Genomic DNA, 57,671 nt, shown 5'->3' on the forward strand with positions numbered 1-57,671 from the left:
TATGGCAAATCTAAACGGGCACGAAGTTGGAAACGACGGATACAGCCAAGAAGAGCCTGTAATCACTACGTCACCGTTCTACTCGACTCGTTAGATAGGAAGTAGTGATAAGACACTGAAAGTGGAAAGGGATTGGGTTCATACGGACAGGCAGGTAGTCGGAACATTTGTGGTTCAGGCGAACAGCACTATGAGTTGATTTTGATGTAAAAATCAGTCAAAAAACAGATGGACGGATATAAATTTCTTTGTTATAATTAAGACAATAATTTAATCTGGGGGTGTTTATTGACAAACGGGGTTTTGTTTCATGAAAGAGCTGAAAAGCAGATTTACCCTGTGGATTTGGTTTTTCATTAAAGATCTTGTGCTAATCCTGTCCGCCGGTTTTAGGGTGGGCAGTCCGCCAGGCTTTAGGGCGGAAAAGCCAGCAAGGAATCTGATGTAAACGAATTCAGAGGAGAAGTATGCTCCTTGCTCGGCGTGAAATATTGGAAGTTTATTTCCGGTGCGGTGAGATAAAATAAATATTAAGGGAGAGTTCAGGATGAAAAATATAATAGCAGTTTTTATGTTGCTGGTGTTTGGATGCGGATGTAGTGCTGCTGAAGATACTGCTAGGGATAAAGACATTAATGCTAAGATACCTCTCAATGATTCTATCGATAAATTAGCGTCGCAAGATGAAAAAATTATAAAAGAAGGACGAGAAGAATTGAAGGCATTAGGTGACAAAGCCCTGGATCCCTTGCGTAAATCTGCTACCACAAAAAATAGAAAATTACGATTACAAGTAATAAGTATTTATGCCGAGATGATTTTTGATCAAAAGAAAAACCCCGAAGAAGATAAGTTTATTATGGACTCTTTGAATGACGAATATTATATGGTAAGGATAATTAGTTCGGGTTTTTTAGCGGAAAATGGTTATATGGATATTGCAAAAAAAATAATTCAAAAAAGGAAAGAGCCTTCGGAAGATGACAATAAAATATTTAATGATATTATAGAGGGCATGAAAATTAGAATAAAAGACAATCCTCAACCTTTGATTATTAATCCTACAATGTTTGAAGAAGGCTATTTGATCGGAATGGATAAAAAAATAAATAAGCGGCTTGAAGAAATAATATTTAAAGAAAATGAAGTAGTAGCTTTGCGGGAAAAATTGATATCTGTATATTGGCACATAAACGAAAAAGAAAGTAATAATTTATTAATTAAAATATTGGAAAAAACCAAGTATCCAGAGATTAAAGAAGCCGCATTGTCTTGTTTGAGACGTGACATTAACAAAAAAAATGCTCTATTAATAAAAGAATTACGCGGGTTGTTAAGTAAAGAAAAGGACTTAGAAATTAAACAATTTTATGAGAGAATTATCGGCTACTTAGCGGATTCAGGTAAGGAGAAGTAAAGCAATATGAGAAAGAAAGTAGTATCAATTTTAGCGCTTATTTTGTTTTTATCATTATCTGGCTTATTAGAATCTAAGGAAGTAGGAGATGTTGCATATTCTTCTCTTCGTCAGATGTGGGGTGGTGGACAAAATCAATATACATTTAGTTATAGAACGGGTGTGCCTGGTTATATTGGGCATGCAATGATTTATTTTGGAACAGATGAGGATGGAAATGATTATATAATCCATGCTCCGGGAATTGGGCAGAAGGTAAAACGCGAAAAAAGAGATTTATCTGTATATGAAAAATATTTAAATATGGGATCTGTTACAAAAGAACAGAGACGAAAGATAATTTCTTTTGCAAATTCAAAAATAGGTTGCTTGTATGCAGTACCATATGAAAAAATGCTGATAGTGTTTAAGCCATCTCTTGAGGAACAAAAAGGTTATAATACCTTAAATGGGGAAGAATGTTATACTTGTATAGGAATAGTAGAGCGTTCATATGAAGAAGCGCAAGTGGGAGGCAGCGAAGGGCCAACACCAAACGGTGAGGGTCGAGATTTAGTACGTTCAGGAGAAGATTTATTTAGTAATTGGAATTCGAAAGAGGGTTCTTATGTTAAATTATTGACAGATTATCCTTCGCCATATAATGAGTTGAATGGATGGGTTTTATTCCCTTATACTCAGTGGCGTGAACAAACTAATCCATATCATCCAGAATTAGATTCTGAAAGAATGGTAAACACATCGTCGGGCAAACCAGTAGTCCAAATTGCGGCTCCTATTGATAATGAGATTATAGATCAGAATCAGTCTTCTACTTATACTATAAAAGCAACGGCTACTGATGGGGCTAATGGATCGGGAATATTTAAAGTTGAATATTATCTTGACCAAGTGGATGCAGATCATTTAATTACTAAAGTTTATACTTACAAGGATTCAAACGGCATCCCGGTATTTTTATACGAAAATGATACAGTACCGATAGAGCTTTCTGAATATAAATATGATTGGGATATTTCCAATATTTCCAGTGGGCAACATACATTGATTGCAAGAACAGTTGATAGGGCGGGGAATTGGTCAGACGACACACTGCGCCAGTTTAAAATACAAAACGCCAAAATGCCAGAAGTAGTCGATTGTTTCCCAATGGGAAATCATACAACATCGCCTACTACGGTAAGTGTAACGTTTAGTAAAGAGATGGACAGGACTTCTGTCTCTGTCAGCATAAGCGGAGTCGTTTTTGGTTTACCTGAATGGACTGGAAACACGGTGAAATATGCTATATTGGGACAACTTGCGGATGATAAGCAATATAAAGTAACGATTTCTCCGACATCAAAAGATTTGGCAGGGAATGAAATAATCCCATACCTTGGATTTAATTTTTCAACTTATAGGTCACTTCCAGATATTGATCGTGACGGAATACCTGATATTTATGACTGTGCACCAAATGATCCATATAATACGAACTGTGCTCCAAAGCCTTTGGATTCAGATGGTGATAAATTATATGACTGGGAAGATCCGTTTCCATTTGACCCGACAAATAGTGGAGTATCTGCGGGTGGTTATTTTAATGTAAAAGGGTTAACCGGTTTAAATCCGTGCCATATCCCGGGGACAAATCAGGCAGGATGGCCTGCTGTAAAAGCTTTAAAAGCAGAAGTGTATAGTATAGGAATAACTACATTAGGTGCCGGAGTGACAACGACACCTGTGCAAAAGTCTAATAATGTATTTACAAGCTTCGTAACCGGATTAGGAAATTTCAAAATAACAGCATATAATAAAAATGGAGCTGAATTGGCAAGTCTCGTTGTACATATAAGTACTAAAGGTGTGGCTTGTTTGTTTATGGTTCAGTTAAACCCTGACGACAACGAATCCGTAATGCCTCCTGAGCAGGCAAACTTGGATAATCCGCCAAGCAATGGCAATGTACCTCTCGTAATACCTCTGACCGGTATGGCAGGTCGAATGTATCGTTTGCTTCAAGATAAGCTTGGCTACGATAGTTTAGGACTAATGCTTGAATTTCCACCGGAGCTGTTAGTTACAACAAATCACGTTATGGTATTACCTTCCGGTGGATACAATGGACTTTCTCAAAGCGTAAAAGATAATATAGCCCTGTATGTCCAGGCTGGCGGCACCCTCATAGTCTTTACCCAGCAAAATGGCTATCAATTTGCAGACTTACCCGGAGGAGCCGTAAGAGGCTATGGTTATGCGGAAGACCAGAGTTGTCATGCCAATGCGGTATATATAAATGAAGAGTCCGCAATATTTAATGATCAGACCAGAGTATATATGGATGCTTCCGTTGATGGATATTTCACAGCCTGGCCTAACAACGCAAAGATATATTTAGGCAGACAGAAAAACCAGCAGCCGGCGATGATTGAGTATCCTTACGGGAATGGAAAAGTAATCGCAACGACATTATACAGCGAATTTGGAAATTATATGTATAACTTAAGCAATGAAGAAAAAACACTTGTCAACTCCCTTATAAAATATGCCTTGGATCCTTTAACGCCTTTGAATCAATATTTAAAATTAGCCCAGCCAATGGCTGATTTGACGTTTAATGTGACTGCGCCTTCGGATGTATTGATTGACGGAAGTGATGTGACATTTGTAATAACTATACAGAATAAAGGGAGCAGCGACCAAACACTAAAAGTTGCGAGGGATTGGGTTCATACGGACAGGCAGGATGTCGGGACATTTGTAGTTCAAGCGAACAGTACTTTAAACATACCCGTGATAATGCATAATATCCAGGATATCCAGAATAATGATTTTTATTCATTTAATGCCATGATTTATAATACAACGGACGGTTCCAGCATAGGCAGCCCTGCAATATCCGGCAAAATGTATCCGGCATCGGTTCAGACGATTATTTCTGTAGATAAAACGGAGTATGCGCCCGGAGAGACTTCAATTATTACATTAAATTTAAAGAATCTTTTGGCTCTTGACTATGCAGTAAGCTCAAAAGTAGTTGTTACTGATGCTATTAACAGCAAAGTATTCGAAGAGACTAGGATGACTAATTTAACCGCAAATAGTATTTCATCAGAAGCATTTAATTTCATTGTTCCGTCAAAACAGGGTTTCTATATCATCACCGTAGATATCGAAAGCAACGGGAGTAAAGTTGGAACAGCATCAGTATATATAGAAGTCCCAAAAGCAGAGCTCAAGCTTACAACAATCCTTCCCAATTCTTTTGCTTTAGGTTCCAACTTAGTCAATGTAAAAGTGGACAATATCGGCAAATCTGCCGTTAATAATGGTCAGATTAAAGCAGAACTAAAGGACCCTTTTTCATCTGTTATATTTGCAGAAACAAAAACTTTTAGCGCGGGAATAGGTCAATCAACAGAGGTTGCCTATTCTGTTAATATTCCGGCATTGAAATTTGGTAATTATACTATGACAGTTTCTGCGATTACGGAAGACGGTGTAATAGACAGCACGGTAAATATCCCTTGTAGTATTTCAAGGAAATTTTCATTTGATAAATTATCATACAAGTCGGGAGAAAATGCTGCTGCGATTCTGGAATTAACAAATACCGGCATGTTTAACATGTCTTTAAGCGCAGCAGTAACAGCACCGGCAATGGGATTTAGTCGGACAGATTCTATGAGTCTTAATAAAGGGGAAACAGTCAGCAAGGTGTATAATATAAATATACCGCTTTCTGCGAATTATGGCGTGCAGGGAGTAAGAATAGATCTGATACTTGGGAATACACTTTCTTATATTTATAGTTTTTCCGTAGCACCGCCGAATATATCAGGGAGTATTGAAAGTAATGGTCCATATAGTTACGGAAGCAGGATTACAGCAAAGCTCGAAAATATCGGCGGATCAAATACTATTTATGATTATGTTATAAAGCTTATAGATTTTAATGATGTAGTAATCAATCAAGCATCCGGAAGCGATACACTGGCATGGGGAGAGGTAAAGAGACCATATCTTGATCTTACCAATTCTCAGATGTCAGGCGGGCAGTATGTGGTAAACGGGATAATAACGGATAAGAAGACAAATAAAAAGACTGTCATACAACAGTACGTGGCAGTTACGGGGTTGACCGCGAATATATCGGTAACTATGGATAAAAAAAATTACTTAAACGGAAATACAGCAACCGTATCAACGACCGTTATACCGCAGGGAAGCATCACGAATGCAACACTCGAAACAAAAGTATATAGGCCTGCCGAGAGTATTGTGAAGCATCCGGAACTTAACGGGATAACAGCGATTGCGGTGGAAAAAACAACGATATGGTATGGGAAAGACAACGGAGAAATTGCGAAGTATAATAAAGCAACGGGGCAGTATCAGACGATAACTGTACCGTATGTATCCGGAATAGAGAAATGTGTATTTACCGTAGCGGTCGATTCAGATTATGTATGGGTTGGAGCTGCAAAGGCAGGATTACTCAGGTATGAAAAATCCTCCGGCACATGGAAGAAGTATACAACAAACGAAGGCTTGTCGGCTAATGCGATTCTAAGTCTGGCTAATGACGGGAATTATTTATGGATAGGGTCGTCTTACGGGTTAAACAGGATGGATAAGTTAAACGAAACATTCACAAAATGGTATTCTAAAGACGGGCTGACATTTGATCAGATAAACAGTGTTTCAGTTGACGGTAATTTCATCTGGGTGGGTACGATTCTTGGTTTAAACAGGTATAGCAAGATAAATAACACATGGGAAAAATATACTACCGGTGAAGGATTACTTGATAACTGGGCAAAGTCAATATACGCGAACAGCAGTAATGTTTGGATAGCAACGAAGAATGGGATAAATAAATATGACAAGAGTACGAGTTCCTGGAGCGCCTTAACTACAGCGAACGGCTTGATATCCAATGTCTGTTATTATGTGACAGAAACAAAAGACGAGATCTGGATAGGAACGGATAAAGGCGTATCGGTATTAAACAAAGCGGCAAATATTTGGAAGAGCTATACAACGACGGACGGAGTAAGTAATACCAATGTAAGGTTTATCGCAGTGGAAGATAATAAGGTCTGGATTGTCAGTGCGAGCAAGTCGTACTGAGTTATCAGAATACATCATTATAGATATTTTTTGTAGTTGCCTCATTTTATGAGGCCAGAAACGCTTGGTAAATCAAGCAACTACAAGTTTTGACTAGAACTGTTTGCTAATAACTTTTACGGAGCTATATGAAAAAGACATTGTACTTGATAATGCTTTTAGTTTTATTCTGTAATCCGGGACTGTCAGCTATTACGGATAATGCGAATGATTTGATTGTTCCTTTAGGGGAAAGTTATACCTTATTTGGAGCCAAGACATATATTAATTCCGTACAAATTACAGGTACCCTTTATGTGAAAGCTTATGATGGAACTACAGATAGCGGAAAACTTGAATTAATTAGCACATCTGTTAATGTGTCAGGCATTATAAACGCGAATGGAAAAGGATATCCAAAAAACCAGGGGGCAGGAAAAGGTGTAATTGTAGGTGGATATGCAAGTGGCGGAGGATATGGCGGCAATGGAGGAATGAGTTATGGGAGTATTCCCGGGGGCAGTGCGTATGGCAGTATAAAAGATCCGTATGATTTAGGTTCAGGAGGAGGAGCCTTTGCTGCAGGAGGTGGCAGTGAAGCAGGGTCCGGAGGCGGAGCGATAAAGATAAGGAGCACAGGAATAGTAAGGATAGATGGAATTATAAGTTCGGAAGGATCTATGCCCGGATATGGATCAACAGGAGGAAGCGGAGGTTCAGTATATATAATTGCTTCGCAGTTGGAAGGCAGCGGTGCAATAAGCGCGAGCGGATCCGCCGCGACCGGACAGTTTGGTGGAGGAGGCGGGGGCAGGATAGCAATATATTATATCCAGAATAATTTTACCGGAATCATAAAAGCGTACGGAGGGTTGGTCGGATATGGCGGTACGAATTATTTAGGTGGAGCAGGAACAATATTTACGAAGGGAAGCATACAGACAAACGGAGATTTAAAGGTAGACAACAATAACAATTTGGGTAATCTCACTCCTTTTGTTGATGGTCAATATAGTTTTGATAACATAAATGTTTTAAATAAGGGAAGATTGGAGATTTCTTCCGGAGATACAATCAATGCTGGGAATTTTAATATACAAGCAAGTGGAACGGGATATTCAAGCGGCAATGTTATTTTGACGCAGGAAATGAAAGTAGATGCAAACGGGACAATGTATCAAAGCGGAGCAAATATTAATTGCAATAAATTAACCATAGGCAACCTGGGTACGTACTATTTGGATTCAAAACTTACATTATCGGAATTTAAAATATTATCCGGGGGGATTTTAACGCATTCTGCAGGTATACTTGGATTTGATTTAACAGCCGGAAGTATAACTATAGATAATGGCGGCAGTATAAACGCAGTTGGAAAAGGATATCCAAAAAATCAGGGGACCGGAAAAGGTGTAGTTGTGGGTGGATATGCAAGTGGCGGAGGATACGGCGGAAATGGAGGAATGAGTTATGGGAGTATTTCCGGAGGCAGTGTGTATGGGAGTATAAAAGAGCCGTATGATTTTGGTTCAGGAGGCGGTGCCTTTGCAGTTGGAGGTGGCAGTGAAGCAGGGTCCGGCGGAGGAGCAATAAAAATAAGGAGTACAGGGACAGTAAGGATAGACGGGAGTATAAAATCAGAAGGATCATTGCCTGGTTATGGATCAACAGGAGGAAGCGGAGGTTCAGTATATATAATTGCTTCGCAGTTGGAAGGGAGCGGAATGATAAGTGCCAATGGCTCTGATGCAACCGGACAGTTTGGCGGCGGAGGGGGAGGCAGGATAGCAATATATTATGATCAGAATAATTTTACCGGAATCATAAAAGCGTACGGAGGGTTGGTCGGATATGGCGGTACGAATTATTTAGGTGGAGCAGGAACAATATTTACGAAGGGAAGCATACAGACAAATGGGGATTTAAAGGTAGACAACAATAACAATTTGGGCAATCTCACTCCTTTTGTTGATGGTCAATATAGTTTTGATAACATAAATGTTTTAAATAAGGCGCAACTGGATATTAAAACTGGCAATACTTTAAATGTAACGCAAGAATTTAAAGTAAATGCAAACGGCATAGTTAATGACCATGGCGGAGCTTTCAGCGCAAGTACTCTGACCATTGGGAATTTGGGTACATTTATACTGGATATAAATATGTCCGTTACTGACTTGAAGATTCTATCAGGGGGTATTTTAACGCATTCCGCGGGTATACTTGGATTTGATTTAACAGCAGAAAATATTTTTATAGAATATGGCGGTAGCATAAGCGCGACAGGTAAAGGTTTCCCTGTTAATCAAGGTCCCGGGATAGGCGGAGTTTATAACGGAACTTCAGGGGGTGGTGCGGGATATGGAGGTAATGGAGGTGCGTTATATACTGCTGTCGGCGGACCTGCTTATGGAAGCGCGGAGCAACCGATTTCTCTAGGCTCAGGGGGTACTGGTTCAACAGGTGGAGCCGGAGGCGGAGCGATAAAGTTAAATGTAAACAGCGTTTTGCATTTGGAAGGAAATATTAATGTAAATGGAAACAATAATTCAGCCAGTGGAGGGAGTGTATATATAATAACCAAAAATATATGCGGAAGCGGAAATATTTCGGCTGACGGTGGAAGCGGCTATGGCGGAGGGGGGGAGGCAGGGTCGCGATATATTATAACAATTGGAATCATTATGGAGTATTAGCTGCTAACGGCGGTATCGGCAGCAGCGGCGGAATAAGCGGGTCAAGTGGAACTGTCTATTTAAAACAAACCTCATGGGATCAGGGACTCAGTTCAGGATATGTTACCCCTTACGGCGGGAATTCTGATGAATTAAACAAGATAGGAAGCATGATTTATCAGGCGAAAAAGACTGTGAGTATCTCCTCTGTCGCAGGATATGCGGATAACACCGGGATTATTACGGTTGCCGGAAAATATTATACTGTTTCAACCCTTAATAACAGCCTGGGGCAATTCATGAACGGAGAGTCTAATTCTTTTTATGTCAGCGATTCTCCGATACTGATATCATTCAGTCTTGATAAGAAGGCATACAAACCCGGGGAGCAGATAAATATAACGGGGGAAATTAAAAACAGTTCGACGGATAGTTTTACCGGGCTTACTTTTAATCTTAAGAAAAATGACGATGTCATCCTTACACAGACATTCGATCTGACGGGAAATGAAGTAAGGACATTTACAGCTTCAACAAGCGGGCAGTCAGGTTTTAATCTTTCGGCCGGGATAGGGCTAAATATTATTACAGAAAAGGTTATAGTTGAAAATCCCTCTATTGAAGTTTCAATATTGGCTCCGGATAGCACAGGGCAGGATCCGTTCGTGTTTTCAGGCGTGTTAAAGAATACAAGCAGTACGGATGTGACTCTCAATCTGGATATAACAGGCGAAGGATTATCGGACACACTGTCAACTACGGGAATAACTATATCTTCAGGTAACTCTTATGTATTTACAAAAACATTTTCGATAATTAAAGATACTATATTTAACGTAACGTTAACCGGGGATATAGAAAAGACAACGCAAAAACTCGTTGCATTTGGCGAGAAGATCAATTTTACCGTCCAGCCTGAGGCGTTATATTCGAGCGGACCTGTAAGCATTCTATATAAGGCTATAAACATAGGCTTGTTGGACAGTCAGTTCAACATAACTTTCAAAATAAACGGGATGACGGAAACGAAATGGGCTTATGTTCCGAAGAGCGGCGAGATAATAGATTATTATACGCCGGATTTGCCGGAAGGCGATTATGTTTTAACTTACGAAACTATTTTCGGGACCGGACAGGCAAATATTACGGTAAGGAATTATAACAAGGTTAGTATTACAAATCTTAATCTGACATCGGTAAGTATTAAGAGCGCGGAGTTTGCCTTGACAGTTAAGAATTCGGGATTAAATGTATTTAAAGGCAATCTTATGCTCTCAACTTCGTTCCAGGACAAGCAGACCAGCCTGGAATTAAATCCAAGCGAAGAAAAAACTCTGTCTTACATCTTCGATGTTTTAGACGGTGTAAGTCCCGGAGACTATAATTTAAAAGCACAGGTTATGTCCGGCACAGATGTCGTGAATGAAACGACGCTTGCGTTCAATCTGGCGCCGTCTTTTGCTTTAAGCGAAATACCACAGAATTTGTCATTTAACGCAGGAAGTGCAGCTGTCGTTCCATTAATGGTTAAGAATTCCGGACCTGTTGCCGGATTTACAAATGTATCTTTCAACTCCGAGGATTTCATTAACAGTTTCTACGCGGTGAAATTGCTTTCCGGAGAAGAAGCAACCGTTAATTTTGGTTTTAACATTTCTGATGATTTACTTTCGAAGGACTATATTGGTCTGGCTAAGGTAAATAATGTGGAATACAATATTCCATTCTCTGTAAAAGGATACGGCATTAATGTAACCAATAGTCTTGACAAAGTCTCTTATGCTGAAGGTGAAACAGCGGTATTCACTGTTAAAGTGTTAAGCGTAAACGAGCTTTCTCCTGCGGGATATGTAACGGTCAAATTTGGAGATTACGAAGAAAAGACCGCAGTTATGCAATTTAGCGGAACAGAGACCCCTGTAATATTCAATATACCGGTGCATTTTACTGCTAATAAACTTAGTTTCGGTGTTTACCTTGAATCCGGAAGAGCTTTATATTTAAATTCGCTGTATATTTATAAGAAAGGCGAAGAAGTTGCGATAACGATGAACAAACAGGTATATAATTCCGGTGAGGCCATTACCGTATCGGCATCGTCTCTGGTAAGCGGGGTTCTGGAAATAACCGCGCCGAATTATCAGAATACTTTTAATGTAACATCTTCAACTCATCTTAATTTCCAGTTTAATCTGCCGCAGGAGATGGTGACAGGCAACTATTATATCAGCTATGCATTTCTACCCGAAGGAGCCGCTGAAAAATCATACGGGAGCGCGGTCTTTGATGTCATAGGGTATACCGTAAAATATGTGGAAGCAGCACTTGATAAGGCGTTCTATTATCCCGGTAATAATATTGCATTAAAGCTAAAAATTAATTCAAACAGAAATATTGCCGGATGTACGCTGAATCCCAGTATATTTGACGGTTTCCCGATAGGTGCCTCCGGTTTTGATCTTGCGACGGGAGACAACAGTGTTACGATTAATGGTGTAGTTCCTTCAAATATTACCGGTGGGACAGGAAATATTTACTACGAGCTGAAAAAGGGCACGCTTGGTTTGACGACGGGAATTCAAAGTATAGAAATAAAGCTCCCTGATGCTCTACCTCCGGTCAGCAGTGTGTTACCAAGCGGTGATTTATATAACAACGGGCAGGCAAATTTCGCCCCGGCAAGTTTTACTTACAGTATATTTTCAATAGACGACGGTGTGCCGCCTTCGGGAGTTGATTATTCGAGCGTCAAAGTAAATGGAGCGGATTGGTTAACATATACCACTCCGATCAGTTTTATTGCCGCAGGTGAGCAGGTAATAAGATATAAATCTGTGGATAAAGCAGGTAACTGGGAAACCGAGAAAGAGTTTAGAGTAACTATTGATAATGCGGCATCGGTGTCCAACCTGAATATCGGGATTCCTCAGTATGTTCTGGGTGATAACACATGGGTAACCACTGAAACATTGATTAATTTAGCAGCAACTGACTCCGGTTCCGGAGTGAACAAGATTGAGTATAATATAAACGGTGGTGATTGGTTGATATATTCAGTTCCGTTCAAACTGTCTTTAAGCAGTTCAAATGTGATTAGCTATAGAAGTATAGATAACGTTGGAAATATTGAAACTACAAAAACAAAAACGCTTTATGTTGATATTGCCCCGCCTGCTTCAATAATAGACGTAAGTGAACCGAAAGTAGTAGAAGTGGATAAGTTAATAGTCTTTAAAGAAACGAACTTTACTTTGACGGCAGTAGATACTGGCTCAGGAGTAAAGGAAATAAAATACAAAATAGACAGCGAAGATTACAGGATTTACACAAACCAGTTTAATCTTGCAAATTATGCGCAAGGCGGTCATTTAATAACATATTATAGCGTTGATAATATCGGCAATGTCGAGGTAGAAAAAACTCTGGCTGTGACTTTAAGGGTTGATTCCACACCGCCGGTTAGCTCTATATCCTTAGGCATTCCGAGCTATAATGATTATGTGAACAGCAGCACGGGCATAACAATTACATCTACAGATGATTCATCAAAACTGGCTAAAATCTATTACACGATTGATAACGGCAGTATAAATGTTATTGCTAATACATCCGAAACGATAGTATTCTCGACGAGTATTTTATTGAATAATCCCGGATTAGCCGACGGTAAGCATTTCTTGGCGTACTACGCGGAAGATGCTTTGGGTAATATAGAAATAGCAAAATTGAAAGAAGTTTACCTTGATAATACACCATCAGTTTCTTCCATCTCGATCGGTCAGCCGCAATACAGCGGAGTGAGTCCTTTGTTGGTCTCATCGGGAACGGCGTTTACTCTGACCTCTATAGATTCCGGTTCAGGTAGTTTACGGAATGAGTATAGTATTGACAACGGCTGGAGTACCGCGAATATCTTTAATATCCCCATAAGCACGGCAGACGGGGTTCATGGGGTTAATTATAGGAGTTTGGATAATCTTTTGAATACAGAGCTCTCAAGAACCGTAAGTATTACCCTTGATAACACGGCTCCTGCGGCTAAAATAACATCTCCGGTAAACAATGAATACGTTAATGGTATTGTTTCTGTAATCGGAATGGCAACGGATACTAATTTTGATAACTATATCCTTGAATACGGCGCAGGAGAGACACCGGCAACCTGGTTTGCTATAAAGACCTCTTCTTTGCAAGTTCCGGAAGGGGGCGAGCTCGGGAAGTGGGACACAGCTGGACTGTCTGAAGGAATTTATACTCTGAGACTTACCGCAGTTGATAAGGTGCTGAACTCCAGAATAGAAACAGTAAAAGTCACAATAATGACATTTAAATTCTTATTGGCAATATATGACAGGTTGTCTCATCCCGATAAAATAGCCGTAGATAAAGACGGATATATTTACGCTGCGGACAGGGAAAATGACTGTATAAAAGTCCTTGACCATAAAGGAAATTCAATAAGCATCGGAAAAGGGATTTTGAACAAGCCCGAAGGCATAGCGCTTGATAGTAACGAAAATATTTATGCAGGAAGTAGAAATACAAGCGTAATAGAGAAGTTCAACTCTAACGGAAATCACATAGCAACATTAGGGCAGGGGTTTTTCAATAAGGTTTGCGGGTTAAAAGTTGATGAAACCGGAAAAATAATAGCGGCAGACAGAAACCAGAATGTAATAAGGATACTCAATCCCGATGGAACACTTTTTAATACTATCGGAGCGGGTCAGCTTAATAAACCTGAAGATGTAGATATTTGGAAGGATGAATCCGGCAACATATATTATTTTGTTGCAAATAGGAATCAGGATAATATCAAGGTGTTTAATGGGCAAGGTGTATTAGTTAAAACCATTGATTGCTCAAAGACACTCACAAAACCGGATGGGGTTGTCGTAAATGCAAGCGGCGATGTAATTGTAGCTGACAGCAATAATAACAGGGTCGTAAAGCTTGATGTAGCGGGGAATATAAAGTTAACTATTAGTTTTGCGGACGGCCTTAACTTTAACCATCCTAAAGGAGTATGTTTTGACACTCTGGGTAATTTATACATAGCGGATTCAATGAATAAGAGAATAGTTGTTTTTGGGACCAAATTACCTGAAGTTCCCGATTTGCCGCCGGAACAGGAATTAGTAAAGAAGAAAGAGGAAAAGCAAAAGGAAAACCAAAATAAGCCGGAATGGCAAAAGCAGATAGAGGAAAGACAGACGCAAAGCGAAAAAGAAAAAGAAAAATGGGAAACAAAAGAAGGAAAAGAAGCAAGAAAAGCAGAGGAAACAAAGAAAGAGAATAAAAAAAGACCGAAATGGAAGGACGAGGCTGACAGGACGGATAAGGAAAACAGGGGAAGTAAAGACAGCAAAGAAAGTAAAAAAGGCAAAGAGGATAAGAAGATAAATATTGCCTACACATATACGGAAATAAAGGATCAGAATACCGGAGAGGTAATTTGGAACAGCATGAAAGACCATAATAATGGGCAGTTTAAAGATCACAGGCCGGGTAACGATTCACAAGGCGCCTCAACAGGCTCAGGACAGGGAAAAGATAAAGGAAATAGCGGGAAGAATGAAAATAATGGAAATGATAAAGACGCTGATAAGGAAAAGGGAAATAATGGTCAGGGAAACGGAAAAGAGAAGGACAAGGATAAGAATAAAGGGAAAGGTAAAAAAAGCAGTCCGTTTGAAACGGAAGAAATAAAAAGCCCGATGTTTGAGATTCAAAAATTCTAGAGATACAATGACCCTGCACCACATTGGGTACAGGGCATAGTTAGGAGGAAGATTGTTTAAAAACCAAAGTTTTATTATTTTTACAGCAATATTTTTACTTTTCAGTTCGTTGGTTTTTTGTCAGCAGCAACCACAGGCTGCGCAAGTAAAATCAACACAGCAAACAGTTTCTGGTGCTCATAAAATAATAAAGTTAGGCTATGCGAATTCAGTTGAGTTGGTCAAAATATTGCAGAAATTTGCAGGAAATACAAAGATAGAGGCAGATGAAAGATTGAATGCTATACAGGTTTATGGCTCCAAAGAAGAAACTGAAGAAATGGAAAAAATAATCAAATCTGCAGATACCTCAAATGACCAGATCTTAATCGAAGCTCCTGTAGTGGAAATAAGCAAATCAGTAAGTTCAACGATAGGTATAGAATATTCAAAACAGTATATTGATATACAGACTATTATACCTCCGGAACAACTAACAACAGCTTCTATCCCGAGCATAATACCCGCGTTGATTCATTATGGAGGAGAGAATGCAGAAGCAAAGATTTTAGCAACTCCGAAACTCCTTGTAGATAATGGGAAAGAGGCAACAATTAAGATAATTGATAAAATTCCGATACCAATAACAACGAGTTCAATAACAAGCGGCGGCCAGGTGGTTTCTTCAACAGCAATCCAGTTTGAAGAAGTAGGAATAAAGTTAAAAGTAAAACCAATCATTTACAGCAATAATGAAGTAACAATAAAATTAACCTGTGAAGTAAGCACAGTCGGGAAAGTAACAGCCCAGGGGTATCCGGAGATAGGAAGCAGAACCGTAGAGACGGATATAAAATTAAAAGATGAATACACGGCAATCCTTGGCGGATTAATCAAAGAGGAAGAAAGATTAACAAGGTCAGGAATACCATTATTAATGGACATCCCATTGCTTGGATTATTGTTCAGTAAAACAGACACAGAAAAAGTAATAACAGAAATAAGGATAGGAATCAAGCCAAAGATAATCAAAGCAGGGGATAAACTTCCTCAGCCGCCTAAAGAAGAAAAGAAATAGTGGATTAGGTCCATCTTGATTGCTAAATATTTCAGTTAACCATAATGCAATATGTTTATGCAAATCTTACAGGATTATATATGTTGCTTTAATATTAAGGGGAGGTGCATTATGGCTATAATAAATAGCTGGAAAGAGTTGTTTGATCATTGGGAAAAAGATGCCAATAAGTATTCTGCATTGTCACGATTGCGAAATTATTATGATACAGAACGTGAGCGAGTATTCGAACCAGCGAATAATGAAATGATGGATATTATTAGAACCGAAGGACAAACTTCTCTAAAAGCTGATAGAATGACCGAAATATTTAGTAGAGTGAATCCGGAATTTTTAAGGTTAACAAGCTGGTATAACACAATGATTTGCGAAATAGAAAATCATTATAAGTAATTTGCGGGATTATCGTTAAGCAATAAAAAGTGTATTGGGGTCTCTATCGTATTTATAATTTATGAATACGATAGAAGCGAAAGACATTAAAAGCCAAAAAGACAGGGTGTTCTATAACAATATCCGACAAACTATTGACCATCTACAAAACTTCATTGTAAACGAAGCCCCAGCCTGTACTTCCAAAGAAAAGATAACCGATTCCCGCTCTGCATATAAATTATGCAAGAATGAGGAAACTATGGCAGTATATTTAAAAGACGAAATGTGGATAGCTGATATTCGTGTCAATGGTAAAAGATACCGTAAAAAGTTTCGTGAAGAAAGTGGTAGACTTCGGTTCCTTGACAATGAAGAGGTTAACCGGTTATTAAAAAACACTCCGGAACAGATAAAACCAATCATAATTGTGGCCTTGTATACAGGTCTTAGGCGAGGGGAATTGTTCAATCTTGAGTGGAAAGACATAGACCTCAAGCGTAAAGTTCTCAATGTGATTAAGAGTAAATCCGGGAAAGTAATGGAAATACCAATGAATGAATTTGCATATAATACCTTTTTGAAGTTGAAAACAGCTGATAATTGTGGTAAAATCTTTAACACTGTAAATTTCAGGAAATTATTTGCGCAAGCTGTAAAGGGAGCAAAACTTAACGACGTAATTATGTACACGACCAGACACACGTTCGCCTCGCAGCTCGTTATGGCAGGTGTTGACCTTGTTACGGTAAAAGAACTCTTAGGACACTCAAAGATAGAGATGACGATGAAGTACGCACATTTATCACAGAATCATAAGCGGCAAGCAGTAGAGCAGTTGGCAAGTAGGATAAATATCAGTAATGAAGAAAAATAGTGGACACTTTTCGGACACAAGAACTTTACAAAAACGAAAACCTCTAAATACCCTTTAAAAATATGTCGGGGCGTCCGCTGTGAAACAGCGAGACCTTGCCGGAAAACCGGCGGGAGGCGTCCTCCGCAAAGCGGAGAGATCTCGCCGAAGGCGGACAGGTGGCTAGCGCATCCACCTAGGTGGATGGTCGCCCGATTATAATGAAATAATATAAATTGCACGGAAGTTTGTTGGAAGATGTCGGGGCGTGGCGCAGGTGGCTAGCGCACTCGCTTGGGGTGCGGAACAGGCCATATTTAAAACATCAACAAATACAAGGTAATATCTTACACATCAGCAGTTTTACCCCTTTAGCGGCTTATCCCAATTTATCCGATTTTGCCTGTTTTTACCCCGAAAGTGGACACTTTTTGGACACAAATAAGGGAGTAGATTCGGCAGAAAATTTAGCATTATATACTACGAAGCAGTGCACCTTGTTCACGTATTTAGAGAACATTTAAGAGAAAATGTCTTCCGTCCCGCGCTGTTTCATCTTGATAAAGTGCTTTCTAACCATTATAATACACTTACGCAAATACGTAAATAGCAATCCCAGGAAGGTCTAATATTCATGAGAAAGAGTGCAGGCCGAGTTAATAAAGGAAAGCATTACAGAGCAGAGCTAACTTTGCCGGAAGCATTAGGCAAGTTTCTTGTCGAGTTCGGCGCGGAATCTAAACGTTCCGGTGGCTATAATCTTCCGAAAACTGAAATCATAAGAGCTCTAATAAGGGTTTTAATGAAACTCAATGTTGATGTAACAGGTGTGAAAGACGAAGACGAGCTTGTAGAAAGAATAATGCAGGCTATAAAGAAGAAGTAATACAATGCCGGTATTAAGCCGGTTTTTCTTATGATTGCTTTTTACGTATTTACGGTAATAGTGTATTGTTATAGGGAGGTAAGGATATGAGACCCAAGCTGGTTGTATATCTTTTATTGCTAGTGTTATCAATTATATTATTATTGTCACCTGGAGTAGTTTATACGATAGAAAGCGCAATATTTGATTTTGGACGACAAATCGGAATATCTAACTTTATTATGGGAAAGACAGTTGACATTGTATTTATCACTATACCTATAGTTTTGTTCATTCTAATTGTAAAGACTCTATTAGAGAAATCAAAACTAGCAATAATTAAGACCAAGAATAAATGGAATTGGAATGCATTTTGGATGGGTTGCCTATGGTATTTATGGCATAGAATGTGGATAAAGGGATTCTTAATCCTTTTTGTAACAATCATACTTGCTCTAACCTTAAATGTTATTGGTGTGATAATAGCAGCCGTTTATTGTGGCGTAAATGGGACTAAAGATTTAACAAAATTCAAAGCAGAAGGGAAAGAAGATTTTTCGGAATTCACGGTTAGACTTAGTGGCAACACAAAGACCTGCCCATCATGTGCTGAAAAAATCAAAGCAGAGGCAAAAGTATGCAGATACTGTGGTAGAGATGTCCCATCAACACATGAAGGAGATGAAAGAAATGCCTAAAAAGAAACAAGCTAGAATATCGCTTATCCTTACTAAGAGGGAAAGAGATTTTCTAAAGTCTTTTAAGAATAAGTGCAAAAATAGTGGAGGAGATAACCTCTCATATGGTGAAATCCTTAGAGCTATGGTTAAAGTATTTAAAAAACTTAAAGTTAAACCAGACAATCTTAAGAACGAAGTTGACTTAATTAAACGCATTTGTATCAAGGCTAGGATACCGTACAAATAAGTAATCTTAATATTACCCATGAAAATATTTACAATTAACTACAAATTTGAAGGAGGGGCCAAATGAAAAGCATGATGATTGTATTTTCAATGCTGATGGTACTGGGTTGTGGGAAGAATCCTCTCCTAACGGTTTTGTCACCTACTACGACAGGTGGTGGCGGCGGAGGAACCACCATTACTATTCCTAAGGTTGAAGCAGCCACCATATTACCTAACGGTGGAAGTTTCACCAATTCAGTTATTGTAACCATATATTGTAACACTCCTGGGGCAACCATCCAGTATACTACGGATGGAACAGACCCGGCCAAGGCCCCGAGCAGAGCTTGTAAAGTCATTGATTATGGCGGCCCTCTTTCATTAACCAACTCAGCCACATTAAAGGTTAAGGCTTTTAAATCAGGTTATAACCCTAGTGATGTAGCTGCTGCAAGTTTCGTTATAAATAATATTCCTATAACCAAAGTCTTTTATGGTACTGTACCTCAAGCCGGTATATCTATCGTTCTCACCGAAAGTGGCTCACCAGTTGCATCTCTTACATCAGATGGTTCTGGTAATTTCAGTGCGCCTATCCCCGATAGGATAGGAGACTATTCTGTAAACATAGGTGCAAGTTCTACTTGGACTTCCCAGGCTTTCAGTGTTTCATCCCAGGCTGGAAAGGATTTAAAGGTAGATTTCAATCAGAAGGCTCTCGTGGTTCCTGTCCAGTCTTTTACCTATACCCCATCGTACCCAGAGGGAACCCGGGATTATGCTCTTTCCTGGCCAACCACCGCAGGTTTAAATTATGATATCTATAGGATTTCCCCCAGTCCTACTGGGGATTGGGAGTACTACGCTTCTTGTTCTGCTGTACCAAATCCTTTTACCTTGGCTTGGCATGGTCCTACAACTTATAGTGCCTGGAAGGTAAAAGCCTATACTTCTGCCAGTTCAATGACTTCTTCAGACTCTTCCAGCGAGGTTTCTTATACTATATCGCTCTACAAAGAAGGCTGGTCTGATATTGTGGAGACTATATTCTAATTCCTACGTATGATGCAGAGTGAAACATTTTTATATTTTTATATTGACCAAGTAACATCTTGTACTAACAGAAGGTACAGCAATGACAAAGATTAATAAAGGGTCGCTCAATGGCAATTGCCACAAAGATAAAGATATTGAATCAAGAATTTCTCTCAATGTTAATGATGTTGCTGGATTAGTTGATTGTGCTTTTAAGGTATCAGACAAACGGGTAGCAACATTAAAGTTATTGAAAGAAGCCATTTTGAAAAACAATAGTGATGATGTCTTGAAATACGCAAAAATAATATGCGGGTTAAATGTATGAAGTTGAAAGATGAAGAAAGCATTGGAATTCTTTCTTACACAATGTCTGTTGGTGGTCTTTATACGGCAACGAGACCGTAGGAATAAATAATTTCAGCTAATGTGTCTTAATTTAAACCCTACTATATACTACTGTATACATTCGTATTATCTTTGTATGAATGATTTATTCTCAACCGATACTGAACCTTTAGGGAACTACCGCATCATCAGGGATGTCGACCTGCCTTTCTTTGCCTCTGTTTTAGAGAAATCCAATATCATCTCTCTCGCCCTCACGACCACCGGTCTGGATGTTTTCTCAGACCGCATAGTCGGGATATCTTTATCTGTTTGCGCCAAAGAAGCTTTTTATATCCCTCTATCTCATAACCAAGGTGTTAACCTCAACCCTTCAGAGGTCTTATCTTTTCTCAAGCCTATTCTAGAGCGTAGTAGGATTATATCCCACGACCTCAAGTTTGTTTACAAGTTCCTCCTTCGTCAGGGTATATCCCTTAACATCTATTCCGATACTCTATTGCTTTCCCATCTCGATGATGTTAACCAATCTTTATCTCTCAAATCCCTTGCGTCCCGTTACCTCGGTTTGAATATGGTCTGCTTCTCCGACCTCTTCTTCCGCAGGAAGAAATCTTCTATCCCCAATATCTCCGACCTTCCCGCCAAGGATGTTTATATTTATCCCTGTGCCGATGCCGATATATGCTACCGCCTTTACCGCTATTTTCTTCTGAGGAGTATTTATCTTAACCCTTCCCTCCTCGATAAAATCCGGGATTATTCTTACAGCATTACAGCCGGAGACCTCACACTCCCAGGCCTCCATGTTATCGAGCGTAATCTCATTCGTACCGTAGCCCACATGGAACTCAACGGCATCTCTATCAATAGTTTGTCTTTAGAGGAGCACATCGAAGAGATGACCTCGGAGATTGAAATCTTTAAATCCAGCATCTCAGCTTTATCTCCTTCCGGCATTGACCTTAACAGCAACCAGCAGGTCTCGCATCTTTTATACTCCGATCTCAAGCTTCCATACAAGGGTCCCATCACCAAGAGCCGGACTCCGTCTGTTTCCACGCCCTGTCTTAAGAGAATCGAAGACCTGCATCCTGTTGTCAAAGCCATTATAGAATACCGCACCCTCGTAAAACAGAAGGGGATGTTAGAGGGATATTTATCGTCTATAAATCCTTACACAAATGCAATCCATACATCATTCCTTCAATGGCATGTGCCCTCAGGACGCTTCGCAAGTTCTACTCCAAATCTCCAGAATGTCCCCGAAGACCTTCGGCGTCATTTCATAGCCCGGGCGGGCTACACCTTTGTCAACTTTGATTATTCGCAGATAGAATACCGTGTCATCGCCAGCCTCGCCCAGGAGGAGCCTCTCATTCAATCTTTTAACGAGGACAAAGACATTCATCGCGAAACTGCCGCTATTCTTTTCAATGTCCCTTATTCTCTTGTCACCGACGACCAGCGGAGGAAGGGAAAGACGATAAACTTCGCCTTAATTTTTGGTATGGAATCCTTCAGTCTCGCCGACCGCCTCAAGATTGACCGCGCCTCCGCGAAGCAACTTTTGGAGGATTACTTCACCGCAGTTCCTAAAATCAAGTCGTTCATAGACTCCACCCACAAGCAGGTCGTCGACCTCGGCTTTGTCGAAACCTACTTTGGCCGTCGTCGCTATATCCCCGAAGCCCAAAGCAAAGACCGAAAACTCCATGGCTACGGCCTCCGGTCCGCCGTGTCACATCGAATTCAAGGTACCGCCAGCGATATTCTCAAGCTTGCAATGCTTCGTGTCTCCAAGGAGTTTAATCTAAAGGCTACTTTTAATAACACAAGCCCTATAAAGCTTCTCCTCACTGTCCACGACTCCCTGCTGTTCGAAGTCCACGAAAGCGTTCCTTTGGAGGATTTCAAACAAAGGGTTTTAAAGTGTATGCAGATAAATATCTCCGGCTTTTGTCATCTGTCTGTCTCCTGCTCCACCGGCCAGGTTTGGAGCGATCTAAAAGACCTATAAGTAACATGTATGTAACCTGCCTGTCTTTGTGTGCCTCGTGCATCATGTGCAGCTAATTTAAGAACCTAAACATAGCCATGATTTTTAGCTTTATAATAAGTATTCGATGCTATATAATATCCAAAGAGTTAATCATGATTGGAGCTAAACCACATAAATAAATTAAAAATGGAGCCGTTATGGAATGGAAAGAGACGGAAGTACTGGAGTTTAAAAAGTCCACTTCTGAGCTAAAAGAGGCGGTCATTTCTATCGTCGCTATTTTAAATAAACATAAAAACGGCAAGGTGTATTTCGGCATTAAGAATAATGGCGATGTAATCGGTCAAGCAATTGGCTCAGCTACCCAAAGAGACATTTCACAAGCAATTTCAAACCATATTGAACCTAAAATATATCCTTTGATTAAAGCTGTAAATATTAAAGGCAAATCCTGTATCAAAGTTGAATTTCAAGGCGAGGACGTTCCTTATCATGCATACGGACGTGTTTATATCCGAGTTGCCGATGAAGATAAGCAGTTAAGTCCTTATGAGATAAGAAGAGCTGTTTTAAAAAAGCATATTGATAACTCCAAATGGGAATCTGGATATTCTGAGTATGGTATCAGGCGAGTCAATGTAAAAGTTGTAAAAGATTTGATTAGGAAAGCAAACATAGCCAAAAGAATAGATTTCAAGTTTAATGATGTTGAAGCAGTCCTTGCCAAGTTGGATTTGATACGCAACGGAAGGTTATTGAAAGCAGCGGAGCCGCTGTTTTGCAATAAAAATTCTTTTGAAGTGCAAGCCGCAGTTTTTGCCGGTGTTGATAAGATAACATTTCTGGATATAAACAAAATCACCGGTAATTTGTTTGATATTCTGGAGAAATCTGAGGCCTATGTACGAGAGCATATTAATTGGGGCGTAAAATTCGGCAAGCTTGAACGCGAGGAAATCCCTGAAATACCTGTCAAGGCTATAAGAGAAGCCTTAGTCAATTCATTATGTCACAGGGATTATTCTGTCCCTAAGGGTAATGAAATTGCAATATTTAAAAACAGGGTTGAAATATATAATCCCGGAGGATTTCCAGACGAGTTGTCACCGAAAGATTATATTCTTGGTAAAGAAAGGTCTATCTTAAGGAATCCACTGATTGCAGAAGTATTCTATAAGGCAAAAGAAATTGAAAAGTGGGGTTCAGGTATTAAGCGCATCTATGATGAATGCAAGGTAAATAACGTTAAGGTCGAGTTTCAGATTCTTAAAACAGGATTTTTGGTAGTATTTTACAGGAATGCGTCGAGCAAATATTTGAAAGAAACCGCCCAGAACTTGCCCAGAAACCGCCCAGAAACCGCCCAGAAGATAATTGATGAAATTCTAAAGAATCCATACATAACAAGGGGGAAATTGGCAGCAGAAATTGGTATTTCCGAAGATCGTGTAAAACATCAGGTATCTGCTCTAAGGAAGCAAGGGGTTCTAAAAAGAATTGGCGGAGATAAAGGCGGGCATTGGGAAGTTATTAAATAGTTTTTAAAGGAGTAATTCAATGCCTGAATATAGGATTAACTTAGTTCTTACAGAGATAGAGAAACTAACGCTAAGTTCGCTTTCAAATACAAGATTCTTACTTTCGACAGAAATAAGTCTTTTAAAAAAGCTCGATAAATTTGTTGTTTTAGTCAGTGAAGTGAGCGAAAGAACTGTGAACGATAAAGGTTGAAGTAAATATTGGGTTGGACAACCCTAAAGATAGTGCAGAAACAACCTGGAGGAATATGAGCTTTATAAAAACTATATGGAGCTGACAACTTTCAATCAGATAGTCTTGTCTGTTATTTTTATTTTCCTTAATGGATTCTTTGTTCTTGCCGAATTTGGTATTGTTAAAGTCCGGCATACTCAGCTTAACAGTCTGATTATCCGTGGAAATAGAAAAGCTAAAATTACGCAAGACATTATTAATAAATTAGATTACTATCTTAATGCCTGCCAACTTGGAATAACTATAGCCAGTATCGGACTGGGCTGGATCGGAGAACCGGTCATAGCCGGAATAATCGGGTCTTTACTTCCGGGCTTTTTAACCGAGCATGCTTTACATATAATATCATTTACAGTTGCATTTGCAATAATAGCGTTTTTGCATATTGTTATAGGGGAACTTGTCCCGAAATCCATTGCAATAAGAAAGCCATTATCTTCTGCTCTTTTTTCTGCGTTACCTCTCTATATGTTTTCTAAAATATTTTATTTGCCGCTCATTATATTAAACAAGAGCTCAAATATGATATTAAGAATAATAGGAGTTCCGCCGGAAATGACATATCACATAGCATATTCTGAAGAAGAATTCAGAGCAATACTTTCGGAATCTCAACAACAAGGTAATTTTTCACTAAACAGACTTTTTCTTACAGAAAATGCTCTTAATTTTGGGAAATTAACAGTTTCAAGTATAATGGTTCCTTTTGAAAAACTGATAGTACTTTATATTGATAAACCCTGGAAAGAAAATTTAATAATAATAAAACAATATAAAAGAAGCAGATATCCTTTATGTCAGGGAAACAAGGGCAATATTCTTGGTTATATCCATTTAAAGGATATAGTAATCTCAAATTTAGATACTGAAACACCGGGAATCTTAAAGCAAATATTAAGACCAATAATATTTGTCATGTCTAATGTTCTAATAGAAGACTTGTTGAGAGAGTTTCAAAAAAGCAAGGCTCAAATAGCCCTGATTAATTCTGATAAAGGTCAAACAATAGGTTTTCTTTCATTTGAAGATATTGTTGAAGAACTTATAGGAGAAGTGCAAGATGAATTCACAACAGAAGTATTTGTGCATTTATCTGATCTAATCAGGAAGGAAGGTGTTATCGCTGACATGGGTGATATTGATAAAAAAGAAGCTATCAGCATATTGATAGACAAGGCCGCGGTTTTATATCCCGAACTTAATAAAAAAGAATTAGTTGATGAAGTATGGAGAAGAGAAGCAATGCTATCTACGGCAATCGGAAGTGAATTAGCTATACCTCATGCCAGAGTAGATGTATCTAAGACTATAATAATCTTTGGAAGATCAAAAGAGGGCATAGATTTTAACTCCTTTGATAAAATTCCGGTAAAACTAATATTTCTTGTCATAACTCCGGTTTCTACACCAATAATGCAACTTCGAATTTTGGCAAAAATTGCGAAAATTGCAGAAAGCTACATATTTAGACAAAAATTAATGGAAGCAAAAAACGAAGATGATATATATAAGGTAATAGGATTGACTGATTTTTCATATCCTGTCGAGACGAGAGCTGCAAAAGAAGCTTCAATGGACGAGTAGTATTATAATAAAATAAAAACCTAATACAGCAAGTCCTACCGGAATTCCGAATTTTGCCCAGTCTTTGCTTTTAATTCCAAGTTTATTTGCGGCAATTATGTTGGGGATGTTCCCGGGTATTAACATTCCGCCGGAAATAAGAAGCGCAACAAGTGCGGATTTTATTTGATACAAACTCATGCTCGGAGCTATTTCAGCTGCGGTTAAAGTGGCATTGTCAAGCACGGCAGAGAAGATATTTATCCAGTAAAGTATTTCCGGAGATATTGCGGCAATATAATTGTCGATAAGGGGTTTGAATCCGGTGCCTAGGAAAATAAGAGCCATTACAAAAAGATAAATCTTTCCGGTTCTCATAACGATGTTCTTAAAATGTTCCTTAGACTTCTCTTTTAATCCTGCACCTTTTGATAGATGTTTACCTGAAAAGTACGCTGCAATTGCTCCAAAAATAAATAAAGAGGAAATTATATACAGCCATAAATGAGTTGCTAAAAACCAAAAACCTGCAAAATACGGAGCACCTTTTAATTTTGCTGTCGCAATTGTGGAAAGAGGTTCACCTATGGGGGTGAGGGCAGCTCCAAGCCCAATAGAAAAGCAGGATAGAATTACAAGTTTGGTTTCATGTTTCTTGTCAAGTTTTAGGTGAGAAATCACTTCTACGAGTACCAGGGCAGCTATTATTGCAGTAATCATGCTGGATGCTAAGCCAAGTGAAAATACGAGCAAAAAAGAAAATAATCTTAATCCCATTAAATTGACCATGCGATTTACATTGTCTTCGATAAAACCTTTAAGTTCCCGGAATAATAATCCGGCAATAAGTACTGCCGCGGTAATTTTTATAGGCTCAACCAGAGCTTCTTCAATAATGTGGAATGACCACTGTGATGTTACTGAAACGGCCAAAACGCCCATTGAAAATAAAAATAGTTCTAGATTTTCCTCTACTTTTTTAATGGCAAAAGGAAGAATCAGCACGATAAACAATATTATAAATAAAGCTACAATAATCATTTCTTAATAACCACTCCTTTTTGTTATATCGGACAATGGTTATCATATCAAAACGAATGAGTATATTCCATCATTAACGGCCTCTTATATTATACTCTGTGAACAAATACCTGTATTTCTTTTTATGGGAACATTCTAATGATTAAGGTTGTCTATGTATACAGAAGGAAAGCGGAGATATTTATTTGCAATTATGGAGGAGAAATGACCAGTAAAAACGCAAGTAATGCGCCATCAGCAAAGAACAGTATCGGCAAAGAAAAACTATTGAAGGAAATAGAGAAAAAGTCATACGAGCTTTTTCTCAAGAGAAACGGCAGGCATGGTGATGATCTTCAGGATTGGCTGGATGCGGAAAAGATAGTCAAGAAGCAATTCGGAATATAGTAAAAATCGTGTTATTTTTGAGGCTACGGCCCTATTTTTCAACACTGTCGGCCTTTTATCTTGCTTTAAAAGCAGGGGTATTGTATAATTCCATAAGAATTTGAGTTCGGGAAAAAGATCAAAATGAAAATAATAATTCTAGTTGCCATAGTGCTAATCAGTATATGTACCTATGCTTTTGGTATTTCTATTAATAATGATTATGCAAATAATGCTATAGAATACTCTGAATTATGTGATCAAGACGAAGTTGTATATTTTAGAAATATGTGTATTTTAGCAGATGAAAATAAAGGCAGCCGTATTTACTTTAAAAGCCAAACAATTAAAGAAAACCTTGTCAAGAACTTCTTCCATCCTCCCAGATAATACCTCAAAATATTCACACAAGTAATCCTGTACAAGCCAATCAGAATGTTAGATATAATAATTATTTAAAAGAGAACAATAGCTCTCAAAAAGCGCTAAGGGCTGCATTGCTCCGGAGGAATTATGACTAATAAGACAGAGGTGCCGTCATCAGAAAAGAGAAATATCAGCAAAGAAAGACTGCTGAAGGAAATAGAAAACAAGGCATATGAACTGTTTTTTAAGAGAAACGGAAAGCATGGAAGCGATCTTGCAGATTGGTTGGAAGCGGAAAAGATAGTTAAAAAGCAATATGGAATAAAGTAGAGATATTTTAATGGTCAGAAGCGGCCGGGAGGGGGTCATAAAAGAAATATAGTTGCTTGGACTCTCCCGGAACCGCTTATTGAAAATACAAAGTATTGGCGGAGAAATGCAAGATGGATAATACAAAAAAGGATATTCTGGGGCGAAAAAAAGATAAGTATTGCCATGAGAAACTTGTTTTAAAACTTGAATTGAGGCCGCGTGATTCACTTTCCAGAAGAACCGGGCGAGGCGGGCGCGATTGTTCAGCCTGGTTTGAGACGGAAAAAATGAAAAACAAATACTCCAATATAGACTGGAGAAGTCATATAAACCAAGAGATATGAATGAAAACAATTAAAAAGGCTGTTTGGAGGTGCCAATTATGAGTCATAAAGCGTTACGTGTGACGAGATTTCATGATTTAGAGTTTCTAAAAAGAGGAAAAGTAAGGGATATATATGATCTTGGTGATAAGCTTTTAGTTGTTTCTACCGATAGAATATCTTGTTTTGATGTGGTTTTGCCGACCTGTATTCCTTACAAAGGTGAAGTTTTAAATCAGCTGTCTATATTTTGGTTTAAGTTCACTAAAGACATTGTTGATAATCATTTGGTCACAGGTGATTCATCTGGATTTCCAATTGAATTGAATAAGTATAAAGATGAATTATTGGGACGATCAATGATAGTTAAAAAGGCAAAACCTATCCCTATTGAATGCGTTGTCAGAGGTTATCTGGCCGGTTCGGGATGGAAAGAGTATAAGAAAACACAGTCTGTATGCGGGATAAAACTTCCTGCCGGATTGAAAGAATCCTGTAAATTAGCAGAACCTATTTTTACGCCTTCCACAAAAGAAGAAACAGGACACGATATTAATGTCTCAGAGGAATATGTCAGCAGGGAAATTGGAACAGAAACTATTAAAATGCTGAAAGAAATAAGTTTTAAGCTTTATAAAAAAGTAGGTGAATACGCAGAGTCAAGAGGCATTATTATAGCGGATACAAAATTCGAATTTGGGATATTAAATGACAAGATAATTCTTATTGACGAAGTATTTACTCCTGATTCTTCAAGATTTTGGTTGAAAGAGAAATATAAAGAAGGTTTTAGCCAGCAAAGTGTTGATAAACAATTTGTCAGGGATTATCTTGAGAAAACAGGGTGGAATAAAATGCCCCCTGCGCCGGAATTACCTAAGGATATTGTAGTGAAGACAAGTCTAAAGTATATTGACGCTTTTACAATGCTTACTGCTGAGATTTAAGATCATTTTGTAATTGTGGGGAGACAAAAAGGATATCTAAATAACAGATTATGTTAACAAAGGAGGACAATAAAATGGATGAAAGAGAATTATACGAGGCAGTGAAGTCCGGAATGAAGAAAAGCTCTGTCAGGCTGGCAGTGATTGCGGGTGCAATTTTGGTTGGTCTTCTGCTTCTTAGACCATGGGTGCAGATTGGGGCAGGTGAGAGAGGTATAGTCCTTAATTTTGGGGCTGTTCAGAAGGTAGTGCTTGGAGAAGGGCTGCATTTCAGGATCCCTATAGTACAGCAGGTTGTCCTGATGGATGTTAAAGTTCAAAAATCTTTAACAGTTTCTGCTGCTTCCTCCTCCAATCTCCAGGAAGTAAGTTCAGAGGTTGCGCTTAACTATCATATAAGTCCGGATAAGGCAAATGTTGTCTATCAGTCCCTTGGGATAGAATTTAAAGAACGAATAATTGATCCTGCGGTGCAAGAAGTGGTGAAAGGTGTATCCGCTAAATATTCAGCAGAAGAGCTTATCACAAAGAGACCCTTGGTAAGCGAGGAAATGAGAAAAAATCTTGCTGAGAGACTTCTTACATACAATATTATAGTTGATGCATTTTCTATAGTCGGGTTCAGCTTCTCAAAAATATATTTGGAAGCTATTGAATCGAAGCAGACAGCGGAGCAGCTTGCACTAAAAGCTACAAGAGATTTAGACAGGATAAAGATTGAGGCGGAGCAGACGATTGCAGCAGCAAAAGCACAGGCTGAATCCCTAAGGCTCCAAAGAGCGAATATCTCAACTGATCTTATAGAGTTGAGGAAAATAGAGGCAAATCTTAAAGCAATCGACAAATGGAACGGAGTACTGCCGCAGGTCACAGGCAGCGGGGCAATACCATTTATTGGGGTCGGCGATGTACAGGGAAGAGCAGGTAAATAGTCATAAAAAAGAAGGAGCGGTCGATTGAGTAGGTTTGTTATTCTCCTTGCAATTTTAGGTATTGCTGGCGGTATGATAGCCGGAAGAAAAGGGCGCAATCCCATAATGTGGTTCATACTATGCGCCCTTTTCCCTTTGCTTATTATTGTTATTGCATTGTTTCCGGCCAGGGCATCTAAAGGGTATACCAAAAAGTGTCTTTACTGCGCAGAAATCATTAAAAAAGATGCAGAATTTTGTAAACACTGCGGCAAGGAGCAGCCTATTGAGATGGTGAAGGTGTCTTCTGATAGATAAAACACGGTTTGAGTTAAATATTGGGAAAAAATATGTTTAGGAGGGACTAAAATGAATTATGTCAAAACATTGATTTTGTTGGTACTAATGGGAGTTCTGATTGTTTTTGTGGGAGGATTAATAGGCGGTAAAACAGGAGTTATTATTGCTTTTGCTTTTGCTTTAATATTTAATGTCGGCAGCTATTGGTTTTCCGACAAAATAGTTTTGGCTATGTATGGAGCTAAACCTGCTTTGGCTTCGGATGCTCCTGCTGCACATCAGATTCTAAAAAATTTAACAGCGAGGATGGATCTTCCGATGCCAAAGCTGTATATAATAAACATGGAAGCGCCTAACGCCTTTGCTACAGGAAGAGATCCTGCGCACGCTGTCGTTGCGTTAAGTCCGTCGCTTTTACAGCTTCTTGACAAACATGAAATAGAAGCGGTTATAGCACATGAATTAATGCATATAAAAAACCGTGACATTCTGGTAATGACAATTGCCGCAACGCTTGCGACCGCCATAGTTTCTATAGCCAGAATAGCCCAATTTGCCTCGCTGTTTGGCGGGGGTAGAGACAGGGAGAATAATAGCGGAAATGTTATAAGTGTTATTGCTCTGGCGATTATAGCTCCTCTCGCCGCAATGCTTATACAACTTGCAATTAGCAGAACCAGGGAATATCTGTCTGACGCAGATTCAGCAAGGATTACAAACAGACCAAATAGTTTAATCTCGGCGCTGCAAAAGATCTCCGGTTATGCAAAAAAGAATCCTACTGAAACCGGGACTCCGGCTACTTCACAGCTATTTATTGTAAATCCCATGAAGGAGAGCTTTATAGCAAATCTATTCAGCACCCATCCGACACTTGGACGAAGGATCAAAAATCTGGAAAAAGTATCAAGAGAGCTGGGACAATCGAATTAAGTTTTACCGTATGTTTGAGTACTGAAAAAAATATTAGGGGAGTGTTATGTCTCTATCATGGTGGGTAGGTTTTAATATCTTCATTATTGGAATGCTTGTTCTGGATCTTGTTGTGTTTAACCGCAAAGAACACGTAATAAAAATGAAAGAAGCCCTGTCTTGGACTGCTGTTTGGATAACATTAGCACTAGTTTTCAATTTGTGGGTGTATTATGCGTATGGACAGGAAAAGGCCCTTGAATTCTTTACCGGTTATCTGATAGAGAAGAGCTTAAGTATAGATAATATATTCGTTTTTTTAATGATATTTTCCTACTTTCGGGTGCCTAAAATTTACCAGCATAAAGTACTCTTTTGGGGTGTGCTTGGCGCAATAATTATGCGTACAATATTTATAGTCGCGGGGGTTTCATTAATTCAGATGTTTCATTGGACAATATATGTCTTCGGTTTTTTCCTGGTTTTGGTTGGGATAAAAATGCTCTTGCAGAAAGATAAAGAAATAGATCCGGAAAACAACCCTGTCATAAAATTATTCCGTAAGATAATGCCGGTAACAGATACTTATGAAAAAGATAAATTTTTTATAAAAAAGGAAGGCAAATATTACGCCACTACGCTATTTATTGTTTTGGTGGTAATTGAAACCACAGATGTTATTTTTGCCGTGGATTCCATCCCTGCGGTACTTGCTATTACGCAGGATGTATTCATAGTGTATACATCTAATATCTTTGCCATATTGGGTTTGCGGGCCTTGTATTTTGTGCTTGCCGAAGTAATGCATTTATTTCACTACCTTGTATACGGATTGTCCTGTATTCTTGTTTTTGTTGGGATAAAGATGCTAATATCTGACTTTTACAAAATAGATACTTTGCCCGCATTATTAGTTATAGCAATAGTGATTCTGGTGTCAATAACGGCGTCCATTATTTTCAAGAAGAAAGAAGAAAAACGTTGATACTGCTAGAGGAATAATGTGAAGGTATTACGAAAACTATATGACTGGACCATACATCAATCTAAGAGCAAAAAAGCGCCCTTTGCTCTTTTTTCTATTGCGTTTGCCGAGAGTTCATTTTTCCCTGTTCCGCCTGATGTATTGCTTATTCCTATGGTTATCGCAGAAAGGAAAAAGTGGTTTTCATATGCTTCAATATGCACTCTCGGTTCAGTTCTTGGGGGAATACTTGGGTATTTTATCGGCTGGGGTTTATATGAGTCTGTAGGAAAAGCGATTGTGGATTTTTATAATTTGGAAGCAGCTGTGAAAATAGTCGGTATAAAGTTTTCTGAAAATGCTTTCCTGACTGTTTTCACCGCGGCTTTTACGCCTATTCCCTATAAAGCCATAACCATTGCCGGAGGAATGTTTCTTATTTCTCTGGAGGTTTTAATCATAGCCTCTATAATTGGGAGGGCTGCGAGGTTTTTTCTTGTAGCCGGTGCTTTAAGAATATATGGTAAAAAAATACAGGAGCTTATTGAAAAATACTTCAATATACTCTCAATGGTGTTTATGATTCTATTGATAGGCGGTTTTGTAGTGCTTAAATATTTTATGAAGTAGATCTGAATTTGTCGGAGCGTTTAATGCCTGCGAAAGAGGTCTCAAAATAATTCCAATGAAAAAAGACTAAGATAACAAAAAAGCAAAAAGGAAAATCGCAATGCCGATTATGAAAAAATATCCATTATTTCCTAACAAGGCAAGAAGAAATCGCAATCTGCAGTTAGTTATTATAACTATTGCCGTTGCAATCGGGCTTTTCTTCGGAGTTAGGGCGTTTTTCTACAAAAGTTTTCAAATCATGAGTCATTTAAAGACGGCTAAAAGCAGTATATTAAAAGGCAATTATGATGCAGGTTTAGACGAGCTAAACAAGGCATTGGCAATTAATCCCGAGTATGCGCTAACTTACGATGGGTTTGGCTATTTATTTGTCCATAAAGGCGAAATTGTAAAAGCAAAAGAATTTTATACCAAGGCTCAAGAAAATAAAGTAAAAAATAGTAGAATATTTGATCATAGAAAAACAGGTTTTGATTATATTTCCAAGGGGAAATATTCACTGGCTTTTGTAGAATTTGAACACTTAAATAATATTGCGAATAAGGATTTAAAAGGCACTTTTGGCATAGGCCTGGCGTATCATGGCATGGGTAAAATAAAAGAAGCTGTTGATTCCTATGAGAATGCTTTGAATATCAGTCCTAAAAACTCGCAAATAATCAGTTATCTTGAAAAAGCAAAAAAGGAAAGAGATGCTAAAAGTGTTGCATATATTCTAGATAAAAATGGCAACCCTCTTTTTAAGAAAGATATTAAAGACGGTAAATCCTTATATCCTGCGGAAAGTGCAACAGATAAGATTATAGGAATTAATACTGAGGAATATGGAAAATTTGGTGTTGAATATACCTTCAGGGAATATATCCCGGGTAACGAAATCACACTTACGCTGGATTTAGATATTCAGAAAGCTGCAACTTCAGTATTGTATGATCAAATGGGTTCTATTGTCGTTTTAAAGCCTCAAACCGGCGAGATTTTAGCAGCTGTCAGTCATCCCAAATTCAACCCTGCCGGAATAGATAAGAAATTCGGCGCCTATAAGTATAATACAAACAAAGTGTTTCTCAATCGCGCTTTTGATAAACTTTATGAGCCGGGTTCCATATGTAAAATAATAACAATGGCCGCCGCACTTGAAGCAAATGCAGATATGAAGGATATTTTTCCTGTGCAGTGCAAAGGTTCTGTCGGTATTGACAAACAAACCTTCTGGTGCTGGGAAAAACACGGGAAGGTTAAAGATCTGAATCAGGCGGTTGCTCTGTCGTGCAATGTTGCTTTTGCAGCGATAGGAAATCATCTTGGTAATGATAGATTGGTTGAATTTGCCACCCGGTTTGGTTTTAACTCTACAATCGATATGCAGTTCCCTGTGTTAATCAGTACTGTAGGACTTGAAGCAGAAAGTAAGATTGAGGTTGCGGAAAAAGCGAATGGGCTGGGAAAAGATTACAAAATCACACCACTTCAAGCGGCTATGATCGTAGCAACTATTGCTAATAACGGGGTTTGCATGAAACCTTATCTGGTAAAGGAAATTAAAAACATTAAGGGTGATCTGATTTATGAAAACAAACCGATTCTCTTTAAAAATACTATTAAAAAAGAGACTGCTGATGCTGTGAAGAAGCTTTTAACAGGTGCAGTGACAAATGGACTCGGAAAGAAAGCCAAAGTAGACGGTATTACTGTTGCCGGTATAACCGGAACAGCTGGATCTTCTAAAAAAGGCCTTGACGGGTGGTTTATCTTCCTTGCTCCCGCGGAAAACCCGGAAATTGCAGTCGCTATAATTTGCGAAAGCGGCGGGAAGGGAATGGATATAGCTGCTCCAAAAGCAAAACAGCTGATACAGCAGATTCTTAAAAAGTGAAAGATGGGAACATATTTATGATATAATTTGTCTTACAAGATAGACATTTAAACGTACTACATGGAGATGCAATAAAAATGAAGCATTTATCTGTATTTGCTGTAATAGCGGTGTTTTTGACTATTTCAGCATTTTGTAATTACGACTGTGACGGGTGTACTGATGATTTACCCGAGCATTGTGATATTTGCTGCAATTGCCATAATTATATTTTCAAAGCGAGCATAATCGAAAAGCCTTGTTTTACTGAGATTAAGACTGTTTTTAATCATACCCCTTCTTATTCTGAACTCTTTGTTCTTGATATAGAAAGACCCCCCACTCCAGAAGCCCAGCTTTAATTACCAATCAACGATGGTTGCCTGAAAAATAATATTCTATATTATCACTCTTATTCATTATGCAACTATCTCTTAAAAAGTATTTCATTTGTTGTTTGGAGGTTTTAAATGATTATTAAATCAACGCTAATTATTTTGTTTTCTTGTGCTGTTTTTATGGTGCCCCTATATGCTCAAGAAGCGCTTACTTTAAAAGAAATTCTAACAACGGCTAAAGAAAATAATCCGAGAATGGTAAAAGCACGGAAAGGCATTGATGCTGCTAAAGCGCGGCTGATTACCGCCAAGACCTGCCCTAATCCGGAAATTGATTTTTCTACCGGTAATTTTCAAGATGTTCTGAATAATCTGGAATTTGGAATCGGACAGGAGTTTGATCTCTTCGGCAAGATTGGCGTGCGTGAAACAATTGCCGAGGCAGATATTTCTTTAGCCAATGAAGAGCTTGCTATTGTCTGGTCTGAGATTGCTTTCGAAATAAAAAGCGCACACTACGACCTGCTTTTAATGGAAAAGAAAAAGGTTTTGGCTCAGGAAAATTTAGATATTTTTCGCAGGTTTGTTGACAGCGCTCAGCTTAGATATAATTCTGGAAGTATTCTGCTTAACGAGCTAACAAGGGCCAAGATTGAGCTTTCTCAGGCGGAAAATGAATACTTTCTTTCCGACAAGGAACTTAGAGCTTCAAAAATCCGGTTTAATCTTATGGTGAATAAACCTGTGAACTTCGAGTTTACGTTGAGCGATTCGCTTGTATTTGAACAGGGAATATTTGAATGCAAGCAGCTTACGCAAAAAGCACTCGTGAATAATCCGGAAGTGAAAATAAAACTGGAGTTTATCAAGAGGAATCTAAAGGAGATTGAACTGGCTCAAAGGGAAGTGTTTTTAAATCCAAAATTTGGGTTTACCGGTAAGCATGAGGCGGGCGTTTTATCTATAGGGGCCGGAATCACCATTGGTTTGCCGCTTTGGAATCAAAACATAGGCGCCATCAAAGAGGCTGAGTTAACATCAAAACAAAGTAATCTGGATATTGAGTATTCCAAAAAGCAGATTGAGGCGGCCATTTATGAGGCTTGTCTGGAAGCTGAATATACAGCGAAGCAGGTCGGCAGCTATAGGAAGAATATTGAGCAGTCCGTCGATGTTCAAAGACAAGCTGACCTGCAATATAAAGAAGGTAAAATTGATTTCTTAACATTTCTGGACAGCTTAAGAACTGTTAAGAGTGTTAAATTTGGATATTATGAAGCGGTGGTTAATTATGGCAAAATTGCCGCGTTAATTAAGAAATTGACCGAACCCGGTCTAGAATAAGGAGATAACTGTGAAAATAATATTAGGTGTGTTCTTTTTGACAATACTGATACTCTTGAATATCGGATGCAGTAATAGTAAAAGCCCCGATTCTCATGCGGCTCATGAGGAAATGTGCTCAGAGCATGGTGTTCCTGAGAATATATGCATACAGTGTAAACCTGCCCTGGCGGAAGTTTTTAAAGCTAAAGGTGACTGGTGCAAGGAGCATAACCTTCCTGAGTCACAGTGTACAGGTTGTAATCCGAAAGCAGCAGGGAAATCTGAGGTAAAAGACAGTCACGGACATAGTACAGGCGAAGCAAATACTATTGCCGTTAGCGAGGAATCAAAAGAAAAAATGGGTATCAGCCTTGGAACCGTTGCTTATCAAAACATAGATGAAGTCTTTTCCGTAACCGGTGAGATAGCAAAAGATACGGATAAAGCATTCCATGTTATCTCCAAAAAACAAGGTAAGGTTGTTGAGGTTAAGGTTCAATATGGCAGCAGGGTTCAAAAAGACAGTGTTTTAGCTGCAGTAAGCAACGACAAAACAGGCGTTTTAGAAGAAATCCGGTCTGATTATGCCGGTATAATTACAGGTGTAAATGCAGCTTCCGGGCAACAGATAGATGAAATTTCATCTTTGTTTACAGTCTCTGACTTAAGCAATATCTTTGCCAACTTTGATATTTATGAGAAAGATGCCGGAAAAGTACAGGTAGGTCAGAAAGTAAAAGTAACCGCATCGGCATATACTGATAAGGTTTTTACCGGAAAGATATTGTTTGTTTCTCCTAGAATTGATGATACATCCAGAACTATCAAGGTACGCGCAGAGATAAATAATAATGAATATCTTCTTAAACAAAACATGTTTATAAGCGGAAAGATTATTATGGCCGGAGGGCGTTTTCTTGCTGTCCCCGTAAAATCTGTTTATCAAGCCAAAGACAAGAGAATGGTTTTTGTCTCTAAGAACAAAGCTGAGTTTGAGACAAGAGAGGTAGAGCTTGGTTTTGAGGATGATGTGTTTGTTCAGGTAAAGAGAGGTCTTCGCGAAGGTGAAAAAGTTGCTGTTGACGGTAGTTTTCTTTTAAAATCCGAGCTTCTTAAATCAGCGATGGGAGACGGATGCGCTGAATAACCTAACCACAGGAGAAATTATATATGGATAAAATATTGTCTTTTATACTGCGTCAAAGGTTTATGGTTATTTGTTTTACCCTGGTACTCATTATCGGGGGTATCGTAGCCTGGCGGAGTCTGCCTGTTGATGCATTTCCCGATGTAACAAATACACAGGTAATGATTCTAACTCAAGCTCCAGGACTTGCGCCTGTAGAAGTCGAACGCCTCATTTCAACCCCGCTTGAAAAAGAGATGAATGGGCTTCCTGATACGACAATGGTTCGCTCTCTCTCGAAGGAAGGTCTTTCTCAGGTAGTCGTTGTTTTTGAGGATAATACCAATGTCTATTTTGCCAGACAAATTGTCTTTGAACGGATACAGGCGGCTAAAGGCAGTCTGCCTGAAGGCTTTGAACCGGAGTTGGGCCCAATTAGTACCGGACTGGGAGAAATATTTCAATATACACTTGAAAGTAAGAGCGCGAATCTGACAGAGCTTCGGTCAGTTCAAGATTGGATTATCAGCCCTCAACTACGTTCGATATCGGGAGTCACAGAGCTAAACTCATTCGGCGGATTTGTGAAACAGTATCAGGTAATCGTTGACCCTGACAAGCTTGTTAAATACAAACTAACGCTACAGGTTATTACGGAAGCGTTGAGAAAAAATAATTCTACAGCCCCGGCAAATTATATTGTTAAAGGTGAAGAACAGATAGTAGTACGCGGAGACGGGCTCATACGCGGAGCGGACGATATCGGTAATATAGTCGTAGCTACAAATGACGGAGTCCCTGTATTTGTTAAAGATGTTGCAGCGATACAGATAGGGCACGAAATAAGATGGGGCGCAGCAACGCGAGATGGGAAGGGTGAGACAGTTTGCGGCATGGTGATTATGCTAAAAGACGCTAATTCCAAGATCGTTGTTGATAAAGTAAAAACAGAAATAAAAAAAATAGAAGAAAGACTGCCAAACGGTATAAAAATAAAACCGTTTTATGACAGAACAGATCTGATTAATGCATGTATTAATACTGTTGTAAAGGCTTTGCTTGAAGGCGGAGTGTTAGTCATTATAGTACTATTTCTCTTTTTGGGTGATGTTCGCGCGGCAAGTGTTGTGTGCCTGGCACTTCCGCTTTCTGCGCTTATTACTTTTATTATGATGAGATGGTTTGGCCTTTCAGCAAATTTAATGTCCTTGGGCGGTCTTGTTGTTGCAATGGGAATGATCGTTGATTCAAGCATAGTTATTGTAGAAAATATCTTCCGGCATCTATCCGAAAAGAAAGGATTGTCGGCCGGAGAAAAAGTTGGCGTATGCCTTAGGGCAACGACAGAAGTTGCCCGGCCTGTTTTCTTTGCGATATTAATCACTATCATCACCAAAGTTCCTCTTTTTGCCTTACAGGCGGTGGAAGGTAAGATGTTTAGACCTATGGCGTTTACTTTGATATTTGCCATGGCAGGCTCACTTCTAATTTCGCTTACTATTATACCTGTTATAAGCTCTTACCTGATAAAGGGGAAGTCTAAAGACGAAGAAAATGCCGTTATCAGATGGATAAAGAGACTGTACCTTCCTCTTCTTCATACGGCCATGAAGTTTAAGAAAATAACAATGGTCATTTCTCTTGTCGTTTTCCTTATTTCTGTATATTTGGTGAAATTTGTAGGTACCGAATTTTTGCCGTACCTTGATGAAGGTGCAATAGTTATTAATGTAGTAAAATTTCCTACAGTGTCGCTTGATGAATCAAAGCGTATAGGGGAACGGGTGGAAAAACTGCTACTCGGGTTTACTGAAGTTGATAATGTTGTCACGAAGACCGGCCGCGCAGAGATTGCTGAGGATCCAATGGGGCCGGAGCAGAATGATGTGTTTATAACGCTTAAGCCAAAGAAATATTGGAAGGCAAAGTCAAAGCTGGATCTTGTCGGTCAGATGGATAAAGAACTTTCAAAAATAAAAGGAATTAAGTTAAACTTCTCTCAGCCGATAGCGCTCAGAGTAAACGAGCTTATCTCCGGAATAAAGTCGGATGTTGCAGTAAAAGTATTTGGCTACGATCTTGAACTTCTGGCGCAGAAAGCAATTGAAATTGAACATGTGCTCGCAGGGATTCCGGGTGCAAAAGATATAAAAGTGGAGCAAGTGGGAGGATTCTTACAGCTAAATATTGAGATTGATAGATTGGCAATCTCTCGCTATGGAATAAATGTTAGCGATGTGAACGAGATTATTGAAACAGCTATAGGCGGCAAGACCGTAAGTACAATTTATGAAGAAGATCGCAGGGTTAACCTTGCGGTACGTTTTCCTGAGACCTATCGCAATAGTGAGAAGGCAATACAAAATATCCTTATTACATCTCCGCAAGGTCAGAGAATTCCACTGGGACAGTTGGCTAAGATAAAATTGGTAGAAGCGCCAAACCAGATAAGCCGTGAAAATGGGATGCGTAGAGTAGTCCTTGAAGCGAATGTTCGTGGAAGAGATATTGGAAGCTTTGTTGCGGAAGCGCAAAACAAGATAAAAAGCATTGAAACTTCGCTTCCTTCAGGTTACTTCATTGACTGGGGCGGGCAGTTCGAGAATCAGCAGCGTGCGATGAAAACTTTGACGATTGTTGTTCCGATTGTCATATTTATAATATTCATTATGCTATTCTCAGCTTTTGGCTCGTTTAAACCTGCCACGTTGGTTATCCTGAACTTGCCATTCTCCTGGGTAGGCGGCATTTTGACGGTGTATTTCTTTAACATCACCTTGAGTGTTTCAGCCATAGTGGGGTTTATTACGCTTTTTGGTATAGCCGTAGCAAATGGTACAGTGCTTGTGGCTTATTTTATACAACTGCGCCGCGAGGGGATGGCTCTCAAAGAGTCGGTAATAAAGGGCTGTGAAGTTCGGCTTCGACCTTTACTCATGACGAGTCTAACTGCAATATTAGGACTCATTCCTGTCCTATTAGCCAGCGGTCCCGGGGCGGAGATTCAGAAACCGCTTGCTGCCGTAGTAATGGGCGGACTTGTTACATCGTTCTTTCTTACCATGGTAGTGCTTCCTGTACTATATAGTTGGTTTGAAAAAGAAAAAAAGAGCATTTAAGGCGGATTTTATTAGAGGACGTAAATGCATTTAAATACGTTAAAATGCAACGGCAAGTTTTACAATTGTTCTTCTGTTCTTCCGGCTGGATCCTCTTTGGGACTATTTTAAAACTATGTTTGTCTGCGACAGTTATTTCAGCTGCTGTTTAGAGATTGACATCAACAATAATCCTTGTTAAAATGTAAATAATATAATGGGTTCGGGAAAAACACTTCCCGGAGGAAATGAGTGGTCGGGCCGCCATTCAAGCGTAAGCTTGAATGGTTTTTTGTTTTTAGGAGGATTGTTGAAAAGTAATGTAATTTATAAGAAAAAAGTCATACTGGGTGCGACTATAGGTAGTTGTGTCCATGTCGCGGGTATATTTAATTTTCTAAGTTTAGCGAGAACCGAGGGATATAAATCCATATTCTTAGGCACTTCTATTCCTATAAGGAGTTTAATTGAGTCAATTAAAAAAACAAAACCAGATATAGTTGCTGTGAGTTATCGATTGACTCCGGAATCCGTACTAAAAGTATTTAATGAGTTGAAAAAGGGTGTTAACGAAATAAAAACGGAATTAATATTTGGCGGGACAAAGCCGGTTGCTGAAATAGCCAAAAAAACAGGTATCTTTAAAAAAGTATTTACAGGTGAAGAGTCAATTGATGAGGTGAGAAATTACTTAAAAGGAATAAAGGACGGAAAAAAAGATAAAAATTTTGCCGACACTCTTGTAAATAGAATAAACGCGTCATATCCATATCCTTTAATAAGGCATCATTTTGGAAGACCTACAATGAGAGAAACAATAAAGGGTGTAAAACTGATAGCTGAATCAAAAGTGCTGGATGTATTATCTCTCGGTCCTGATCAAAACGCACAAGAGCATTTCTTTCAACCTGAAAAAATTGATAAAAAACAAAATGGTGCCGGCGGCGTGCCTCTGCGAAAACCTGCTGATTTAAAAATAATTTATAAGGCAAGCAGGCGGGGTAACTATCCCTTGGTTCGATGCTATGCGGGTACAAATGACCTTGTAAAATGGGCGAAAATGTCGGTAGCTACGATACGTAATGCCTGGGGTGCTATTCCCTTGTGCTGGTATGGTGTTCTTGACGGCAGGTCCTCACGCAATATGATGAAAACGATAGAAGGAAATCAAGAAACCATAAGATGGTATGCAAAAAGGAATATCCCGGTAGAAGTAAATGAATCTCATCAGTGGAGTTTGAGGGATGCTCACGACAGCCTTGCGGTTGCTTTAGCTTATCTTGCTGCTTATAATGCAAAGGCGCTCGGGGTAAAGCACTATGTTTCTCAGTATATGTTTAATACTCCTGCTGGGACGTCGCCGAGAATGGATCTGGCGAAGATGCTTGCAAAAAAAGAAATGATAGAAAGCTTGTCAGGGAAGAACTTTAAAGTTTATACAGAAGTTAGAGCCGGATTGACCAGTTTTTCTTCTGATATGGATATTGCAAAAGGGCAGCTTCCTGCATCAGGTGTTTTAAGTCTGGCGTTACAGCCGCATATATTTCATGTTGTCGGGTTCAGCGAAGGACATCATGCTATTAAGGCCGAGGAATTGATAGAAAGCTGTAAAATAATTCACGGAATGCTCAGAAATACACTGACAGATTTTCCTGAACTTACCCTCGATCCTCTTGTCCAAAAAAGGAAGAAAGAACTTATTAACGAGTCCAGGTTGATATTAAAAGCTCTGAAGCTTTTGAGGGGAAACAAAAAGAAAGATGCTTATGTTGACTCATTTGTTCTTGCCTCAGCTGTGAGAATCGGATTGTTCGATGCTCCTCAATTGAAAGATAATTCTTACGCAAAGGGGAGTATAAACACTCGAATATTGAACGGATGTTGTGTTGTATATGATGACAAAGCAAACAAGGTTGTAACTGAGAAAGAAAGAATCAGGAAAATATTTAGAGGAGAAGGTAAATGTGTGGAATAGTAGTAGTTGAAGGGAAGTGTTTACCGGGCGAAATGGAAAAGATGCTCCTTTCTATTAAATATAGAGGTCCTGATGATACCGGAACTTATATTAAGGATAATATAGCGTTGGGGCAGGTTAGACTTTCAATAATAGATGTTAAAGGCGGACACCAGCCGATTTTTAATGAAGATCTAACGAAGTGTATAGTATTTAACGGAGAGATATATAATCATAAAGAGTTGAGAGCAAAACTGAAAAATAAACATGTCTTTAGCACAAAGACAGATACTGAAGTTATTCTGCATCTATACGAAGAGGAAGGTCCGGATTGCATTAAAAAGTTGGACGGGATGTTTGCATTTGCCATATATGATAATGGTAAGCTGTTTATTGGAAGGGATAGGATAGGCATTAAGCCTTTATATTTCGGAGTAAAAAAAGAAACGATATATTTTGCTTCGGAGATAAAAGCATTGCTGGATTGCGAAAGGGTATCCGTATTTTTGCCGGGTTACTATTATATTTCGAAAGAGGGTTTTACAAAATACTATGAACTCCCTGATAAAGTTTCTATAAGTGCTGATATTAAAGTTATAACGGCGATGGTGGAGCGATTGCTGGAGAAAGCTGTTCAAAAGCGCTTAATGTCAGATGTTCCAATAGGTGTTTTTTTAAGTGGAGGTGTTGACAGTAGTATTATCGCAGCTCTTATGAAAAAAAGCATCGAGGATCTCAATTCGTTTACCGTGGGAATGAAAGGCTCAGACGATTTATACTACTCAAAATTAGTTGCAGATAATCTTAAAACAAAGCATAATGAGTTTATCTATACATGGGAAGATATGCTTAAAGTACTTCCTGAAGTAATATATCATCTGGAATCGTTTGATGCCCCTCTGGTTCGGAGCGCGATACCGTCTTATTTTCTTGCTAAACTGGCAGGTGAACAGGTGAAAGTTGTATTGGCAGGTGAGGGTGCTGATGAATTGTTCAGCGGGTATAAATATCTGGGAAAAATAGCCGAGAAGAAGGATTTAGATCTGGAATTGCGAAAAATAACCGGAAATTTACACCAGACAAATCTTCAAAGAGTTGACAGAATGACAATGGCACATTCTGTTGAAGGAAGAGTTCCGTTTCTGGATTCTGAATTTCTGTCTTATGTTATAAGTATTCCTGTGGAACTTAAGCAGCGGCATGACAAACAAGAAAAGTGGATACTGCGAGAAGCCTTCAATGAATATCTGCCTATAATTATAACAAACCGCCCAAAACAGAAGTTTTCGGACGGGGCGGGATCAATGGAACTATTAAAAGAATATGCCGAGAAGAAGATAACGGATTCCGATTTTAAAAAGGAAAATAATAGTAGAGTGAGAACGAAAGAAGAACTTTTGTATTATCGGATATTCAAAGAGAGATTCCCGGATAAGGTGATGCAATGCTTTGGTAAAACAGAGGTGTTCTAATGAATGAAGCGTCAGAGATAAAGCTTAAACAATTAATAAAACAAACGGCCGAAAAAGGCAAAGCCATTACCTTTTGTATTTTGGGAGCAGGGCATGGAGGGATGGCAATGGCAGGTCACCTTTCTATAATGGGATTTCCGGTCAGATTGTACAATAGAACCGATGAAAAACTTAATGCGGTTAGATGGCATGGTGGAATAAGGGTTGAAGGGGAAATTGAAGGATTTGGAAAGATAGATAAGGCAACGGCTAATATCGAAGAAGCAATAACAGGCGCTGATGTACTCATGGTTGTTACACCTTCTACAGCTCATAAAGATATAGCTGAACTTTGTGCGCCTTATTTAAAAGAGGGTCAGATTATTGTGCTTAATCCCGGGCGTACCGGTGGAGCTTTGGAGTTCAAAAAAACACTCAAAGATAAGAAGGCAGAAGAGATGGTAATTGTCTCAGAAACACAGACATTTATTTATGCCTCAAGAGCCGTATCCGGTTCGGAGGCAAATATTTTCAGGATAAAGAATGCCGTAGCCCTTGCAACACTTCCTGCGCATTGGATTTCTGAAACCCTGAATGTTATCAGGCAAGCCTTTCCTCAATTCGTTGCCGGAGATAATGTTTTAAAGACAAGTCTGGATAACATCGGCGCCGTATTTCATCCGGCATTAACAATTATGAATGCAGGCAGGATAGAGAATACCCGCGGACGTTTTGAGTATTACCTGGATGGAGTAACACCCTCGGTGGCAAAAATCCTTGAAGCGATAGATAAAGAAAGGGTTGCAGTTGCCGAAAAACTGGGAATCAGGCTCTTAAGCGCAAGAGAATGGCTTTATCTTACTTATGATTCCCCCGGAAAGAATCTTTACGAAGCAATACAGGAGAGCAGCGGGTATAAAGGAATAAATGCGCCTTCCAATATCAATCACAGGTATATTTTTGAAGATGTGCCGATGAGTCTGGTGCCTCTTTATTCCATAGGTCAGATGCTGGGCATTAATATGCCGACTATCAAATCAATTATAGATTTTGCATGTATAATGCATGATAAAGATTATTTTAAGATTGGCAGAACTGTAGAAAGTCTCGGTCTTTCAGGGATGTCAGTCAAGGACATAAGACAATTAGTAGTAGGTATTGAAAAGGTATAGGAGGAATGATGAACATTCAGCTTTCGGAAGTAAATCTGCTGTTAAATAAATTTCTCGAATATTCTCCGCGGATACTTATCAGCCTGGTTGTAATACTGGTCGGTTGGCTTATTGCGGTCTTGATTCGTTTCTTGGTTGCAAAGACACTGGAGTTGATAAAGGTAAATATATTAGCGGACAAAATAGGAATTACTGAAATATTAAAGAAAGGCAAGATTGATTATACAGCCTCAAGGCTTGCCGGCATAATATTTTTCTGGCTTACAATTATGATAACGTTATTTGCGGTCGCCGATATTGCCGGCATATCTGTTCTTGAACCCATTTTCAAAAGAATGTCTGAGAACATTCCTAATATCGTCTCATCGATAATAATTCTTATTGTAGGCGGTCTAACGGCTTCTTTCCTTGGAAATTTCGTTCAAACAGTTGCAAATAATGCTGCTTTCCCACATCCGGGGTTGTTTTCAAAGGGTACAAAGTATGCAACGATGATTTTGGTGCTTATCCTTGCCTTTGAAAATCTTAAGATTGGATCCGGAATAATTAGTTATACTTTTTTAATTATCCTTGCTGCGACAACTTTCGGGATTGCGCTTGCTTTCGGCCTTGGCTGTAAAGAAATAGCCAGAGACCTTGCTGAGCAATTTATTAAAAATCTTGAAGAAAGAAACAGAAAAGGACCAAAAGGTCCTGATCTGGAAGGGTAATCAAAAGGAGCGAAACATGTCCGAATATTTAGTTTTAGTGATAGTATTTGGTTTAGCTATTGCCATGTTTATTGCCATTAAAAGAAGCGAGAAGAAATAAAAATATTTATAAAGGAGTAATTAAATGAGGATAGGCGAATATTTAGGCAGGAAATCAAAAGTCTTCATTATAGTGCTGGGCGTTTTGTTGATGATAATGCTCGGTATTACTGATACGCTAACAGGATATGAAATATCTTTTTCAATATTTTATTTAGCGCCTATTCTACTTGTTGCGTGGTTTTCCGGAAGAACATCTGCTGTATTTATATCAGTCGCCAGTGCAGTAACATGGCTTATTGCAGATACAATTACTGAGCACAGATATTCTAATTTCGTAATACCTCTCTGGAATACGATAATGAGATTGGGGTTTTTCTTGATAATTAGTTATTTAGTGACTGCTACTAAAAAAAGCTTAGCGTTTGAAAAGGATTTGGCAAGAATAGATACACTTACAAAAATAGAGAATGGACGGGGTTTTCTTGAAAAGGCTAATTTGGAAATAGACAGGGCCTTAAGGTTTAATCACCCGCTTACTATTGCCTATCTGGATATTGATAATTTTAAAAAAGTAAATGATGCTTTTGGGCATAGCGCAGGAGATGATTTATTGTCAACAGTTGCTGATACGATCAAGGAAAATGTTAGAACGGCCGATATAGTTGCAAGATTAGGCGGGGATGAGTTTGCCATTATATTGATAGAAGCCGGGGAAAAAGAAGCAAAAACAGCAATTGACAAAGTATATAAAGGTCTTACGAAGATTGTTAAGAAAAATAAATATCCAGTTTCATTCAGTGTAGGGGTTATCACATATAATAAGATGCAACACGAGATAGACGATATGATAAATAATGCTGACGAGTTAATGTATTCTGTAAAAAAGCACGGTAAGAACATGGTTAAATATAAAGTTGTCGGAAAAAGATAATAATTATGAGAATACAGTGTTATAAAAGGATTGGATGATGCTAATTTTCATATTAGTCTTAGTTTTGATGCTTCCGCTACTGTTTAAAAAGATTGAGGAGGCGTTGGAGATATTCCTATTAATCATGGGTGTTGTTACCATAACTGTCACATCGCAATGGAGTGCGCATCTAATAAAAGAAATATTACTGGAGCCGGTAAAGATAACGATTGCCGTATTCTTGGCAGGGCTAATTTTCAGAGTTGTTCAAAAACCATTGGAAAAAAACATCAGCATTGTTGCCGATAAATTAGGTGTTAAAATGTTTATTTTTTTACTTGTTGTTGGCTTGGGCTTGCTTTCAAGTGTTTTTACAGCAATTATCGCAGCGTTAATATTGGTAGAAATTATCAACTTACTGAATTTATCACGTAATGCCAAAGTGAAGATTGCGGTTTTGACATGCTTTTCTATAGGATTTGGTGCTGTTTTAACTCCATTGGGAGAGCCACTTTCAACAATCATTATTTCAAAGTTAAAGGGACATCCACATTTTGCGGATTTCTGGTTTTTGCTAAATAATTTATGGTATTTTATCCTACCGGCAATAATCTTTATCGGTTTCATTGCATCTAAAGTAGTTGGTATTGACAATGGACCGAAGGATATACAAAAACAAGAAAAGCACGAAAATTTGGCAAATATTCTGTATCGATCATTAAAAGTATATATTTTTGTTGCTGGGCTTGTATGCTTGGGTGTCGGACTTAAGCCTTTGATAGATCAATACCTATCAAATACTTCAATTTATGTTCTTTATTGGATTAATGTTTCCTCTGCTTTTCTGGACAATGCAACACTTGGAGCTGCAGAAATAGGACCATCATTAAGCTTACCACAGATTAAGACAGCTGTCTTAGCTCTTATAATATCCGGAGGCATGCTTATCCCGGGGAACATCCCAAATATAATCACAGCAAATAAGCTTGGTATTGGCAGTAAAGAGTGGTTGAAAATAGGGGTTCCATTTGGGCTTGTTCTGCTCATAGTTTATTTTATTATAATTGTTGTTATAAATCATATCTGATTAAGGAGGAAACTAATATGAGATTGATATTGTCGTTGTTTGCCGTACTTTGTGCCTGCGCTGCGATGGCTCATGCCGCAGACCTGACAGGGTTATTGCTTGGACAGGTTGATTCAGCAGCTCAACCTCTTGGGAAAGGTGAAAAAATTATAGGTGTTGCTTCTATAGTCGGTCTTATAATTGCCCTTGTATATTACATTTTTTTTAAAAAGGATGATAAAAAATAGCGTTTTGACAATACTAAAATTGCAGAATTGGGAGAAAAAGTATGGATAATATAATTGAGAGTAAAATTGATACAGACATATTAAATGACGTAAAAAAGTTTTTATTGATGTATTTTAAAATTGCAGGGGTAGCCTTAGTGATTTTATTGTTTGTAATATTTGTCAAATCTTTTATTATGTCTGTAATGCTGGAGGGAATTCTTTTATATGCTATTTGGATAACAGCTCTCTGGTTAATATATAAATATTTTCGTAAGAATAAAAGCATGGCAGTATTACTGGTTTTAACTATTTTAACATTTCCGCTCGGATTTGTTTTTCTTGCTTGTTATGAAAAAGTAAAAGAACCGGAGAATAAAAAAGAAACTATAGCGTTTAACGAAGTTAGAGATTTCTTGTTATTATATTTCATGCTAACAGGAACATTCATAGTTCTTGGACATTTCATGGCTGTTAATAATGTCCTGGCCTGGTATATCCCTAATTTATTTGTTTCAATCATCTTATATGTTATATGGGTGACAATGCTTTGGTTTATATATAAAGATTTTCGTAAAAATAAAAAGATGTTGAATTACCTTTCATTGATTGTTCTAACACTTCCGTATGGGCTTATAATGATATCCTGTCGTACAAAACTTAAAGAAGTTATCGGGAGTAATTAGAAAAAACAGGGGGCTGGTAATGCGTATACTTGTTATAGAGGATGAAAAGAAGATAGCTAATATCATAAAAAAAGTATTAAAAAAAAGTAAATATGCGGTTGATGTTGCCACCACCGCGTCAGAAGCTATATATCTAAGTGACGTTAATACCTATGATTTATTAATAATGGACATAATGTTGCCGGACAAAGATGGCTTTACGTTGTGCAGGGAAATTCGCCAAAAAAAGATGGATGTTCCTATTCTTATGCTTACAGCAAGAAATAATGCTAAAGACAAAATAACCGGATTAGATTCCGGGGCCGATGATTACCTGACTAAACCTTTTTCAATCGGTGAGTTGCTGGCGCGAATTCGTGCTTTGTTAAGAAGAAAAAGCAGGCAAAAAACGAATGTATTAAGTATAGGAACTTTAGAACTCGATCAGCTTTCTCATAAAGTAAAATGCTCAGGTGAGGAAGTAGTACTTTCAAACAAGGAATATATGATATTAGAATTCTTAATGCTCAATGTTAATCAGGTTATTACAAGAAGCATGATTTCTGAGCATGTCTGGAGTGAAGAGTTTGACAGTTTTTCTAATGTAATTGATGTTCATGTAAACTATTTGCGTAATAAGATTGATAAAGGTCGGAAAGTGAAACTGATACATACTATCAGGGGTGTCGGGTATGTACTGAAGGGCAAGATAAATGAAATTTAATACTTTTAAGTTTAAAATAAGCGTTTTGTATACTGTAATCTTGGGAATTATTCTTATCGTATATAGCGTTATTCTTTACTTCAGCTTGCAATTTACTCTCTACGAAGAATTGGACCGGGAATTATTGACAAAATCCAATGAAATGAAAAATGTTATGAGTTCATATTTAGATGTGCTGGGATTCAGTCAGCAAACCTTGGATTATACTGTAAACAGGCTTTTGTCCCAAAAGGGTTCTTATCCGGGGCAGGAAAAACTAATTGATCTTGAAAATCAGTGGATTCAAAAAGTAGATAAATATGATATCAGAGAAGATTATATTATATTGTTAAACTCAAATAGCGAGTTGGTAGCCAAGTCGCCTAATTTTCCAAAAGAGCTATTGCCTGCTTTTATTAAAAAAAGCAAGAAATTAGCTGTGATTGATCCGGTGTTTGGCGATATTAATTTTGATAGTAAGAGTTATCGGCTGCTAACCCTGTCTTTTACCTATCAGAATAATCAGTATATAATACAGATACTTACATCCTTAAAGCCTATTATACATTTATTAAAAACACGCTTATTTCATATTGTTATCAGCATCCCTCTAATATTAATATTTTCTTTCTTTCTTGGAGGGGTCTTTGTGATGCGAACATTGCGTCCTGTTTATGAGATAGCTGACACCGCTAGTAAAATAACCCATGAAGATTTGAATGCGCGGGTTAAAATAGAAAATTATGATGAAGAAATGAAATATCTTGCCAATACTTTTAATCAGATGATTTCCCGTCTGGAAAATTCGTTTAAACATATAGCGGAGTTCAGTTCGCAAGTTTCACATGAATTAAAGACCCCGTTAGCTATTATCAAAGGGGAAAGCGAGTATGCGCTTAAAAGCAAAAATAATCCGAGAGAATATAGAAAAGCATTGAGAATAAATTTTCTGGAATCAAATAGAATGCTTAAAACAATAGAAGACCTTTTGTTGTTGACGCGCTTGAATTACAGGCAGCAAAATATTAGTTTCGAGAAAACAGATATAAAAGAGTTTATGCAGGAAATCTACGAACAAAGCAGAATATTAGCGCTTAAGAAGAAAATATTTGTTAAGATGAACCTGCCAAAAACAAGTTACTTTGTTGAAGCTGACAAGCTGCACCTTAGGAGATTATTTTTCAATATAATAAACAATGCCATTAAATTTACCCCGAAAAAAGGGGATATAAGCATTGAATTGGTACAGGAAAAAAAGAATCTTCTTATTTCAATTGCCGATACAGGTGTGGGCATCATGCAAGAAGACATACCCAGAATTTTCGAAAGATTCTTTCATGTAAACAGAACCGGTCAGAATATCGAGCCCGGAAATGGTCTGGGGCTGCATATTGCCAAGTCTATTGCCGTTATGCATAATGGAGATATAAGGGTAAAAAGTACTTTTGGTGAAGGTACTGTTTTTACCGTCGTTTTGCCTATTAAATAGGTTTTTCGACTTTAAAGCCTTATAAAACGAAGATTAAATATATTTAATCAAATAGTTAATCTTCGTTTAATCAGGGCTGCTTTATAATGATAGCATGAAAAGTATTCTTATAGTGGATGATGAAATAGGGATAAGAAATCTTTATTGTAAAATACTAGTTGAAAATGGTTTCAATGTTGAGGTTTCTGACGATATCTACGAGGCTTGCAAAAAGCTTAAAAATAGCAATGTGGATTTGATCCTCTGGAATATAGAAATACCTAGAGAGGTAAGAAGCAACCTGTTAGATTGTTTGCCTGAATTTGAGAGGCGGTTTAGATTGATTGTTATCAGTGTTTATTCAATTGAAGAGCAAAGACTGGCTGTTCCGAATGCTGATGATTATTTTGACAAAGCAAATGGTACAGGAACTTTGATTTCTAAAATTAAATCAGTACTTAGAAAAAAACGCTTGTCCAATTCCGGTATGCTTATGAAAAAAAGGTTGACCTGATGCTAGAATACATGCTTATCGTTCAAGACATTATTTGTTTTGTAATTAACAAAAGAGTTGAGAGAAAAATAGAGAAATAGGAGGATAGATGAAGTATTATCTGAAGATATTTATAGGTCTAGTTTTATTGTGTATTTTTCTTTTCTATGGCTGTGTTGCAAAAAGTGAATTAGTAAATGCCGATGTAGTTCAACCAATTAGTGATAATGTTGTTAAGGAAAAAAAGACTCTTGAACCCGCAGTTGATAGCTCTGTAAGCGTGTTAGTAAAACCAAAAGCCGAACAGGCAGTGGAAGTTAACAATGACGCTGTTAAGGCTCCAATTATTAATACTACTTCTAAAGAAAAGTCTAAAGCAAAACCCGGACCGAGTAGTACTGTAGTAGCAGGTAAAACATATCCACTGACAAAGCTGCTTGAGAAAGATGTCATTGGATATGAGTATTACAACTGTCCAAAATGTAATCTTGAATATACCAACACTGGAAAATGTAAAAAATGCAAGGTTGATCTTGTGAAAAAGATTAAAAGTTATTCATATGTATGTGTAACTTGTGGCTATTCTCAGAAAAAGGAAGGTAAATGTAAAATATGTAAGACTGATTTGAAAAAGTACGCGGTAAAATATCATTGCGTGCCGTGTCAAGTCACCGGTAATGAACCCGGAAAATGCACAAAGTGTGGTCAAGATTATACAAAAATCAAGGTTCCATCAAAGAAATAGGAGGATACTAATATGAAGAGTTATCTAAAGTACATTATTGTTGGAATTTTGCTGCTGGGAGGATGTGCGGAAAAAAAACAGGTAATAGTCCAAGATGATACAAAAAAAGTATCAGAGCTTACAGCGGAAGTGGAAGATTTAAGGGGGCTGGTGCAAAAGACTGTAGGCGCTATGTTAGAACAGGCGAAGTCATATGTTGCAGAAGCAAAAAAAGCTGGTGCAGAAAAATATGCTCCGGAATTACTTTCCTCTGCAGAAGATAACTTAGCAAAAGCTCTAGAGTGTTATGAGTCAAAGGAGTACGATAAAACCTTTAGTTATTCCTTGAGAGCAATAGATGATGCAAAAGCGGCTATATCCGGGTGTATAGCAGGAAAATCGAGTGAAGATAAAATAAATTCAGCAAAGAAGGATACGAAGATAGATAATAAAGCAGTAATTCCCTGGAAGAAACCTAATACAATCGAAAAGACTCCAATGAAATCAGCTCCTAAAAAGAAAACAGTAAACGGTAAAGAAGACGGAAGCTTGCTGAAAATGAACGATATTCTAGTAGAAAAAGCTTTTGCTTCTACAAACAGTAACTCCGGCAAGAGTAGGCCTAAGGAGATTGGACGCCCTATCATAATTATTTCTGTACTTGTAATAGCGGCTATATTTTTCTTGCTTAAAGCGTTTAAGAAAAACAAGTAAAGCGTAATGTAGGTTATTATGTCTGTAAAAATGGAAAAACATTTGAAAAAAATATTGGTAATAGATGATGAGGCAGGGATAAGAATATTATTATTTGAGCAACTATCATCAGCCGGGTATGAAGTTGTAACGGCCTCCGACGGTGACGAAGGTATAGAAAAGATTAATAATCAATACTTTGATATGGTTATAAGTGATTTAATGATGCCAAAAGTTTCTGGCATTGAAGTAATGAAAACTTTGAAGAAATCTAATACTAAAACGAAGATGATGATAATGAGCGGGGCTGGAATAGAATATGTTAAAGAAAAAATGAAAGAAGGCATATTTGATGTAATTGCGAAGCCTTTTGATCTTGATAAAATGTTAACAATGATAGATACAGCTTTACTAAAGGAATAAGGCGTAATGTTATCAGCAATACGAACACATCTTTATGGAAGTGCAGAGCTATATGGAGCATTAAAATGGAAAAATACATTGAAATCTGCATAGATGCATTGATTTTAGTGTTGTTATTGCTTTTTAAATAGTTTAACTTTTTGCAAAATCAGGAGGAGTTATGAAGAAGAACATAAAGTGTCTTGCATTTTTATTAATTACTGCGGGATTGTTTTCGCAAACCTTAAATCCTAAAGATGTAAAAAACACGCCAATTAAAAAATTTGAAGTCAAAAGCTCTTCTTCAACGGCATCTACAATAGTAACATCTGCTCCTGTGACAACTTCAAAAGCGGACAGTTCTTCTTTTCCTCCTTTACCAGCGGGACAAAAAAGAATTGATATAAATGTTATTCAAGAAGAGTACTATGAATGCCCAAAATGTAAAAGGCAATATGGAAAGGCCGGCAAATGCCTGCTTCATAGCATAGTACTTGTGAAAAAGACAAGAAGCTTTACTTTTAAATGCAAGCTTTGTGGTTATATAAGTGAAAAAGAAGGAAAATGTCCAAGTTGCAAAGACAACCCTGTTTTGAAAAAATTTCAGGTAACCTACCAGGATATTGGCTGCAGTGAAGTATCTTCTGAGCCGGGAAAATGTCCAAAGTGCAAACAGGATCTGAAGAGAATAATAAATGTTGAAATCAAGAAGTAAACAAAATTAGCAAGGAGGATATATGACCATTGACAAAGTAAAAGCTTCGGCAGAGGTAAAAAGAAGCGTCAGCAAAGAGAAACTGCTGAAGGAAATAGAGAAAAAGTCCTACGAGCTTTTTCTGAAAAGAAATGGCAAGCATGGCAATGATCTGCAGGACTGGCTGGAAGCGGAGAAAATAGTCAAGAAACAGTTAAAGATTTAAGAAGCAATAACGAGGTTAAATGAAGAATCAAGATGGGGTTCCTCGGAGAGAATATTGTAATGTTCCAAAACGTTGTGCTAATCTAACAGCAACTGGAAATAGTGCTGTTTCTTATGTGGACAAAGGTACTTTACCTCCTAGTCAAACTACCGGATATTATTGCAAAATATATCCCACAGAATTATTAGATGATAGAAACTCAACAATGATTCGTAAATGTAACAGCTGTATACTCTCACTGAAAACGGGGGAGGAGATGGTCGAGTCAAGTCATATAGAAATTGAAACAAGCAAATTAAATTGCGGTATCTCCCAAATTGACGAAAATACTGCTAAAGTATGTTTCAATAATAACACCATTGCTATATTCCAAATTAATAGTGAGAACTTTAAGAATTTAATCTTAAACATACCTTTAGCGGAGCGTACTGGAATAAATAATTTGTGTAAAGAATTGCTAGCTAATCCGGATAATTCTATTGTAGCCAGAGAAATAATCAATATTTTAAAATAAGAGCAGTGCGCTCTTTAACATAGAACACAATTATTAATGGGGGATCTTTATGGGGAAGAATACGAACAGCTGTAAGGATACAGATGACTGCAAGATAGAATATTCTCTGCTTCATGTCTGGTTGGACAATCTTCCTTATATTCTCATGGTACTTTTAGGGGCTCTGATTATCGGCCTTACTTTTGAGTATCTTCTTGCGATATTATTTGTGCTGTACGGCGTGGCAGGAACGCTGTGGTTCATCATATTTATCTGCCCTTATTGCCATTACTATGGTTCAAAGGCCTGTCCCTGCGGGTACGGGGTGTTGAGCAAAACAATAGTTCTGAAAAAAGACGAAACCCAGTTTCATTCTATTTTCAAAAAGAATATCATCGCCATTGTGCCTTTATGGCTGCTCCCGGTGGCTGCGGGTATCTATAATATAATAAATTCATTTTCTGCTCTGATGCTGATATTGGTCGTTATTTTTATTGTTGATTCGTATGTTATCCTGCCTTGGATCTCAAGAAAATACGGCTGTGTGGATTGCCCGAATAAAGATGAATGCCCTTGGATGGGAACCAAGAAAAAATAGTCCGTATCCTCCCTATAATCTTATGAGAAACGCATAGCCGAATTTAAATCTTAACGTATTTATTCTTTATGAGAGATACGATAACCGCAGAAAACATTAACGGCGTAAGGAATCGGATATTCTATAATAATATACGCCAAACTATTGACCATCTTCAAAACTTCCTTATAAACGAATCTCCAGCCTGTATTTCCAAGGAAAAGATAACCGACTCCCATACTGCGTATGGGTTGTGCAAGAATATGGAGCTGTTGGAAAAAGAAGAATTTCGCATCCTCATCATGGATACCCTTAATCAGCTTACGCGTATTGAAACCATATCAATAGGTACTGTCAATTCAAGCCTGGTAACTCCAAGAGAAGTATATAGAGCGGCATTGCTGTATGACGCGGTAACTATTATTGGTGTCCATAACCACCCCAGCGGTTCTATTGAGCCTTCAGACCAAGACATCAAAATCACCAGGGACTTATGCAAAGCAGGAAAGCTTATAAATATTAAATTTCTTGACCACCTTATTATCGGCAATCAGCGTTATTCCAGTATGGCCGACTTAGGGCTCTTACCTAAAGAAGTTAAAGCTACTTCAGGGGTTATTAACTAATGCGGACATATAACGAGCTATTTAAGCGCTGTGACGAACTCGGGATTCCTATTAACCCTTCAAATGGATACACCAAGGAAGGATTACAGAACCTCATACGAGACCATCTTTGGCAGAGAGACCATCCAGATGAAAAGATGCTTCTCCAGGTAGAACCCGAGCTTGCTCAAAGTATCGAGGAACTTAACGACAAAAAAGCTGAGGATATCTGGAATTCCAAAGACTATTGCGCTCAGCTTAAACTCGACGGTAATAGAATATTATTGCACATAGGTAAGACTTCTAACAGAGCTACCAGCAGGAGGAAGTCTGACGTTACCTTTCTCTTTTCTGAGAAAACCGACAATATGCCTTCTCAGAGAGATTTCTTGCTCCCAGACTATGAGGGCACAGTCTTAGATGGTGAAGCCATAATGCCAGTGCCAGATTTAGATACCGGGTCAGTAATTACTTCGTCGGAATTGCAGTCTACTTCCGCAGTCTTAAACTGCTCGCCTGATCTAAGCAAAAAGCTTCAGGAAGGCAGACCTATAATCTACCATATTTTTGATGTGATCTACTGGAAGGGAAAGAATGTTATGCCTTTATCGTATGATATCCGTTTAAATCTCGTTGACAATATATTTTTGGAGATAAACAGCCGCGGCGGGAGCAATTACTTTTCCAGGGTAGAGACCGTACTTGATAACAAGAAACAGTTTTATCAAGATATGATTGCGCAGGGTAAAGAAGGTGTTATGCTTAAATCTCTAAATAGCATCTATGAGCCTGGCAAAAGAACCTGGAACTGGTTAAAAGTAAAGGAGTGGAGCGAATACGACGGCATCATCACCGGTTGGCTTCCTTCAACAGAAGGTAAGGGATATGAAAACCTTATTGGCTCTCTTGAAGTAAGCGCTTATGATGAGAACAGAATCCTTCGTCCCATAGCCTGTGTCAGTCCCAGATCATTAGAGGAACGCAAATCATTAACACAAATCAATAATTCAGGTCAGGTTGGATTAAAGGCGGATATCCTTGGCAAGGTTGTTACAGTTCGGGGAAGGGAATGGTCAGGCAAGAGCATACGCCTTAAACATGCCGTACTTTTAACTTGGCGCGAGGACAAGAGTCCAGAAGACTGTGCAATTAACTTTAATACTATCAAGTCTAAGTTAGAGTTAGGGGAGCGTGTAAGATGAAAAACACAGATTGGGAAATTGTTTCAACATATACCATGGAGCAAGCTGTATCTGACGGCATTCTTGTTAAAGTAGGTTGGTGTATATCCGGTAAAGCCAAAACCCCAGTGGTATTTACTTCTAACCTGTTTTATTCCGGCGGTTATCAGGATGCTGACCTGAGGTTAAAACTCATCACTCGTGGTTTAGAATCTTTGCAGAAGCCCGACAAAGAAGACGATGACTATAGGAAGTTGCGCGTCCTCGAAAAGAATGAAATCTGGCTGATCGAAGACCCCACTGGCCTTACCTTTATGCGCCCTGAGGACTACTAACCAGAAGAATAAGTAACATATATGTTACCCGATAGTTTTTGTACAGCGGTTTCAAGAGTGGGCATAGTTGATAACCTTCTGCTATATTTTCCTCTTAGGGATCATATAATAGTGTTTATCGAATTTATCTCTGACATCATTTCTCAAATCTTCAAAGGTTTTATGTCCATGCTTTTTTAATAAAGCATAGAAACCAGGACCTTTATAGCTTTCTGCGATTGCACTCCAAAAAAAGACAAACATTCCGCGAAAATTAAGTTTTAAGAGCCTGGAAATAGTAATCCTGACACCTTTCTTAATACTTGGATTGGTTTTTTCATCATTTATGATTTCATTCCAGCTGAGTGACTTTGCTA

General features: G+C 38.3%; 53 protein-coding genes (1 of these 53 running past the window's edge). 50 read left to right on the forward strand and 3 right to left on the reverse strand.

All coding sequences use genetic code 11. The features are described from left to right. The first annotated feature begins 547 nt into the window (after positions 1-547). From A2536_09195 to A2536_09250, 12 genes are all read left to right on the forward strand, one after another. Positions 548-1,417: a hypothetical protein gene (locus A2536_09195; GenBank protein ID OGF44712.1), complete on the forward strand. Its 870-nt coding sequence runs from the start codon at positions 548-550 to the stop codon at positions 1,415-1,417. A 6-nt stretch (positions 1,418-1,423) separates the two neighbouring features. After that, positions 1,424-6,532, forward strand: coding sequence for a hypothetical protein (locus A2536_09200; protein OGF44713.1), 5,109 nt, complete (start codon positions 1,424-1,426; stop codon positions 6,530-6,532). A 128-nt stretch (positions 6,533-6,660) separates the two neighbouring features. Beyond that, a complete protein-coding gene (locus A2536_09205; GenBank protein ID OGF44714.1) occupies positions 6,661-9,207 on the forward strand; it encodes a hypothetical protein in 2,547 nt (848 codons plus the stop codon). Positions 9,208-9,356: 149 nt separating this feature from the next. Continuing rightward, complete coding sequence (locus tag A2536_09210) at positions 9,357-14,927, forward strand: hypothetical protein (GenBank protein ID OGF44715.1); 5,571 nt, start codon at positions 9,357-9,359, stop codon at positions 14,925-14,927. 52 nt (positions 14,928-14,979) lie between these two features. Continuing rightward, entirely contained in the window at positions 14,980-15,984 is a 1,005-nt protein-coding gene (locus tag A2536_09215) for a hypothetical protein (protein OGF44716.1), read from the forward strand. 111 nt (positions 15,985-16,095) lie between these two features. Beyond that, entirely contained in the window at positions 16,096-16,377 is a 282-nt protein-coding gene (locus A2536_09220; protein OGF44717.1) for a hypothetical protein, read from the forward strand. Between the two features lie 61 nt (positions 16,378-16,438). Next, positions 16,439-17,233 (forward strand): hypothetical protein, encoded by a 795-nt coding sequence (locus A2536_09225; GenBank protein ID OGF44718.1) that lies wholly within the window; start codon positions 16,439-16,441, stop codon positions 17,231-17,233. 613 nt (positions 17,234-17,846) lie between these two features. Beyond that, positions 17,847-18,098 (forward strand): hypothetical protein, encoded by a 252-nt coding sequence (locus A2536_09230; GenBank protein ID OGF44719.1) that lies wholly within the window; start codon positions 17,847-17,849, stop codon positions 18,096-18,098. Between the two features lie 86 nt (positions 18,099-18,184). Continuing rightward, positions 18,185-18,775, forward strand: coding sequence for a hypothetical protein (locus A2536_09235; protein ID OGF44720.1), 591 nt, complete (start codon positions 18,185-18,187; stop codon positions 18,773-18,775). Beyond that, positions 18,768-19,004 (forward strand): hypothetical protein, encoded by a 237-nt coding sequence (locus A2536_09240; GenBank protein ID OGF44721.1) that lies wholly within the window; start codon positions 18,768-18,770, stop codon positions 19,002-19,004. The genes A2536_09235 and A2536_09240 overlap by 8 nt, the downstream gene beginning before the upstream one ends. A 62-nt stretch (positions 19,005-19,066) precedes the next feature. After that, entirely contained in the window at positions 19,067-20,038 is a 972-nt protein-coding gene (locus A2536_09245; protein ID OGF44722.1) for a hypothetical protein, read from the forward strand. A gap of 82 nt (positions 20,039-20,120) precedes the next feature. Continuing rightward, positions 20,121-20,348, forward strand: coding sequence for a hypothetical protein (locus A2536_09250; GenBank protein ID OGF44723.1), 228 nt, complete (start codon positions 20,121-20,123; stop codon positions 20,346-20,348). Positions 20,349-20,900: 552 nt separating this feature from the next. Here the strand turns inward: A2536_09250 and A2536_09255 are convergent. Then, positions 20,901-21,212: a hypothetical protein gene (locus A2536_09255; protein ID OGF44724.1), complete on the reverse strand. Its 312-nt coding sequence runs from the start codon at positions 21,210-21,212 to the stop codon at positions 20,901-20,903. Positions 21,213-21,269: 57 nt separating this feature from the next. On the opposite strand from A2536_09255, the gene A2536_09260 reads away from it, so the two are divergent. The 3 genes from A2536_09260 to A2536_09270 all read left to right on the forward strand — a co-directional run bounded on the left by A2536_09260 (position 21,270) and on the right by A2536_09270 (position 25,727). Continuing rightward, positions 21,270-22,388, forward strand: a complete 1,119-nt coding sequence (locus tag A2536_09260) for a hypothetical protein (protein ID OGF44725.1) — start codon at positions 21,270-21,272, stop codon at positions 22,386-22,388. A 179-nt stretch (positions 22,389-22,567) separates the two neighbouring features. Continuing rightward, the gene (locus tag A2536_09265) at positions 22,568-23,908 is read left to right on the forward strand and encodes a transcriptional regulator (protein ID OGF44726.1); all 1,341 of its coding nucleotides are present in this window, start codon (positions 22,568-22,570) and stop codon (positions 23,906-23,908) included. 268 nt (positions 23,909-24,176) lie between these two features. Next, positions 24,177-25,727, forward strand: coding sequence for a hypothetical protein (locus tag A2536_09270; GenBank protein ID OGF44727.1), 1,551 nt, complete (start codon positions 24,177-24,179; stop codon positions 25,725-25,727). Here the strand turns inward: A2536_09270 and A2536_09275 are convergent. Beyond that, entirely contained in the window at positions 25,713-26,747 is a 1,035-nt protein-coding gene (locus tag A2536_09275) for a cation transporter (GenBank protein OGF44728.1), read from the reverse strand. The genes A2536_09270 and A2536_09275 overlap by 15 nt on opposite strands. Positions 26,748-26,885: 138 nt before the next feature. Here A2536_09275 and A2536_09280 point away from each other — a divergent pair, with 138 nt between their 5' ends. The 35 genes from A2536_09280 to A2536_09450 all read left to right on the forward strand — a co-directional run bounded on the left by A2536_09280 (position 26,886) and on the right by A2536_09450 (position 57,315). Beyond that, positions 26,886-27,134, forward strand: a complete 249-nt coding sequence (locus A2536_09280; GenBank protein ID OGF44729.1) for a hypothetical protein — start codon at positions 26,886-26,888, stop codon at positions 27,132-27,134. A 123-nt stretch (positions 27,135-27,257) separates the two neighbouring features. Further along, the gene (locus A2536_09285) at positions 27,258-27,503 is read left to right on the forward strand and encodes a hypothetical protein (GenBank protein OGF44730.1); all 246 of its coding nucleotides are present in this window, start codon (positions 27,258-27,260) and stop codon (positions 27,501-27,503) included. 123 nt (positions 27,504-27,626) lie between these two features. Then, positions 27,627-27,809 (forward strand): hypothetical protein, encoded by a 183-nt coding sequence (locus A2536_09290; GenBank protein OGF44731.1) that lies wholly within the window; start codon positions 27,627-27,629, stop codon positions 27,807-27,809. A gap of 113 nt (positions 27,810-27,922) precedes the next feature. Beyond that, the gene (locus A2536_09295; protein OGF44732.1) at positions 27,923-28,135 is read left to right on the forward strand and encodes a hypothetical protein; all 213 of its coding nucleotides are present in this window, start codon (positions 27,923-27,925) and stop codon (positions 28,133-28,135) included. 38 nt (positions 28,136-28,173) lie between these two features. Further along, positions 28,174-29,061, forward strand: a complete 888-nt coding sequence (locus A2536_09300; protein OGF44733.1) for a phosphoribosylaminoimidazolesuccinocarboxamide synthase — start codon at positions 28,174-28,176, stop codon at positions 29,059-29,061. A gap of 74 nt (positions 29,062-29,135) precedes the next feature. Then, a complete protein-coding gene (locus A2536_09305) occupies positions 29,136-29,993 on the forward strand; it encodes an HflC protein (GenBank protein ID OGF44734.1) in 858 nt (285 codons plus the stop codon). Positions 29,994-30,017: 24 nt separating this feature from the next. Beyond that, a complete protein-coding gene (locus A2536_09310) occupies positions 30,018-30,290 on the forward strand; it encodes a hypothetical protein (protein ID OGF44735.1) in 273 nt (90 codons plus the stop codon). Positions 30,291-30,341: 51 nt separating this feature from the next. After that, positions 30,342-31,205 carry a protease HtpX gene (locus A2536_09315; protein ID OGF44736.1) on the forward strand — a complete coding sequence of 288 codons (864 nt, stop codon included), beginning with the start codon at positions 30,342-30,344 and terminating at the stop codon, positions 31,203-31,205. A gap of 46 nt (positions 31,206-31,251) precedes the next feature. Next, a complete protein-coding gene (locus tag A2536_09320) occupies positions 31,252-32,169 on the forward strand; it encodes a hypothetical protein (GenBank protein ID OGF44737.1) in 918 nt (305 codons plus the stop codon). 18 nt (positions 32,170-32,187) lie between these two features. After that, entirely contained in the window at positions 32,188-32,778 is a 591-nt protein-coding gene (locus A2536_09325; protein OGF44738.1) for a cytochrome B, read from the forward strand. A gap of 100 nt (positions 32,779-32,878) precedes the next feature. Beyond that, positions 32,879-34,657 (forward strand): hypothetical protein, encoded by a 1,779-nt coding sequence (locus A2536_09330; protein ID OGF44739.1) that lies wholly within the window; start codon positions 32,879-32,881, stop codon positions 34,655-34,657. Positions 34,658-35,106: 449 nt separating this feature from the next. After that, positions 35,107-36,318 (forward strand): hypothetical protein, encoded by a 1,212-nt coding sequence (locus tag A2536_09335; protein ID OGF44740.1) that lies wholly within the window; start codon positions 35,107-35,109, stop codon positions 36,316-36,318. Positions 36,319-36,328: 10 nt separating this feature from the next. After that, positions 36,329-37,447, forward strand: coding sequence for a hypothetical protein (locus tag A2536_09340; protein OGF44741.1), 1,119 nt, complete (start codon positions 36,329-36,331; stop codon positions 37,445-37,447). Positions 37,448-37,470: 23 nt separating this feature from the next. Next, positions 37,471-40,545, forward strand: a complete 3,075-nt coding sequence (locus A2536_09345) for a metal transporter (GenBank protein OGF44742.1) — start codon at positions 37,471-37,473, stop codon at positions 40,543-40,545. Positions 40,546-40,849: 304 nt separating this feature from the next. After that, positions 40,850-42,499, forward strand: a complete 1,650-nt coding sequence (locus A2536_09350; protein ID OGF44808.1) for a methionine synthase — start codon at positions 40,850-40,852, stop codon at positions 42,497-42,499. Next, positions 42,487-43,950, forward strand: coding sequence for an asparagine synthase (glutamine-hydrolyzing) (locus A2536_09355; GenBank protein OGF44743.1), 1,464 nt, complete (start codon positions 42,487-42,489; stop codon positions 43,948-43,950). The genes A2536_09350 and A2536_09355 overlap by 13 nt, the downstream gene beginning before the upstream one ends. Then, positions 43,950-45,101, forward strand: a complete 1,152-nt coding sequence (locus A2536_09360) for an NADP transhydrogenase subunit alpha (protein OGF44744.1) — start codon at positions 43,950-43,952, stop codon at positions 45,099-45,101. The genes A2536_09355 and A2536_09360 overlap by 1 nt, the downstream gene beginning before the upstream one ends. An 8-nt stretch (positions 45,102-45,109) precedes the next feature. Continuing rightward, complete coding sequence (locus A2536_09365; protein ID OGF44745.1) at positions 45,110-45,811, forward strand: hypothetical protein; 702 nt, start codon at positions 45,110-45,112, stop codon at positions 45,809-45,811. A gap of 124 nt (positions 45,812-45,935) precedes the next feature. Beyond that, on the forward strand, positions 45,936-46,784 hold the full coding sequence (locus A2536_09370; GenBank protein OGF44746.1) for a hypothetical protein: 849 nt from the start codon (positions 45,936-45,938) through the stop codon (positions 46,782-46,784). A gap of 34 nt (positions 46,785-46,818) precedes the next feature. After that, complete coding sequence (locus tag A2536_09375; protein OGF44747.1) at positions 46,819-47,850, forward strand: hypothetical protein; 1,032 nt, start codon at positions 46,819-46,821, stop codon at positions 47,848-47,850. A 17-nt stretch (positions 47,851-47,867) separates the two neighbouring features. Further along, positions 47,868-48,077 carry a hypothetical protein gene (locus tag A2536_09380; GenBank protein OGF44748.1) on the forward strand — a complete coding sequence of 70 codons (210 nt, stop codon included), beginning with the start codon at positions 47,868-47,870 and terminating at the stop codon, positions 48,075-48,077. 41 nt (positions 48,078-48,118) lie between these two features. Continuing rightward, a complete protein-coding gene (locus tag A2536_09385; GenBank protein OGF44749.1) occupies positions 48,119-48,742 on the forward strand; it encodes a hypothetical protein in 624 nt (207 codons plus the stop codon). A gap of 19 nt (positions 48,743-48,761) precedes the next feature. After that, positions 48,762-49,445 (forward strand): DNA-binding response regulator, encoded by a 684-nt coding sequence (locus A2536_09390; protein ID OGF44750.1) that lies wholly within the window; start codon positions 48,762-48,764, stop codon positions 49,443-49,445. Then, the gene (locus A2536_09395; GenBank protein ID OGF44751.1) at positions 49,435-50,913 is read left to right on the forward strand and encodes a hypothetical protein; all 1,479 of its coding nucleotides are present in this window, start codon (positions 49,435-49,437) and stop codon (positions 50,911-50,913) included. Before A2536_09390 ends, A2536_09395 begins: the two co-directional genes overlap by 11 nt. Before the next feature lie 94 nt (positions 50,914-51,007). Further along, the gene (locus tag A2536_09400; GenBank protein ID OGF44752.1) at positions 51,008-51,406 is read left to right on the forward strand and encodes a hypothetical protein; all 399 of its coding nucleotides are present in this window, start codon (positions 51,008-51,010) and stop codon (positions 51,404-51,406) included. Positions 51,407-51,494: 88 nt separating this feature from the next. Then, on the forward strand, positions 51,495-52,130 hold the full coding sequence (locus A2536_09405) for a hypothetical protein (GenBank protein ID OGF44753.1): 636 nt from the start codon (positions 51,495-51,497) through the stop codon (positions 52,128-52,130). A gap of 12 nt (positions 52,131-52,142) precedes the next feature. Beyond that, positions 52,143-52,823, forward strand: coding sequence for a hypothetical protein (locus A2536_09410; GenBank protein ID OGF44754.1), 681 nt, complete (start codon positions 52,143-52,145; stop codon positions 52,821-52,823). A gap of 18 nt (positions 52,824-52,841) precedes the next feature. After that, on the forward strand, positions 52,842-53,225 hold the full coding sequence (locus A2536_09415; GenBank protein ID OGF44755.1) for a hypothetical protein: 384 nt from the start codon (positions 52,842-52,844) through the stop codon (positions 53,223-53,225). Between the two features lie 160 nt (positions 53,226-53,385). Beyond that, a complete protein-coding gene (locus A2536_09420) occupies positions 53,386-53,919 on the forward strand; it encodes a hypothetical protein (GenBank protein OGF44756.1) in 534 nt (177 codons plus the stop codon). A 22-nt stretch (positions 53,920-53,941) separates the two neighbouring features. Then, positions 53,942-54,124 carry a hypothetical protein gene (locus A2536_09425; protein ID OGF44757.1) on the forward strand — a complete coding sequence of 61 codons (183 nt, stop codon included), beginning with the start codon at positions 53,942-53,944 and terminating at the stop codon, positions 54,122-54,124. A 19-nt stretch (positions 54,125-54,143) separates the two neighbouring features. Continuing rightward, positions 54,144-54,638 carry a hypothetical protein gene (locus A2536_09430; protein ID OGF44758.1) on the forward strand — a complete coding sequence of 165 codons (495 nt, stop codon included), beginning with the start codon at positions 54,144-54,146 and terminating at the stop codon, positions 54,636-54,638. A 49-nt stretch (positions 54,639-54,687) separates the two neighbouring features. After that, positions 54,688-55,215 (forward strand): hypothetical protein, encoded by a 528-nt coding sequence (locus A2536_09435; GenBank protein ID OGF44759.1) that lies wholly within the window; start codon positions 54,688-54,690, stop codon positions 55,213-55,215. A gap of 242 nt (positions 55,216-55,457) precedes the next feature. Then, entirely contained in the window at positions 55,458-55,820 is a 363-nt protein-coding gene (locus tag A2536_09440; protein ID OGF44760.1) for a hypothetical protein, read from the forward strand. Continuing rightward, complete coding sequence (locus tag A2536_09445; GenBank protein OGF44761.1) at positions 55,820-57,001, forward strand: hypothetical protein; 1,182 nt, start codon at positions 55,820-55,822, stop codon at positions 56,999-57,001. Before A2536_09440 ends, A2536_09445 begins: the two co-directional genes overlap by 1 nt. Further along, positions 56,998-57,315, forward strand: a complete 318-nt coding sequence (locus A2536_09450; GenBank protein ID OGF44762.1) for a hypothetical protein — start codon at positions 56,998-57,000, stop codon at positions 57,313-57,315. The genes A2536_09445 and A2536_09450 overlap by 4 nt, the downstream gene beginning before the upstream one ends. Positions 57,316-57,396: 81 nt before the next feature. Here the strand turns inward: A2536_09450 and A2536_09455 are convergent, their stop codons facing one another. Further along, positions 57,397-57,671, reverse strand: partial view of a hypothetical protein gene (locus A2536_09455; GenBank protein OGF44763.1) — the 3' portion only. The gene runs 67 nt beyond the window's last position; the window shows 275 of its 342 coding nt (coding positions 68-342); its start codon lies beyond the right edge, outside the window; the stop codon is at positions 57,397-57,399.

Source organism: Candidatus Firestonebacteria bacterium RIFOXYD2_FULL_39_29 (assembly GCA_001778375.1).
Classification (GTDB): domain Bacteria; phylum Oederibacteriota; class D2-FULL-39-29; order D2-FULL-39-29; family D2-FULL-39-29; genus D2-FULL-39-29.

Excerpts from the sequence above, each read along its gene's own strand:
- A2536_09195 (OGF44712.1), top strand. The coding sequence starts at position 548 with ATGAAAAATATAATAGCAGTTTTTATGTTGCTGGTGTTTGGATGCGGA.
- A2536_09200 (OGF44713.1), top strand. The coding sequence starts at position 1,424 with ATGAGAAAGAAAGTAGTATCAATTTTAGCGCTTATTTTGTTTTTATCA.
- A2536_09205 (OGF44714.1), top strand. The coding sequence starts at position 6,661 with ATGAAAAAGACATTGTACTTGATAATGCTTTTAGTTTTATTCTGTAAT.
- A2536_09210 (OGF44715.1), top strand. The coding sequence starts at position 9,357 with ATGATTTATCAGGCGAAAAAGACTGTGAGTATCTCCTCTGTCGCAGGA.
- A2536_09220 (OGF44717.1), top strand. The coding sequence starts at position 16,096 with ATGGCTATAATAAATAGCTGGAAAGAGTTGTTTGATCATTGGGAAAAA.
- A2536_09225 (OGF44718.1), top strand. The coding sequence starts at position 16,439 with ATGAATACGATAGAAGCGAAAGACATTAAAAGCCAAAAAGACAGGGTG.
- A2536_09230 (OGF44719.1), top strand. The coding sequence starts at position 17,847 with ATGAGAAAGAGTGCAGGCCGAGTTAATAAAGGAAAGCATTACAGAGCA.
- A2536_09235 (OGF44720.1), top strand. The coding sequence starts at position 18,185 with ATGAGACCCAAGCTGGTTGTATATCTTTTATTGCTAGTGTTATCAATT.
- A2536_09240 (OGF44721.1), top strand. The coding sequence starts at position 18,768 with ATGCCTAAAAAGAAACAAGCTAGAATATCGCTTATCCTTACTAAGAGG.
- A2536_09245 (OGF44722.1), top strand. The coding sequence starts at position 19,067 with ATGAAAAGCATGATGATTGTATTTTCAATGCTGATGGTACTGGGTTGT.
- A2536_09250 (OGF44723.1), top strand. The coding sequence starts at position 20,121 with ATGACAAAGATTAATAAAGGGTCGCTCAATGGCAATTGCCACAAAGAT.
- A2536_09260 (OGF44725.1), top strand. The coding sequence starts at position 21,270 with ATGACCTCGGAGATTGAAATCTTTAAATCCAGCATCTCAGCTTTATCT.
- A2536_09265 (OGF44726.1), top strand. The coding sequence starts at position 22,568 with ATGGAATGGAAAGAGACGGAAGTACTGGAGTTTAAAAAGTCCACTTCT.
- A2536_09270 (OGF44727.1), top strand. The coding sequence starts at position 24,177 with ATGGAGCTGACAACTTTCAATCAGATAGTCTTGTCTGTTATTTTTATT.
- A2536_09275 (OGF44728.1), bottom strand. The coding sequence starts at position 26,747 with ATGATTATTGTAGCTTTATTTATAATATTGTTTATCGTGCTGATTCTT.
- A2536_09280 (OGF44729.1), top strand. The coding sequence starts at position 26,886 with ATGATTAAGGTTGTCTATGTATACAGAAGGAAAGCGGAGATATTTATT.
- A2536_09285 (OGF44730.1), top strand. The coding sequence starts at position 27,258 with ATGAAAATAATAATTCTAGTTGCCATAGTGCTAATCAGTATATGTACC.
- A2536_09290 (OGF44731.1), top strand. The coding sequence starts at position 27,627 with ATGACTAATAAGACAGAGGTGCCGTCATCAGAAAAGAGAAATATCAGC.
- A2536_09295 (OGF44732.1), top strand. The coding sequence starts at position 27,923 with ATGGATAATACAAAAAAGGATATTCTGGGGCGAAAAAAAGATAAGTAT.
- A2536_09300 (OGF44733.1), top strand. The coding sequence starts at position 28,174 with ATGAGTCATAAAGCGTTACGTGTGACGAGATTTCATGATTTAGAGTTT.
- A2536_09305 (OGF44734.1), top strand. The coding sequence starts at position 29,136 with ATGGATGAAAGAGAATTATACGAGGCAGTGAAGTCCGGAATGAAGAAA.
- A2536_09315 (OGF44736.1), top strand. The coding sequence starts at position 30,342 with ATGAATTATGTCAAAACATTGATTTTGTTGGTACTAATGGGAGTTCTG.
- A2536_09320 (OGF44737.1), top strand. The coding sequence starts at position 31,252 with ATGTCTCTATCATGGTGGGTAGGTTTTAATATCTTCATTATTGGAATG.
- A2536_09330 (OGF44739.1), top strand. The coding sequence starts at position 32,879 with ATGCCGATTATGAAAAAATATCCATTATTTCCTAACAAGGCAAGAAGA.
- A2536_09335 (OGF44740.1), top strand. The coding sequence starts at position 35,107 with ATGATTATTAAATCAACGCTAATTATTTTGTTTTCTTGTGCTGTTTTT.
- A2536_09345 (OGF44742.1), top strand. The coding sequence starts at position 37,471 with ATGGATAAAATATTGTCTTTTATACTGCGTCAAAGGTTTATGGTTATT.
- A2536_09355 (OGF44743.1), top strand. The coding sequence starts at position 42,487 with ATGTGTGGAATAGTAGTAGTTGAAGGGAAGTGTTTACCGGGCGAAATG.
- A2536_09360 (OGF44744.1), top strand. The coding sequence starts at position 43,950 with ATGAATGAAGCGTCAGAGATAAAGCTTAAACAATTAATAAAACAAACG.
- A2536_09365 (OGF44745.1), top strand. The coding sequence starts at position 45,110 with ATGAACATTCAGCTTTCGGAAGTAAATCTGCTGTTAAATAAATTTCTC.
- A2536_09370 (OGF44746.1), top strand. The coding sequence starts at position 45,936 with ATGAGGATAGGCGAATATTTAGGCAGGAAATCAAAAGTCTTCATTATA.
- A2536_09375 (OGF44747.1), top strand. The coding sequence starts at position 46,819 with ATGATGCTAATTTTCATATTAGTCTTAGTTTTGATGCTTCCGCTACTG.
- A2536_09380 (OGF44748.1), top strand. The coding sequence starts at position 47,868 with ATGAGATTGATATTGTCGTTGTTTGCCGTACTTTGTGCCTGCGCTGCG.
- A2536_09385 (OGF44749.1), top strand. The coding sequence starts at position 48,119 with ATGGATAATATAATTGAGAGTAAAATTGATACAGACATATTAAATGAC.
- A2536_09390 (OGF44750.1), top strand. The coding sequence starts at position 48,762 with ATGCGTATACTTGTTATAGAGGATGAAAAGAAGATAGCTAATATCATA.
- A2536_09395 (OGF44751.1), top strand. The coding sequence starts at position 49,435 with ATGAAATTTAATACTTTTAAGTTTAAAATAAGCGTTTTGTATACTGTA.
- A2536_09400 (OGF44752.1), top strand. The coding sequence starts at position 51,008 with ATGAAAAGTATTCTTATAGTGGATGATGAAATAGGGATAAGAAATCTT.
- A2536_09405 (OGF44753.1), top strand. The coding sequence starts at position 51,495 with ATGAAGTATTATCTGAAGATATTTATAGGTCTAGTTTTATTGTGTATT.
- A2536_09410 (OGF44754.1), top strand. The coding sequence starts at position 52,143 with ATGAAGAGTTATCTAAAGTACATTATTGTTGGAATTTTGCTGCTGGGA.
- A2536_09415 (OGF44755.1), top strand. The coding sequence starts at position 52,842 with ATGTCTGTAAAAATGGAAAAACATTTGAAAAAAATATTGGTAATAGAT.
- A2536_09420 (OGF44756.1), top strand. The coding sequence starts at position 53,386 with ATGAAGAAGAACATAAAGTGTCTTGCATTTTTATTAATTACTGCGGGA.
- A2536_09425 (OGF44757.1), top strand. The coding sequence starts at position 53,942 with ATGACCATTGACAAAGTAAAAGCTTCGGCAGAGGTAAAAAGAAGCGTC.
- A2536_09430 (OGF44758.1), top strand. The coding sequence starts at position 54,144 with ATGAAGAATCAAGATGGGGTTCCTCGGAGAGAATATTGTAATGTTCCA.
- A2536_09435 (OGF44759.1), top strand. The coding sequence starts at position 54,688 with ATGGGGAAGAATACGAACAGCTGTAAGGATACAGATGACTGCAAGATA.
- A2536_09440 (OGF44760.1), top strand. The coding sequence starts at position 55,458 with ATGGAGCTGTTGGAAAAAGAAGAATTTCGCATCCTCATCATGGATACC.
- A2536_09445 (OGF44761.1), top strand. The coding sequence starts at position 55,820 with ATGCGGACATATAACGAGCTATTTAAGCGCTGTGACGAACTCGGGATT.
- A2536_09450 (OGF44762.1), top strand. The coding sequence starts at position 56,998 with ATGAAAAACACAGATTGGGAAATTGTTTCAACATATACCATGGAGCAA.